Genomic DNA, 57,671 nt, shown 5'->3' with positions numbered 1-57,671 from the left:
ACGGTGTCGATATAGTCTGCAATGCCAAACCAGGCCAGATGTTCACGCAGCAGCGGCAAAAAGCCCGGACGTTCCACGATGCCGCCGCCGATGAGGATAGTCTGCGGATCGAACACGTTGACGAGGTTATAAAGGCCGGTGCCAAGGCCGTTAAAGAATTCGGCCACCAGCCGATGACAGGTCGCATCGCCCCTGTCGTAACGATCGAATATCTCTTCCCCGGTCACCTCTTCCAGCGTTTTCCCGAAATGCGCGGCGTAGCGCTGGCGCAAGACGCGCAGGGTACAGTTCTCATTCATTGAGTAGCGACGAACGTCGCGGGTGCCCGGGCGCTGGGTCTGCATATAGCCAAATTCGCCGGCGCGAAAGCTCGCGCCGTGCACCAGCCGGTCATTACAGAAGATAGCCCCGCCGATTCCGGTGCCAATCGTCAGAACCAGAAAATCACTTATATTGGCGGCTTTGCCCTGCCAGCGCTCGGCCAGCAGCACGCAGTTAGCGTCGTTTTCAATGGCGACGGGAAGTCGGGTACGTTGTTCAAGCCAGGTTTTGATAGCAAAATTATCGAATCTGCGGATAGCGCCGCCCATTTCGATATAGCCGGTGTGCGGATTAACGTAGCCGGGCGCGCTGATCGCCACCCCTTCACACTCCGGGTGCGCGGCAATCCACGCCAGCATGGCCTGCAAAATTTGCTCGCCGTCGCTGTCGCGAACAGGCTGTTTTCCCTTCTCCAGCAGCTCGCCGGTGCTGGTCATCGTGCCCATTTTTAGCGCCGTGCCACCAATATCAAATGCGGCAATTACCATCCTTCCCCCCTCCTGAATCCTCTTGATACCGTCGTTCGGCTCGCTTAAATAAAAAGAGAAACCGGTTTCAGTGGCATGATGATCATTCTGGCGCGCCGAGGCAAGCACAAGAATGTACCCGGTTTCATTTTCGTGAACAGTATCAAATTTGTCCATCTCACCGCCGTTTAACGCCGACTGTAAAGCAGGCTCGCAAACGTTTGCTATCCCTGTTAGAATTGCGCCGATTTTTCTTGCTACCGCAAATGTGTGGAGACTTCGCAGTGACCGATAAAACCTCTCTCAGCTATAAAGATGCCGGCGTAGATATTGATGCAGGCAACGCGCTCGTCGACCGTATTAAGGGTGTGGTGAAGAAAACCCGCCGCCCGGAAGTGATGGGTGGACTGGGCGGATTCGGCGCACTGTGCGCATTGCCGCAGAAATACCGCGAGCCGGTACTGGTCTCCGGCACTGACGGCGTCGGCACCAAGCTGCGTCTGGCAATGGACCTCAAGCGTCACGACACTATCGGTATCGACCTGGTGGCCATGTGCGTAAACGACCTTGTGGTTCAGGGCGCTGAGCCGCTCTTCTTCCTCGACTACTATGCGACCGGCAAACTGGACGTCGACACGGCGGCCAGCGTCATCAGCGGGATCGCCGAAGGCTGCCTGCAATCAGGCTGCGCGCTGGTTGGCGGCGAAACCGCAGAAATGCCCGGCATGTACCATGGCGATGATTATGACGTCGCGGGCTTCTGCGTCGGGGTTGTAGAAAAATCAGAAATTATCGACGGCAGCAAAGTTGCCGACGGCGACGTGCTGATCGCACTGGGCTCCAGCGGCCCGCACTCCAACGGCTACTCGCTGGTGCGTAAAATTATTGAAGTCAGCGGCGTCGACCCGCAGACCACCGACCTGAACGGTGCGTCACTGGCCGACCATCTGCTGGCGCCGACCCGCATCTACGTAAAATCGGTGCTGGACCTGATCGCTAACGTTGAAGTTCACGCGATTGCTCACCTGACCGGCGGCGGCTTCTGGGAAAATATCCCGCGCGTACTGCCGGATAACACCCAGGCAGCGATCGACGAGTCCTCCTGGCAGTGGCCGGAAGTCTTCAAATGGCTGCAAACTGCCGGCAACGTCAGCAGCCACGAAATGTATCGGACCTTCAACTGCGGCGTCGGCATGGTCATCGCGCTGCCGCCGGAAGCCGTCGATAGCGCCCTCGCTCTGCTGAACGAAAAAGGTGAAAACGCGTGGAAAATAGGCTATATCAAAGCCTCTGATTCCGAACAGCGTGTGGTCATTGAATGAAAAACATCGTGGTGCTGATTTCCGGTAGCGGCAGTAACCTGCAGGCAATGATTGACGCCTGCGCGCGGAAACAGATCGGCGGCACCCTGCGAGCGGTATTTAGCAACAAGGCCGATGCTTTCGGCCTTGAACGCGCGCGTGAGGCCGGTATTCCGACCCATGCGCTCACCGCCAGCCAGTTCGCCAATCGTGAAGCGTTCGATCGCGAGCTGATGCACGAGATCGACGCCTACGCGCCGGATGTGGTGGTGCTTGCGGGCTACATGCGCATTCTGAGTCCGGCATTTGTTGCCCACTATCAGGGGCGGCTGCTGAATATCCACCCTTCCCTGCTGCCTAAATATCCCGGGCTGCATACCCATCGCCAGGTGCTGGAAAACGGCGATGAGGAGCACGGAACCTCGGTGCATTTCGTCACCGATGAGCTGGACGGCGGCCCGGTTATTCTGCAGGCCAAAGTCCCGGTTTTCGCCGGCGATAGCGAAGATGACGTTACCGCCCGCGTGCAGGCTCAGGAACACGCCATTTACCCGCTCGTCGTCAGCTGGTTTGTTGACGGTCGTCTGCGCATGGAGGGCGGTCAGGCCTGGCTTGACGATGCGCCTCTGCCGCCGCAGGGATATGCGGCAGAAGAGTAATAGATAGCGCCTCTCACATCCGTCAGAGGCGTTTTTTTTTGCCCCCGCGGCCACCGCTTAGCTGCGCCAGAAGACCGGGCGACGGATGCCTTTTGGCGTCCGGCGTACGGCAGCAAGCATCAGAATCAGCGTTTTTTGCACACAGAATGAGCAAAGGAAAGCGACCGCCTTTTCTTCGCAGCGCGTTGAAAGAAAACTGTCATACTTCTTTGACATAGTTGGACATTCAATGGCAAAGCTCGCCATAATGAAAAAGCAACATCAATCAACCGGAGTGTGAGTTGTAATGGGCCAGGAAAAGCTATACATCGAGAAAGAACTCAGCTGGTTATCCTTTAATGAACGCGTACTTCAGGAAGCGGCAGATAAGAGCAACCCGCTGATTGAGCGCATGCGTTTTTTGGGCATTTACTCCAACAACCTCGATGAATTTTATAAAGTGCGCTTCGCTGAACTTAAGCGCCGCATCATCATCAGTGAAGAACAAGGTAGTACCGCCCATTCTCGCCACTTATTAGGTAAAATCCAGGCCCGGGTGCTGAAGGCCGACCAGGAGTTTGACAGCCTCTACAATGAGCTGCTGCTGGAGATGGCGCGCAATCAGATCTTCCTGATTAACGAACGCCAGCTGTCGGTCAACCAGCAGTCCTGGCTGCGCAACTACTTTAAGCAGTACCTGCGCCAGCATATCACCCCTATTTTGATTAACCGCGAAACGGACCTGATCCAGTTTTTGAAAGATGATTACACCTATCTGGCGGTGGAAATCATTCGCGGCGAAACCGTTAACTACGCCCTGCTGGAAATTCCGTCAGATAAGGTTCCGCGCTTTGTTAACCTGCCGCCGGAAGCCCCGCGTCGCCGTAAGCCGATGATCCTGCTTGATAACATTCTGCGCTACTGCCTGGATGATATTTTTAAAGGCTTCTTCGATTACGATACGCTGAACGCCTATTCGATGAAGATGACCCGCGACGCCGAGTACGATCTGGTGCACGAGATGGAATCGAGCCTGATGGAGCTGATGTCCTCCAGCCTGAAGCAGCGCCTCACCGCCGAACCGGTACGCTTCGTTTACCAGCGCGATATGCCGGACGCGATGGTCGAAATGCTGCGGGCAATGTTCTCGATTTCGCGCTATGACTCAATGCTGCCGGGCGGCCGCTACCACAACTTTAAAGACTTTATCGGCTTCCCGAACGTCGGCAAAGCTAACCTGGTCAATAAACCGCTGCCGCGTCTGCGCCACACCTGGTTTGATAAGTTCCGCAACGGGTTCGACGCTATTCGCGAACGCGACGTGCTGCTCTACTACCCGTACCACACCTTTGAGCACGTGCTGGAGCTGCTGCGCCAGGCCTCCTTCGACCCCAGCGTGCTGGCGATAAAAATCAATATTTACCGCGTCGCCAAAGACTCGCGGATCATTGACTCCATGATCCACGCCGCCCACAACGGTAAAAAAGTCACCGTGGTGGTCGAGCTGCAGGCGCGTTTTGACGAAGAGGCCAACATTCATTGGGCGAAGCGCCTGACCGAGGCCGGCGTGCACGTTATCTTCTCCGCCCCTGGGCTGAAGATCCACGCCAAGCTGTTCCTGATTTCGCGTAAAGAGGGCGACGAGGTTGTGCGCTACGCCCATATCGGCACCGGTAACTTCAATGAAAAAACCGCGCGCCTGTATACCGACTACTCCCTGATCACCGCGGATGCGCGAATTACCAATGAAGTTCGTCGCGTGTTCAACTTTATCGAAAACCCATACCGTCCGGTTAGCTTTGACTATCTGCTGGTGTCGCCGCAGAACTCGCGCCGCCTGCTGTATGAGATGATCGATCGCGAAATTGCTAACGCCCAGAACGGCCAGCCTTCCGGGATCACCCTTAAGCTGAACAACCTGGTCGATAAGGGCCTGGTTGACCGCCTCTACGCGGCCTCCAGCTCCGGCGTTGCCGTTAACCTGCTAATCCGCGGCATGTGCTCCCTGATCCCAGGACTTGAGGGGATTAGCGACAACATTCGCGTTACCAGCATCGTCGACCGCTTCCTTGAGCACGACCGCGTCTATGTCTTTGAAAACGGTGGCGATAAGCAGGTCTGGCTCTCTTCCGCTGACTGGATGACGCGCAATATCGACTACCGTATCGAAGTCGCCGCGCCGCTGCTGGACCCGCGTCTGAAACAGCGGGTGCTGGATATTTTTGACATCTTGTTCAACGACACGGTGAAAGCACGCTATCTTGATAAAGAACTAAGTAATAGCTACGTGCCGCGCGGCAACCGCCGTAAAGTTCGCGCTCAGATGGCGATCTATGACTATCTCAAATCACTCGAACAGCCCGATTAACCTATGCCTATAAACGAAAAAACCCCTCGGCCCCAGGAGTTTGCTGCGGTCGACCTTGGTTCAAACAGTTTTCATATGGTGATCGCCCGTGTCGTCGACGGGGCAATGCAGATCATCGGTCGCCTTAAACAGCGGGTTCATCTGGCCGATGGTCTGGATGAAAACTCAGTGCTCAGCGAAGAGGCGATTGCGCGCGGGCTTAGCTGCCTGTCGCTGTTTGCCGAACGCCTGCAGGGCTTTGCGCCCGCCAGCGTCTGCATCGTCGGGACGCATACGCTACGCCAGGCGACGAACGCGGCCGAGTTTCTCAAGCGCGCGGAGCAGGTTATCCCCTATCCGATTGAGATAATCTCCGGTAATGAAGAGGCGCGCCTGATTTTTATGGGCGTCGAGCATACTCAGCCCGAGCGTGGCCGCAAGCTGGTGATTGATATCGGCGGCGGCTCAACCGAGCTGGTCATCGGCGAAGATTTCGAGCCGCGTCTGGTCGAAAGCCGCAGAATGGGCTGCGTCAGCTTCTCGCAGATTTACTTCCCTGGCGGCATTATCAACAAAGAGAATTTCCAGCGCGCGCGCCTGTCGGCGGTGCAAAAGCTGGAAACGCTGGCATGGCAGTTCCGCATCCAGGGCTGGACCGTGGCGCTGGGCGCTTCCGGGACCATTAAGGCCGCTCAGGAAGTGCTGATCGCTATGGGCGAGAAGGACGGCTTTATCACGCCTGAACGCCTTGAAATGCTGGTCGCCGAGCTGCTGAAGTATAAAAACTTCGACTCGCTTAGCCTGCCGGGCCTCTCTGAAGAGCGCAAGGCGGTATTTGCTCCGGGGCTGGCTATTCTGTGCGGCGTGTTCGATGCGCTAGCCATCAAAGAGCTGCGCCTGTCGGACGGGGCGCTGCGCGAAGGCGTGCTGTACGAGATGGAGGGGCGTTTCCGCCATCAGGATATCCGCAGCCGCACCGCGCAAAGCCTGGCCAACCAGTACAATATCGACCGCGAACAGGCGCGTCGGGTGCTGGAGACCACCACCCATATCTTTGAGCAGTGGCAGGATCAGAACCCTAAGCTGGATAACCCGAACCTCTCGGCGCTGCTGAAATGGGCGGTCATGCTGCACGAAGTGGGGCTGAATATTAACCATAGCGGTATGCATCGCCACTCCGCGTATATTCTGCAGAACAGCGATTTGCCGGGTTTCAATCAGGAGCAGCAGATGCTGATGGCCACGCTGGTGCGCTATCATCGTAAGGCCATTAAGCTCGACGATTTGCCGCGCTTTACGCTGTTTAAGAAAAAGCAGTTCCTGCCGCTTATTCAGCTCTTACGCCTCGGCATTCTGCTGAACAACCAGCGCCAGGCGACGACAACGCCGCCGACGCTGACGCTGAAGACCGAAGCCAACCACTGGACGCTGGTGTTCCCGCACGACTGGTTTAGCCAAAATGCGCTGGTGCTGCTCGATCTGGAAAAAGAGCAGCAGTACTGGGAAGGCGTGCCTGACTGGCTGCTGAAAATTGCCGAAGAAGAGCCTGATAGCTAGCAGGCCGGCCGGGCGCTCTGCGTCCGGCCACTTTTCAGCAGTCAAGCCGTCGCCGGTGCGGCCACGTTAGCCAGCGTCTCCAGCGGCACGGGCTCGCCAATCTCATACCCCTGCATATAGTCGATACCCAGCGACATCACCGCCTGACGAATCTCCGCCGTTTCAACGTACTCCGCCACCACCTGCATATTCTTCATCCGCGCCAGATGGCAAATCGAGGCCACCACCTGATAGTCGAGGCTGCTGGTGACCAGATTACGAATAAAGCTGCCGTCAATTTTCAGCAGGTCGACGTTGAGGCTTTTCAGCCGCGCGTAGCTGGCATAGCCGGTACCAAAATCATCGATCGCCACGCGGCAGCCCAGCGCCTGTAAATGGGTCAGCGTTTGTCGCGCCTGCTGCGGATTGGTCAACGAGTGATTTTCGGTCAGCTCGAATATCAGCTGCCAGGGCTCAACCCCGTAGCGCGCCAGCCGCTGCTCCACCTCCTGCGGGAACTGGCTGCGGCTCACCGACACCGGCGACAGATTCACCGCCAGCCGCAGGCCCGGAAGAGTGTGCCGATGCTGGTTCATAAAGGAGAGCGTATTTTCCAGCACCCACAGATCGATCCGCGAAGCGAGGCCAAACTCGTGGGCTACCGGGAGGAAGCTATCCGGATTGATGATTTCGCCATTCTCGCCCACCATCCTCAGCAGCACTTCATGGTAGCTATCGCCGCGGATCCCGACTATCGGCTGCGCCATCAGGCGAAAGCGGTCCAGCTCCAGCGCCTGCAGGATCAGGTTCATCATCGCCACCTTATCCTTTAGCCCATGCTGGACGTGGGTTGCGCCCCGCCGCTGCATATTTTCCGGGTGGCCGCTGGTTAGCGACATATCGGCAATGGTATTCAGCTCGCCTAAGAGCAAATACAGATGCTTCACCGGCGAGCGCACGCTGCAGTAGCTCAGGCCCACCGCGGGCTGCAGCGGCATCCCGTCCCAGACAAAGCGAAACTGCTTCAGGTGCTTATCCAGCGCGTCGATTCGCGCCTTGTGATCGTCGCAGTTCATACGGATAACCAGGTCGTGGCCCGAGAGGTGGTGAACGGCCTCATTCGGCTGCAGCAAGGCGCTAAGGTGTTCCGCCAGATTTTGCTTGTACTGAATGCGCAGCATCACCCCATAGTGCCGTCCCAGCAGCTCCAGCTCAGGGATGCGCAAAAAGCACAGCACCGACCACGGCGAGCTTTCGAGGGCCCGGCTTAGGGCGCGTAAATTCGGCATATGCACCACCGGGTCGAGAAACGCCATTCGCCGCACGCGCGCGTGGATCAGCCGCTGCTGCGTCGCCAGCATGGCCATATAGGCAATAATAAATGAGGACACCAGGTAGCTGGATGAGGTGATAGCCAGCTGATTATTGTAGCCCATCGACAACGGCAAATAGCGGTAATGAAAATGGATAATAAGAATTAATACCGGCGTCCAGACCATCGCGATAAAGCGATAGCCAAAGCGCATCGCTCCCCACAGCATCACCGGCATAAGTAATGATAATGTATAATTTGTGCTAAATATCGTACTGGTATTACTCAAGGGTATTAATAATAGTACTAATAACATTAACAGCGTGAGCGCCCAGAAAACAAACTCCATCCGCTTTATTTTGGGGTCAATTTGCAGGCGAATTTGCGAAATAAATCCGCGTATATGTAATGGATTACGAATAATGCGCAGCAGGAAATAGCACAGCGGTACGCCGGTTAAACACCCGACCATTAGCGCCTGGAAAGTGATTAGCGATCGTAAACTAAAGGGGTCAATGCCGATCAGGCCCGTGGCGCGAGGATGCAGGCCAAGGTATTCGGCAAACTGGGAAAGCACGAGGAATATCGCCGACGGCAGCAGCATTTGCCAGAACAGCCTCTGCGGCATCAGGCCAACGTTACCGTGCGAGATCTGCTGCCTGCGCGGGACAAAAATACGGTAGCCGCCCCAGCACAATACCACCGGGATCAGAAAGTGGAAGATAACGCCGACCGCCTCTTCCGGAGCCATATCACGGGCCACCGTGCACCACAGCCCGATGATAATGCCGGGCAGCGCGTCCCAGCCAAAAAACAGCATCAGGCTCAAGACCAGCGCCAGCGGTAAATAGTAAAGAGACACTTCATTACCGTTCAGCTCAGCGTAGGTATTTGTCCATCTCGCCAGGGGAAGTAAGAGTGTGGGTAACACCAGCGGCAGCGCCCACCACTTGTCCCGATATTGTCTGTACAGATTAATTATGCTCATAGATGCTCTACGGATAACCCAAACTCCAGCAGGGTATATTCAGGCAGGCATCCAACCCAACCATCTCAACCGCGTAGGGAATAATGACGCGGAACTGGCTGGAGATTCTAGTTACCAACGAAAACAGACTGTTGATATAAATCAAGAAATCATTTAGCTAATATTAATAAAGCTTATTTTTTTGCCAATGGCCGCTGGAAAAAGAAACCATGTAAATGCAATGATTATGTTATATAACATTAAGTAATGCTTTGGCTAAGGCACTTTTACATCCTCATCAATTGACCCCGCCCCTTTCCTGTGCCTTAATACGCCTAACGCCCATGTTATGGGTATACTTTAAGGAACCTTTTGTGAGTCAGGCACCCAGTATGCGTAAACGACATCGATTTAACCGTCGCATGACCCGTATCGTACTGCTTATCAGCTTTATCTTTTTCTTTGGACGTTTCGTCTACTCCTCTATCGGTGCCTGGTACCATCATCAGGACAAAAAAGAGTCGCAGCAAACCACCGCTCCGGTTGTCACGCCGACCCGAGAATAGCCTCGCCGTCACCAGCCGTTCGCCGTATCCGATGTCCGTTCAGCTTCCGAGTTGCCGCAGCAGGCGCAACATTTCGGCGATCCCTTTACTGAGGATTTTATCCTGACGCATCACCACGCCAAGCCGGCGATGAAGGTATGGCGTCAACGAGTGAACGCTTAGCCCGCGACGATCCTCGGCGTCGTCCACCGCCATACGCGGCACAATACTGTAGCCCAGCCCGGCGCGCACCATACGCTTGATCGCCTCGATACTCCCCAGCTGCATCACCGGCGCAATCGTCAGGCCTGCGGCATGAAACCAGCCGTCAATCAGCGCCCGGGTGCCGCTTCCTGCCTCAAAGGCAATCAGAGGCAGAGCCTGCAGAACGTCCGGCGTAAGCCGCGGCGGCGGCAGGCCGTCGCTGGCAAAAATAAACACAAACTCCTCATCGAGAATCGGGGTGACCGCCAGGCAACGCCCGTTCGCCGGCAGCGTCACCAGCCCAAGATCGAGCCGATTTTCTTCCACCGCCCGGACAATATCGAGCGTATTGCCGGTGGTCACGCCCACCGTCAACAGCGGGTGGCCCTCGCGCAGCTGCTGCAGGACCGGGGGTAAAAGATGAATACAGGCCGTCGCCCCGGTACCGAGGGCAATCGCACCGCTGACCTCATGGCTAAACTCGCCGACCGACCGCAGCGCCGCACTGACCGCCTGCTCGATATGTTCGCCGTGGGCCAGCAGCGCCAGGCCGGCCGCCGTCGCCTTCACGCCTCGCCCGGTGCGCTCTACCAGCCGGGTCTGGAGAAACTGCTCCAGCTGGCGCACCTGCAGGCTGACGGCCGGTTGCGATAGCCCCAGCACGTCGGCGGCGGCGGAAAAGCTCCCCCGCTGCACCACCAGCCGGAAGGTCGCCAGGTTTGCCAGATTCAGCGTCATCATCGCAAAGTTTCTCTTATAAGGGTCATAAACGGACGGGTCTGCCAGCACAATAGCCTGCGGGATATGCTGTCGACAACCGTATCACTGAACAGAAGACCATGAAAGCAATCGCAAAATCGCCCTCAGCCCCCTCCCTGCTCACCTTTGCCGCCGGATGCAGCCAGCTAATCAACTGGGGCATTTCCTTTTATATGCCCGGCACCTTCGCCCGGGCCATCGCCCGGGATACCGGCTGGTCCGCGGCGCAAATCTATCTCGGCCTGACCTTTGCGATGCTGATGATGGCGATGGTCTCGCCCTTCGTTGCCCGCCTGCTGGCCCGCCTCGGCGGCCAGCGCGTGGTGATGTCCGGGACGCTGATAATCGCCAGCGGATGCTTAATAATGGCGAACGCCCATACTCTGCCGGTCTGGTTTAGCGCCTGGCTGCTGACCGGCGTCGGTATGCGCCTGGCGCTATATGACGCGCTGTTCGCCGCGCTGGTCAACCTTTACGGACAAGTTGCAAGAGTGGCTATCTCGCGGGTGACGCTGGCGGGTGGCCTGGCCTCCGCCGTTTTCTGGCCGCTTGGCGCCTGGCTGCTGACGACGATCGGCTGGCGTCACGCGCTGCTGGTCTACGCGCTGTTCGGCGTGCTCAGCGCGCTGCTGCTGTGCAAAATGCCGAATATCCGGCTGCCGAGGCCGCCGCAGCGCAAAGCGCGCCCGCCGGCCTCGCGCCACGACCGACGCGTTGGCCTGCTGTATGCGGCGCTGATCGCGCTGGTGACCTTTGTCTCTAACGGAACCTCGACCCATCTGCCCGAGTTTATCGCCAGCTACGGCCTGCCGGTGGCGGCAGGCATGCTGTGGGGAGTCGGACAAACCGGCGCCCGCTTTCTGGAAGTGGCTTCCGGCTCCGCATTAACGCCGCTAAAGCTCACGCTGCTCACGACCCTGCTGATGCCGCTGTGCTTTGCGCTCGGCCTGAGCGGCCCCAATTTCGCATGGGCCGCCGCCGGGTTTGTGTTGGGATATGGCGCGATTAATGGCTTAACCACGGTCTTCAAGGCCACGCTGCCGCTGCAGCTGTTTGCCGCGCAGGATTACGCCCGGCGCACCGGAGTTTTGCTGATCCCCGCCCAGCTGCTGGCGGCCGCCTCGCCGTTTGCCTACGCCTGGCTTAACCAGCGCCTGGGCATCGAGGGAGGTTTAGCGGTGTCTGCGCTGCTCGCGCTGGTCGTCACCGCGCTGACGCTGGCGATTGCCCGGCACCAGCGTCAGTTCCCGCCGGAGACGGTGAGCGACCGCGTCTGAATCAGGCCGTGAAGCCACCGTTGACGTCAATAACCGAGCCGGTGATGAAACCAGCATCCGGCCCGGCGAGGAAAGCAATCGTCGCGGCGACCTCCGCAACGGTCGCGTAGCGCTGAATAGCGTGAGATGCCATCACCACCGGCGGCAGGTTATCCCGCGCGCCGGCCGCCATGTCGGTGTCCATGATGCCCGCCTGCACCACGTTGACGGTGATATTACGCGCCCCCAGATCGCGCGCCGCGCCCTTGCTGTAGCCCACAATCGCCGCTTTACTGGCGGCATAATCGGTGGTGCCGGGGAAACCTATGCGCGTGCCAAGGCCGGAGCCGACCGAAATAATCCTCCCGCCGTCCGGCAGAACCCGCACCGCCGCACGGATGTTGGCGATGACGCCCACCGTATTAATAACCCACTGTCGATCCATCGCCGCGTTGTCAATATCGGGAGCATCGATCGTTTTTCCCTGCCACGCGACGGCCGCATTATTGACGAGAATATCGAGTTGACCAAGCTTCTCCACGACCTCACGCACCAGGGGTTCCGCGGCGGACGACTCCCCCTGATCGGCCCGGATAGCAACGGCGCGTACGCCTTTCGCGATGAGTTTTTCCACGACGGCATGCGCCTTGTCGGCGGAAGCAACGTAGGTGATGGCGATATCCGCCCCCTGATCGGCCAGAACGTCAGCGATCGCCGCGCCGAGACCGCGCGAACCGCCGGTGATGAGCGCGACTTTTCCTGCAAGTTTTTTATTCATTGCAAATTCCTCAGTAGGTTGGGTTGAAAGGGAAATTCCGCCTCACCACGGCAGCCGCTGGTCCTGGAAGAAAAAGCCGCCCGTTGGCCCCTCTTCCCCGATGCAGGCATAGCGGATGACGGTACGAGCGCCGCTTGCGACGCTCATGTCCGCGCGTTCGCCGCCCATGCTGGTTTGCAGCCAGCCGGGATGAACAGCGTTAATTTTGATTGGTGTCCCGCGCAGCTCTTCCGCAATCAGAATGGTGAAGGCGTTGAGCGCGGCTTTGGACGTGTCGTACCCCAGCGCGCGAATCGGATAGACCGGCGAATGCGGATCGGATAAATGGGCAAGCGACCCGCGGATGCTCGATACGTTGACGACGCGTCCCGCCGCCGAGCGTCTCAGCAGCGGCAGCAGAGCCTGCGTCAGGAAAACGGGAGCGAAGAAGTTGGCCTCAAATGTGTCACGCACCGCGTCCGCTGGCGCCTCGCTCGGCGGGCGGGTCGCCGGCGTGCCGCCGTCGGGACTGTCCAGCAGAATACCGGCGTTGTTAATCAGAATATCGAGCCTGCTATAAGCCCTGTCGATCTCCGCGCAGGCCGCCTGTCGATCCGCTTCGCGGGTAACGTCAAGCCTGAGCACCGATGCTTTGCCTCCCTGGCCACGCAGCTCGTTTGCCACCTGTCGGGCTTTGCGCTCATCGCGGGCGCCAATAATAACGTGGGCGCCGAGCGCAGCAAGCTGGTGAACAATCTCCAGCCCGAGTCCGCGCGCGCCGCCGGTCACCAGCGCGACCTTATCGTGAAGCAGAGCGTGGGTATTCGTCATGATGATATTCCTTAAATACAATACCGATCGATATTATATCGAACGGTATTGTATTTGCCGCTGAGGTGTCAAGCGATTTATACTGACCGGTATTGAAATCGGGGGGAGCGGAAATGGGACGTCACAGACAGTTCAACGAAAATGAGGCGCTGGAGGCGGCGCTCTCTGTCTTCTGGCAGAAAGGATACGAAGGGGCCTCCCTTGAAGATCTCACGCAAGCCACCGGCGTAGCCCGCCCCGGCCTCTATGCGGCATTCGGCAACAAGGAAAAAATCTTCCTCAAGGCCCTCGATCTCTACGACGCCGCGTACATGGGGTTTATGCGCGAGGCGCTGGATGAACCGACGTCCCGCGAGGTCGTGGCGCGGATCCTGCGAGAATCGGTCAGCGTCCAAACGGCAAGCGCCGACCATCCGGGCTGCCTGGGCATCAACGGTGCGCTGGCCTGCTCCGATGATGCAGAACCCATTCGCCGCGAGCTGATTCGCCGCCGCAGCGCGACCCAGCAGGCGTTGAACGACCGCCTGGAGCGGGCACGCCGCGAAGGCGATTTGCCGCCTTCCGCGGACAGCACCACCCTGGCTGCCTTCGTCATGACGCTATCTCAGGGGATGGCCGTGCAGGCCAAAGCCGGGGCCAGCAGGCAGATGCTTGACGCCCTGGTCGAGCACGCGCTGGCGACGTGGCCCTCCGCATCCCGCTAATTCCCTCGTCGCCGGCATAAAAAAACCCGCCTTAAGGCGGGATAATCGTAGCGCGGGTAAAAAAGCCTCCGGGTCGGAGGCAAAGAAGGGTAAGGAAAAAGCAGACGCAATGCGGATATCCTTATTTCGCATTGCGCGACAGGCAAGGCACGCTTACTTATAAATATCGGCGGTGCCGAAGAAAACATTATTCCCGCCGGCGGCCACAATTCGGTAGCTGCTGGCCCCTGCGGCCTGCGCTTTTGCCGCCAGATTAGCGTCCAGTTCTGAAAGCGTGGTCGCTCCGCTGCTGTCAGAAATCGTACCGATACGGGTCATCCCCTGCGGCATGGTGGTTTCCATCGCCGCAAAGCTGGATGCGGAAACAGAACCAAGGATCAGTGCGGCCAGAATCATTTTTACGTTTTTCATATGTCACCTCAATAAGTGTAATTAACCAGGGGCAGAGAGCGTTAAAACGTTTCGCTGCCCGATGACTGAATTACACCACTGCAATGTATCGGTAACATATCGACAATAAGGTGAAAGTGTACCGGGGTTTCGCTATCGCGCCTTTATATACACTGCGATACATTTCAGCGCCCGCTGCCCGGCAGGGTCACCGTCACCCGCAATCCGCCCTGCCGACGATTAGCGAGCGTCAATTCCCCGCCCAGCGAGGCCACCAGCTGCTGGGCAATCGCTAAGCCCAGCCCGGTGCCGCCGGTGGCGCGATTGCGCGAATTTTCCACCCGATAAAACGGCTGCATCACCGCATACATCTCCGCCGGCGGAATCCCCGGACCGCGATCGAGAACCTCAATGGTGATGGCGTCAGCGTCCTGGCTCACCGCCACCTCCGCGCTGCCGGCGAACTTGAGCGCATTATCGATCAGATTACTCAGCGTTCGCCGCAGCGCGTGGGGTTTGGTGCTTAGCGAGCCATTTAATTTCCCCCGTAATACCACCTTCTGACCGGTATCCTGATAATCGCACACCAGACTATCGATAAAGGCGTGCGGCTGAATGCGGCAGGGCTTTTCGCTGCTGCTTTCGCTGGTACGCGCGTAGGCCACCCCTTCGCGCACCAGCAGCGTCATCTCCTCGAGATCCTGTAAAAGTCGGGACTTGATTTCGGTATCATCCATCATTTCTGAGCGCAGCCGAATGCGGGTGATTGGCGTTTGTAAATCGTGAGAGATCGCCGCCAGGATCTGCATGCGCTCTTTCAGGTAAGTCGTAATACGCTCCTGCATGGCATTAAAAGCCCGCGCGGCGTTACGCACCTCAACCGGTCCCTCTTCCGACATCTGTACGGTTTCGCCCGGATCGGGATGCAGCGTTTCGGCCGCGCGGGTCAGCACCGTCAGCGGACGTACCGCGCTGCGCACCGCCAGCCAGGCGGAACCCAGCAGCAGAATAAACTGCCCGATCAGTACAATCGGCAGCCAGCGGGCGAACGGCATATTGCGCGGCCGCAGATCGATGGTTAATGGGCTGCCATCGCTCAGGCGCAGATGCGCCATCATCTGCCCGGGGCTCACCGGATCCACGCTAAAGCTCAGCGGATAGCGCCCGCCTAACACCCGGGTCAGGGCTGCCGCCGTATCCTGCAGGCGTTTGCTCTGTACAGTCTTGCCCGACGGGCTGGCGTGTAAAAGATAGTGATGGTTACTGCGATCGAGGCGCGCGGTCCACGCGGCACGCTCCGCCACCGGCAGACGGTCAAGGATAGCGATGCTGGTGGCAACGTCATACTCCAGGTTGTCCATCATCATCGCCTTCGTGCTCTGAGAACGCTCCAGCAACAGCAGCCCCAGCGTTAAACCATTCGCCAGCAGCAAACCCAGCAGCAAAATCAGCATCAGGCGCGATGCCAGACGTTTGGGCCACCATTGTGTCAGGCGTTTCACTCTCTGGCCTCGCGCAGCTCCACGGGCATGGCGAAGACGTAGCCTTCGCTGCGCACCGTTTTAATATAAGAAGGTTCGCGGGCGACGTCGTTGAGGCGCTGGCGCAAGCGGCTTACCAGTAAATCAATCGAGCGTTCGAACAACTCGGCATCGCGGCCCTGGGTGAGATTCAGCAGCTGATCGCGATTTAATACGCGCTGCGGATGGTCCACGAAAACCCGCAGCAGACGATACTCCGCCCCGCTTAGCGCCACCATCACCCCCTCTTTATCGATCAGGTTGCGCGAGGTGGTGTCCAGCTCCCAGTCGCCAAACGCCAGAATGCGCGCGGCTTCAGAGATCACCAGATTCGGCGGCATCATCCGCGTGCGCCGCAGCACCGATTTGATTCGCGCCAGCAGTTCACGGGCGACAAAGGGTTTGACCAGATAATCATCCGCGCCCATTTCAAGGCCAATGATACGGTCAGTGTCTTCACTGCGCGCCGTTAACATCAGTACCGGCGTGCCTTTATGCTTGCTGCTGCGTAGCTCACGGCACAGGGTCAGGCCATCGTCACCCGGCATCATCACGTCGAGGACAATCAGGTCGACCGGCGTGGTTTCCAGGAAGCTGCGCATTTGCCGCCCATCCGCGGCCTCGGTGGTACGCAGACCGTTTTTTTTGAGGTAATCGGCTATCAGGCTACGAATTTCACGATCGTCATCGACAATCAAAATATGATCGACATGTTCCACGGCGCACTTCCTCTTCTCAGGCATGATCTCACGGCGGCCAGTTTATCGCAGTTGTTACGCAAAAGTGTCGGGCTTTGTACCGTACTGTATCCAGCGCGGGGGCCGTTTTCAGGCCGCAGCCTGTCGCCATCAGGTCCGCTGGGTCGTTTTGCCAGAAACATTCCGTCATCCCGCTACATAAAAATACAAAATCCACCACGGTAAGAAACAGTCCTGATACATCGCTTTGCTTATATAGGCGCCATGACAGGCCCATCCGGTCCTGATTGATTCGCTAAAGGGTGTGCTATGAACCGTATTGTTCGCTATTTCCTTATTGCTAACGGCCTGCTGCTGCTGAGCCAGAGCGCAGGCGCTCATGAACATCACGCCGCTGACGCTACCGCGCTTACGCAGGAACAGGGGTTCTGGAAAGAGAATGCGCAGGCGATGGATACCATGATGGCGAAAATGGCGATTGAGCCGACGGGCAACATCGACGAGGACTTCGTTGCCATGATGACGCCCCACCACCAGGGCGCGATGGATATGGCCGTGGCCGAACTGCGTTACGGCAAAAACGAACAGCTAAAACGCATTGCCCAGGAAATCATTGTCACCCAGCAGCAAGAGATCGTCGCCATGTACCAGGCGCTGGGCAAACCGCTTCCTCCTGCTGTACCCGCACCCGATCAAATCCAATCTGAATCCGCGCCTGCTGCTCCGCAGGGGAAATAAGCCACCTTGCGTGGTCACGATAATACTCGACAGTTAAAGGGATACCCATTATGACAAGAAGATTCGTACGCTCGGCGCTGGCGGCAACGGTGGCGCTGGCGTCCTCATTCGCCTCGGCAGGGCAAGCGCCCTATGCGGCCTCTGCGGCAGATATCGGCGTGAGTCATCGCGACCGCGTTTATGCCGCAGAACAGTTCTCCAATACCGTATCGGTCACCGATCCGGCCAGCAACACCCTGCTCGGGGTGATTAAACTGGGCGATGCGCAGCCCGCCAACCTCAGCCCGCTGTACAAAGGCCAGGTGCTCGTGCATGGTTTAGGCTTCTCTCCGGATGGCAAGACGCTTGCCGTGGTCTCCATTGGCTCGAACTCCGTCAGCCTGATTGATACCGCAACCAACGCGGTGAAGCACGTGACCTACGTCGGGCGTTCGCCACACGAGGCCTTCTTTACCCCGGACGGCAAAGAAATCTGGGTGACCGTACGCGGTGAAGATTATGTTGCCGTGCTGGACGGCGCCAGCGGCGAAGAGAAAACGCGGATTAAGGTCCCCGGCGGCCCGGGGATGCAGATTTTCTCCCCGGATGGTCAGTACGGCTATGTCTGCTCCTCTTTCAACCCGCAAACCGTGGTGGTGGATGTTAAGCAGCATAAAATTGTCGGCAGCATTCAGCAGGCCAGCCCGTTCTGCCCGAATATTGCGGCGACCCCGGACGGCAAGCAGGTATGGTTCACCTTAAAAGACGTTGGCAAAGTGCAGGTGTTCGATGCGCATCCGCCGTTTAGCCTGCTTAAAACCATCGACAGCGGCCCGATTACCAACCACGTCAACATTGTGCATAACGCCAAAGGGACCTTTGCCTACGTCACCATCGGCGGCCTGAATAAGGTGAACGTGTATCGTACCGATGACTTCAGCCAGGTCGCCACCATTGCGGTGGGCAACCTGCCGCACGGCGTCTGGCCATCAGGCGACGGTAGCCGCGTCTATGTCGGTCTGGAAAACGCCGACGCGCTGACCGCCATTGATACGCTGACGAATAAAGTCATTGCCACCGTTCCTATCGGCCAGGCGCCGCAGGCGGTGGTGTATGTGCCCAATGCCGTACCGCAGGGCGACGGCAAGCAGAATCTGGTTCCCCTCGGCCTCGCCGGCAAAGCAGCGCATCTGGCGCTGAAAAACGTGAATGCCGCCCCAGGCGCGCAGCCGGCAACGACGCTGTCGCTGTTCGATCAGGGGCTGACCCAGGTCCTGCAGGCGTCGGCCACCGGCCTCGAACCGAAGCAGGCCTATCTGCTGGCGCTCTCGCCGGATGCGGAAGGTAAAGGCCAGCTGGAACCGCTGGCGCAGTTTATGACTAACCCGGCCGGGGCGGCAATCGTCAACGCCGTTGGCCCTATCCGCCAGGTGGTTGATAGCCGCCACGCCGATGAACGCCGCTACCTGGTGATTGTGAAAGGCACCGCCGAGCAGCACGGCAAACCGGTACAGGTCCAGGTGCGCTAATCCTTTCCCCGTCCGTACCGTTAGCCAGATTCACGCCGTGAATCTGGCTTTTTTATCGCCGCAAGCAGCGCCAGCTATTTCTCCCTGCGATCATCCGTTAACTGCCGCCATACCTCGTTCGATACCCGCGCCAGCTCCGCTTTGTCTTCCTCCGCGGATAGCGCATAGCCAAAACCGCGATCGATCCAGTAAAACACGCTGATATTTCCCTGCCGGGCAAACTGAAAAGCCGTGCTCCCCTGCGGCTCCGTGCGATGCGCGGTTCTTTCATCAGAGACATACAGGGTCAATTTTTTGCCGTTGCGGTCCTGATACATAAACTGCGCCACCGGCCCGCTGCCGCCGGGCAGCAGGCGCCCCCCTTCGAGGCTATAGCCCACCGCCTGTAAATGCGGCGGATTCATCGGCGCTCCCATGCGTTTTGACAGCCATTTCACCAGCTGCGCTTCGTGTGCGGCGTCAATTTCTACCGGACGGCGCTCATCCACGGCATAGACGGCGTGGGCAACGGCGGCGCGTTGTACAAATCCTGCCGTCGGAACGGCAGCCGGTAATGGCTGCGCCGGATGTTGCCAGACGATATCCGGCGAAGCCGAAATAGCGCGTAGCGCCCAGCCGGTGATGCCGCTGACAAGCGCCAGCGCCACGCATGCGGCGATGGGCAGCAGCCTGCGTGGCGAACGTTGCGCAGGCTGAGGCTGTAGCACGGCGCGCAGCAGGCGCGGCGGCGGCGAGTCATCGAGTATGGGATCGTAGAGCGCGCGGAGCGCCTCATTCTGCGCCCGCCATGCCGCAACTCTTTGCGCTTCATCGGGGTGGGCTGCCAGGTAGCTTGCGACCTGCTGCATCCGTTCATGGCTCAGTTCACCATCAAGCCAGGCGTGAAGATCGTCATCAGTGATAGGCATTGGCGGCTCCGGTGCTGAGAATTATTTCACCCGCGTCACGCGGACTGAGTTACGCGGCCCTTCCATTAACAGCCGCAGACGCTCGCGGCCGCGTGAAAGACGGGACATAACGGTGCCAACAGGGATGTTAAGGATATGCGCAATATCGGCGTAGGCCATATCCTCCAACGCCACCAGCAGAACCACCTCTTTTTGCTCCGGCGGCAGATGGCGCAGCGCCGCCTGAAGATCCATCAGCGTCAGCTGCTTATCGTGATGCGCTTCGACGCTGGCGTCATGCTCTGCCATCTCGCTTACCGGCACCCGCGGGCGCCGTACGCCATCGATATAGAGGTTGTGCATAATGCTGAATAGCCAGGCGCGCATATCAAGAATAAGGGGCCAGTGCGCCGATTTCGCCCAAGCCCGCTCAAGGGTATCCTGGACCAAATCGTCAGCATCATCCCGGTTATGCGTCAACGCCTGCGCGTAGCGGCGCAGGCGCGGAAGCCAGGGTAACAGCCGGTTATCGTGGGACTGACGCACGAGGATCGCGTCAGTAGGACGCGCTGACGTTCAGCGACGGCGCAACCTGCCAGATTTCGTCCACGATTTTACCGTTACGCCAGGTCAGGACATAGCGCACCTTCACCGGCATTTTCCCTTCAAACAGGACGTTCGCCGTGACGGTTGTGCCTTTCGGGTTGGCGGCTTCTTCAACCGAGGCCACGCTTAGCTTCATCGTCCCCTGAGCGGTGGTGAATTTTTTCCACACGCCGCCAATCGCCTGCGGCGTACTATACGCCCCGTCCAGCGGGCCGCCGACCCACTCGAGATGCGCCCGGCTATCATAATGCTTCATGATCTCCGTCACGTTGCCTGCGGCAATCGCCGCAAAATGGGCCTGAGCATCATCTTTTGGCGCCGCAAAGCTGTAAGCCGATACCAGAGCCAGTAAAGCAGTAGCAGGGACAAGCAGTTTGGTTCTTAACATGGTCCACTCCTGAAGAGGTCAGAGAAAGGCCCGCAGTGAGCCGTCATCATGCAGACGTACGGGCGTTGAATTTTATTCCCGCTCGCGCAGCTTTTTTATCGATTGACCCCAATACCCGCTTCCCGGCGAAAGGCAACGGCTGTCGCCCGGCCCGCCCACAATAAAAAACCCGCATGCGAACGGCACCCGTTGAGTCAGGTGCCGTTCGCATGCGGGTTTATCGATATTTCGCCGAAATTATCCGCCGCAACCGCAGCGGAATACTTTTCGCCTGAGGGTCAGCGCGGCAGGAAAGCGGCATCTGCCCTCATGGTTGAAAAGCGTGCGATTGCGCCTGGTGGCCGGCTTCAGCCATCCAAAGCTCGGCATCGGCGCCAGCGGGAATAAGCAGCGGCGCAGAGGCGTCGGTCGCGGCCCGCCAGATCGCTTCTGCCACATCGCCGGCATGAGTCACCGGGCCCGGGTCCTCCAGGACGCTTTTGATAAACTGCTGCAGCATCGGAGCGTAGTCCGGATCCTCCATGCCGCGCACGTGGGGACGAGCATTATCGCCGAAGCGGGTTTCAGGCGAACGACCGGGCAAAACGATATGTACGCGGACGCCGAAGGGCGCCATCTCCACCGCCAGGGACTCGGTGAAGGCATTGACGGCCGCCTTGCTTGCCCGGTAAATCCCGACGATCGGCAATGCTTTGACCGTTACCGTAGACGTCACGTTAATGATCGCGCCGGCCCGGCGCTGGCGCATTTGCGGCACGAAGGCCTGAACCATTGCCAACGTGCCAATGGTGTTCGTCTGAAACAGGGCATGGACGGTTTCCGCAGCGGTAAGCTCAACCGGCGCCGGCGCGCCGAAACCGGCATTGTTGACCAGGACGTCGACGGGTCCCGCCGCCGCCAGCGCCTGCGCGATGCTGGTCGGATCGGTGATATCCAGCGCCAGCACCCGCAGCCGTTCAGAGGACGGGAGCACCTCTTCGGTCGGCGTACGCATCGTGGCAATCACCTCCCAACCCCTGGCAAGGAACAGCTTCGCGGTTTCCAGGCCGAAGCCGGATGAACAACCGGTAATCAATATCGTAGGCATAAGCATCTCCATTAAACGTTGACGCTCTTATAGTAGTCGCCAAAAATTGGACGTAATATAGCTTACAGTCGTCATTACTTTAGAGAGAGTCTCGTTCATGACTCCCGATCCGCTTGCCCAGATCGTTACGCTGCTGCAGCCTGCCGCCCGTTTTTCCAAGCTGGTGGAGTGCGCCGGCTCGTGGCGGATCCATCGTGAGGCGACAGGCGAGCCCCTGTATTGCGTGATTCTTGAAGGCAGCTGCCGCGTCACCTTCGACAGGAACCAACCATTCATCCTCCATGCGGGCGACTTTATTCTAGCCCCGGCAATGCAGGATCTGGTCAACGGCAGCCTCGATGCGCCGGACGATATGCCCTTCACTTCGCCCGTGCGGATCACCGAGGGACATTTTCGCGTTGGGCGCCAGCAGGGTGCTGCCGATCTGCGCATGCTCATCGGCCACTGCAGCTTCGCCGCGTCGGATGCGGCGCTGCTGGTCTCGCTGCTGCCGGACGTGGTTGTGGTACGCGATCGTCCCCGGCTGACCACGCTGATACAGCTGATCGACGAAGAAACGCGAGAGCGGCGGTCGGCAAAAGAGCTCGTGCTGGAGCGACTTCTTGAGGTGCTGCTGATCGAGGTCTTGCGATCCGGCACAGAGACCACATCCGTTCCAGGCCTGGGACGCGGCCTGGCTGACGAGCGTCTCGCGATCGCGCTGCGCTGTATGCATACTCAACCTGAATACTCCTGGACGGTTGCCGAGCTGGCCACCAAAGCCGCCCTCTCCCGCTCGGCCTTCTTTGCCAGATTCAGCCGCATCGTCGGCCTGCCGCCGATGGAGTATTTACTGGCCTGGCGCATGGCGCTGGCGAAGCAGCTATTGCGGAGCCGAAAACTGAGTATCGATCGGCTGGCCGTTCAGGTGGGTTATCGGTCGGCAAGCAGCTTTAGCATCGCGTTCACCCGCTATGTCGGTATGCCTCCCGCCCGATATGCGCGCTCGGTAGCCCCGCCCCCGCCTGCGCTTTTGCAGGATGGGGAACAGGATAACCCCGATCCGCTCGGCGATCGGCCGTTCAACTAACGCCGGCCTGTTGCACGCCATTCCCGAGCGATAGCCCATATTCCACAGCCCGCGGAGCCCGGATTTGCCGCCGGCGGCGGATTTTCTATACTTCAGGGACGCAGCAGATTTGGAGCCAACGAGTCTCCGACAATAAATTGGGCTAACGGATTAAGCGGGATATGACCATGCACAGCACCAATTACCGGAATACGCTGATCGTCGTATCGGATGATTGCCCGGTGGCGGTGGCAACGCCGCCAACGAAGGAGGGCACGATCGCCGAACGGCAGTTCGCCAGGCTTTCAGCCGCGCCATACGCCATGACGTCAGATGAACTGCTTCTCGCGGTCGAGAACGATCGCAAAGGCCCGGTGACGGCCGAAGCGTTCTTCGCCAGGCCGCAGGCCTGCCTGCGCGCTTCTCCCCTGGTGAAGAAACACGGCTATGGTCTGCATCACAACCGGGAGAGCCGCATCGCGCTGGTCGCGGTAGAGAGCGAAGCCTACGCGCGGCTGCTGGCCGATCCGGACGTTGAGAAACGCCCGGGAATGCGTAGCGCGCGGAAGGGATAGCCGTTGCCACCGGCGACATGAACGCCGGGAAAGGCCGGGTACAAAAACAGAAAAGCCCGCAGTGACGCGGGCTTAGAGATGTTACGGCTTTTACGTGCGGGCGGTTGCCGGACGCGAAATCATTCCCACTCGATCGTCGCCGGCGGCTTGCCGCTGATGTCATACACTACGCGGGAAATACCGTTCACTTCGTTGATGATGCGGTTGGAGACGCGGCCGAGGAAGTCGTACGGCAGGTGCGCCCAGTGAGCGGTCATAAAGTCGATGGTTTCTACCGCACGCAGGGAAACAACCCAGTCGTATTTACGGCCATCGCCCATCACGCCGACGGAACGAACCGGCAGGAACACGGTGAACGCCTGGCTAACCTTGTTGTACAGGTCGGCTTTGTGCAGCTCTTCGATGAAGATAGCGTCCGCGCGACGCAGCAGGTCGCAGTACTCTTTCTTCACTTCGCCCAGCACGCGTACGCCGAGGCCCGGACCCGGGAACGGGTGACGGTACAGCATGTCGTACGGCAGGCCCAGCTCGAGGCCGATTTTACGCACTTCGTCTTTGAACAGCTCTTTCAGCGGTTCAACGAGGCCCATCTTCATCTCTTTCGGCAGGCCGCCGACGTTGTGGTGAGATTTGATAACGTGCGCTTTACCGGTCGCGGAGGCCGCGGACTCGATCACGTCAGGGTAGATAGTCCCCTGCGCCAGCCACTTCACGTCTTCCAGCTTCAGCGCTTCTTCGTCAAATAGCTCAACGAACACGCGGCCGATAATTTTACGTTTCGCTTCCGGGTCGTTCTCACCGGCCAGCGCGGCAAGGAAACGATCTTCCGCGGAAACGTGGATGATGTTCAGGCCGAAGCGGTCGCCAAACATGTCCATCACCTGCTCGGCTTCGTTCAGGCGCAGCAGGCCGTTATCAACGAACACGCAGGTCAGGTTTTTGCCAATCGCCCGATGCAGCAGCATGGCGGTAACGGAAGAGTCGACGCCGCCGGACAGGCCGAGGATCACTTTGTCGTCGCCAACCTGCTGACGGATGCGCTCAATGGCATCATCAATAATCTTAGCCGGCGTCCACAGCGCTTCACACTGGCAGATATCGCGCACGAAGCGCTCCAGCATACGCAGGCCCTGGCGGGTGTGGGTCACTTCCGGGTGGAACTGCACGCCGTAGAAGCGTTTTTCTTCGTTAGCCATAATGGCGAACGGACAGGTCTCGGTGCTGGCAACGGTCACGAAGTCAGACGGGATGGCGGTCACTTTATCGCCATGGCTCATCCAGACGTCGAGCAGCGGCTTGCCGTCGGCGCTGAGCGAATCTTCAATCCCGCGGATCAGCGCGCTGTCGGTTTGTACTTCAACCTGCGCGTAGCCGAACTCACGCTCGCTGGAAGCCTCAACGTGGCCGCCCAGCTGCATTGCCATGGTCTGCATGCCGTAGCACACGCCAAAGACCGGCACGCCGGCTTCGAAAACGTATTCCGGCGCGCGCGGGCTGTTATCTTCAGTGGTGCTTTCCGGGCCGCCGGAAAGAATGATGCCGCTTGGGTTGAATTCACGGATCTGAGCTTCAGTCACGTCCCAGGCCCACAGTTCGCAGTAAACGCCTAATTCACGTACGCGACGCGCAACCAGCTGAGTGTACTGAGAACCGAAGTCGAGGATAAGAATGCGATGTTTATGAATGTTGTCCGTCATTGACGTTTATTCCAGAGCAGTAGCAATTAAATAAAATCGCCCGGCGCATGGCCGGGCGATGAAAATCAGGAGCCCATGCGGTAGTTCGGGGATTCCTTGGTGATCGTCACGTCGTGAACGTGGCTTTCCTGGATGCCTGCACCGCTGATACGCACGAATTCCGCTTTGGTACGCAGGGTGTCGATGGTACCACAGCCGGTCAGACCCATACAGGAACGCAGGCCGCCCATCTGCTGGTGAATGATCTCTTTCAGGCGGCCTTTGTAGGCTACGCGGCCTTCGATACCTTCCGGTACCAGTTTGTCAGCCGCGTTATCGCTCTGGAAGTAGCGGTCGGAGGAGCCTTTGGACATCGCGCCCAGGGAGCCCATACCGCGGTAGGATTTGTATGAACGGCCCTGGTAAAGCTCAATTTCGCCCGGGGACTCTTCGGTACCCGCCAGCATCGAGCCCACCATCACCGCCGCTGCGCCCGCGGCAATCGCCTTCGCGATATCGCCGGAGAAGCGGATGCCGCCGTCGGCGATAACCGGGATCCCGGTGCCTTCCAGCGCTTCAACGGCGTCAGAAACGGCGGTAATCTGCGGAACGCCTACGCCGGTAACGATACGCGTGGTGCAGATAGAGCCAGGACCAATCCCGACCTTCACCGCGCTCACGCCGGCTTCAGCCAGCGCGCGTGCGCCGGCGCCGGTCGCCACGTTGCCGCCGATGATTTGCAGGTTCGGATATTTTGCCCGCGTTTCGCGAATGCGCTGCAGAACGCCTTCAGAGTGGCCGTGGGAGGAGTCGATCAGCAGAACGTCAACGCCTGCGGCAACCAGCGCATCAACGCGATCTTCGTTACCGGCACCGGCGCCAACCGCCGCGCCTACGCGCAAACGACCGTGCTCATCTTTACAGGCGTTCGGTTTACGTTCTGCTTTCTGGAAATCTTTAACGGTAATCATGCCGATCAGGTGGAAGCTCTCGTCCACTACCAGCGCTTTCTCAACGCGCTTCTCGTGCATTTTAGCAAACACGACTTCGCGGGTTTCGCCTTCACGCACGGTCACCAGACGCTCTTTCGGAGTCATATAAACGCTAACGGCCTGGTTCATGTCGGTAACGAAGCGCACGTCGCGGCCGGTGATGATCCCGACCAGCTCGTTATCTTCGGTAACCACCGGATAGCCGGCGAAACCGTTGCGCGCGGTCAGCTCTTTCACTTCGCGAAGGGTGGTGGTTGGCAGTACGGTCTGCGGGTCAGACACCACGCCGGACTCATGTTTCTTCACGCGGCGAACTTCTTCCGCCTGGCGCTCGATGGACATGTTTTTATGAATAAAGCCGATGCCGCCTTCCTGTGCGAGGGCAATTGCCAGACGCGCTTCCGTCACGGTATCCATAGCCGCAGAGAGCATAGGAATATTCAGACGAATTGTTTTCGTCAGCTGAGTGCTGAGATCGGCGGTATTCGGCAGAACGGTAGAATGAGCGGGAACGAGGAGAACGTCGTCAAACGTCAGAGCTTCTTTAGCGATACGTAGCATGGGCAATATCTCGACCAGGGTGGATAAATATTGCCGTGGCATTATACAGAGCGTAACCGATTGCATCTACCCTTTTTTGCAAATAATACTTGCTATCGCCTCCCGGCAGGTTACTATCGACTGATTAACCTGCTGATTTAAAGTTTGATCTTGCTCACATGTTACCATCTCAATCCCCCGCAATTTTTACGGTCAGCCGCCTAAACCAGACGGTTCGCCTGCTGCTGGAACAGGAAATGGGCCAGGTTTGGATCAGCGGCGAGATCTCTAATTTCAGCCAGCCCTCTTCCGGTCACTGGTACTTCACCTTAAAAGACGATAACGCCCAGGTGCGCTGTGCGATGTTCCGCAACAGCAACCGCCGCGTCACCTTCCGCCCGCAGCACGGGCAGCAGGTGCTGGTGCGCGCCAATATCACGCTCTACGAGCCGCGCGGCGACTATCAGATCATCGTCGAAAGCATGCAGCCCGCCGGTGAAGGGCTGCTGCAGCAGAAGTACGAACAGCTGAAAGCGCAGCTGGCGGCAGAAGGTCTGTTCGACCAGCAGCACAAGCAGCCGCTCCCCTCCCCGGCCCACTGCGTGGGGGTCATTACCTCTAAAACCGGCGCCGCGCTGCACGATATTTTGCAGGTCCTCAAACGCCGCGATCCCTCTCTGCCGGTTATCGTTTATCCAACGACGGTGCAGGGTGACGACGCGCCGGGGCAGATCGTACGCGCCATCGCGTTAGCCAACCAGCGCCGGGAGTGCGACGTGCTGATCGTCGGCCGCGGCGGCGGTTCGCTGGAAGATCTGTGGAGCTTTAACGATGAGCGGGTGGCGCGGGCGATTTTTGCCAGCCGCATTCCGGTCGTCAGCGCCGTCGGCCATGAAACCGACGTAACGATTGCCGATTTTGTCGCCGACCTGCGGGCGCCTACGCCCTCTGCGGCGGCCGAGATCGTCAGCCGCAACCAGCAGGAGCTGCTGCGCCAGCTGCAGTCCGGGCAGCAGCGTCTGGAAATGGCGATGGACTACTTCCTCGCTAACCGCCATCGCCGGTTTACCCAGCTTTTCCACCGCCTGCAGCAGCAGCATCCGCAGCTGCGCTTAGTGCGCCAGCAGACGGCGCTTGAGCGGCTGCGCCAGCGGATGCGTCTGGCGCTTGATACGCAGATGAAGCGCGCCGATCAGCGCCAGCAGCGCGCCCTTCAGCGCCTGAACGCGCACAATCCGCAGCCGCGTATTCATCGCGGCCAGTCGCGTATCCAGCAGCTGGAGTATCGTCTCGCCGAGAGCATCCGCGCGCGCCTGAGCGAACAGCGCGAGCGTTTCGGCAATACGGTAACCCATCTCGAAGCCGTCAGCCCGCTGGCGACCCTCGCCCGCGGCTATAGCGTCACCTCCGCCAGCGACGGCAGCGTCCTGAAGCAAACGAAGCAGGTGAAGGCGGGCGATCTGCTAACCACCCGCTTAAACGACGGCTGGGTCGAAAGCGAAGTGAAGGCGATCGCGCCGGTCAAAAAAGCGCGCGCTAAGAAGAAATAGCTACGCCTGGTCAGGCAGCGCGAACTCAACGCGCTTCTTCGAAATCAACCCGTGCCCGTGCTGGCAAAAATAATCGATCGCTCCGCAGGCTTTTAAGACCTCCAGCGGTTGGTGGCAATCCGGGCAGCGGGCCTGCAGAGTAAACTCTTTTTCGCAGCTCGCGCAGCGCGCGCTGCCGGCCTGCACCTCCAGCGGCGCGTGGCAGAGAGGGCAATCAGGTTGCTCAGGTTGCATAGTCATTCCTTACGATGTTTTAGTCAGCTCAGCTTAGCACGATACCCATTCAGTGCGGCCCGCGTATTTGCTGCTGAAGCTGCAGCAGCAGCGCCACCTCGTCGATGCGCCGCCGGGTCAGCCGCGCGACCTCATCGGGTGCGCGCACAAACAGGCTGCCCTCGCCGAGAATATGTTCCCCCAGGCAGTGCTCGTAGATCGCACCGGCCCGCCGCCAGCGCTGCACCTGCTCGCCGGCAACGAGCTCAACCACTTCGCTATTCTCACGGCGGTCAAGATCGATCGTCCGCCCGTCGCGCAGCGCTATCCGCATGCCCTTCTGCCCTCCCGCAGGACCGGCATACTTGTTGAGCCAGATATTGAGCGGGACTCCGCTCAGCTCCCCCTGCAGATGCGCCTCCCCTTCCGCAGTTTGCGTATCGCCGGGGGCAATCACCTGGCCCAGACGATCTTTCGCCTGCCGAACCCGAAGGTGGATTCGGTCGTCGCCGCCGCAGGAGCGGATCGTTTCCCGCAGCATCGCCAGCACGTGGGTGCCAATATCAAGGATCACCCCGTCGGGATGCCGCAGCCGGCGCGTATCCGGCCTGCCGGTAGCAAAATTCAGCGCCACCGGGTCACCCCGTTCGTCAAACCCGCTTGGCTCCTGGAGAAAACCGTCAATACGCGCAATATCCTGCGGCGAGAAGAGCAGCGGACGGTCGCCCTGCCCCCCGCTCTCCGGCTGCCAGCGGGCATCCAGCTGGCCCAGCGCCAGCTTCAGCGCTCCGTCACGCGCCATCCAGTGGTCCAGCGCCAGCACCCGGCGGGCGTTTTCCGGCGCGCGCAACAGCGCGCGTAGATGCGCAATCTGCTGCAGGGTCGCGACGATCGGCTTTTCCACCACAATTCGCGGGCAGGAGGAGGCGAGCGCCGCTTCCAGCACCGGAAGATGCTGCAATGAGGCGGTGGTAATAAACAGGATGTCCAGCGGCTTTGCCAGCAGCGCGGCCAGCGAGCCGCAGCGGCTGACGCCCTCAGGCATCCGCTGAGGATCGCTATCAAAACCCCAGCACGCCGCCAGCGGTAGCGCCAGATTTTTCAGCGCCGGCAGCCAGGCCGTCTCCACCACCGCGCCCAGCCCAATAAATCCTGCCTGCATCGTTCCCCACTCCCGTTAGCACAAAGTAATCCGCTGAAATAATAAGGGAATTATGGCGGAACGCCGGGCAGATTGCGCGGTGAATGCTGCGCTCTGCGGCAATAAAAAAACCCGCCAGCGGCGGGTTTATCTCTTACTTTCCTTTCTTGATGTGCTTAATCAAGCGCTTACGCTTACGCATCTGGTTCGGCGTCAGGGTATTGCGTTTGTTGGCAAACGGGTTCTCGCCCTCTTTGAACTGGATACGGATCGGCGTACCCATAACTTCCAGCGATTTGCGGAAGTAGTTCATCAGATAGCGTTTGTAGGAGTCCGGCAGGTCTTTGACCTGGTTGCCGTGGATCACCACGATCGGCGGGTTATAACCACCGGCGTGGGCATATTTCAGCTTCACGCGACGGCCGCGTACCAGCGGCGGCTGATGATCTTCCGCTGCCATGGTCATAATGCGGGTCAGCATCGCCGTGCTCACGCGACGGGTGGCGCTGTCATAGGCTTCGCGTACCGATTCAAACAGGTTGCCGACGCCGCTGCCGTGCAGGGCAGAGATAAAGTGTATGCGGGCGAAATCGATAAAGCCCAGACGGAAATCGAGGGTCTCTTTCACCTGCTCTCTGACTTCCTGACTCAGGCCATCCCACTTGTTGACGACGATCACCAGCGAGCGGCCGCTGTTGAGGATAAAGCCCAGCAGGGAGAGATCCTGATCGGAAATACCTTCCCGCGCATCGATAACCAGCAGCACCACGTTGGCGTCTTCAATCGCCTGCAGCGTTTTGATAACCGAAAACTTTTCTACCACATCGGTAATTTTACCGCGCTTACGTACGCCCGCGGTATCAATCAGCACATATTCGCGCTCATCGCGCTGCATCGGAATGTAAATGCTGTCGCGGGTGGTGCCCGGCATGTCATAGACCACGACGCGATCTTCACCGAGAATACGGTTAGTCAGCGTTGACTTACCGACGTTTGGACGACCAACGATAGCCAGCTTAATCGGCAGATCCTGCGGATTAAAGTCATCCTCCGGCTCTTCCGGCAATTCGCCGTTCTGCTCGGCTTCAAACTGCGCCCAGTAGGCGGCGTCTTCGTCAACTTCTTCCGACGGGTCGATCTCTTCCGCCCACGGCAGCAGCACGTGCTCCAGCAGGCTGGTCACGCCGCGACCGTGCGAGGCGGCGATCGGGTGGATGTCACCGAGGCCCAGCGTCCAGAAGTCGGCAATGGCCTGGTCGGCATCGATGCCGTCAGTTTTGTTCGCCACCAGGAAGGTTGGCTTCTCACGAGAGCGGAGGTGCTTGGCGATCGCCGTATCTGCAGGCATCAGGCCGGCGCGCGCATCAACCATAAACAGCACCACGTCCGCTTCTTCAATCGCCAGCAGCGATTGTTCAGCCATGCGTGTTTCAACGCCGTCTTCCGTGCCATCGATACCGCCGGTATCGATACAGATAAATTCACGTCCTTCTACTTCAGCACGACCGTACTTACGGTCACGAGTCAGCCCCGGAAAATCCGCGACCAGCGCATCACGAGTGCGGGTCAGGCGGTTGAAGAGCGTGGATTTTCCAACGTTAGGGCGCCCGACAAGCGCGACCACAGGTATCATGTTAAATGCCTCATACAAATCACTATGCAGCGTCGTTTTTCAAGACGCTTTTAAAAACAGGAAAACGGCCCCTGTATACCAGGGGCCGTTTCTCAATCCTGACTACCGCGCAACTTAACGCGTAATCGAGTACAGCGTACCGTCCGTTGCCTGGATGAGCAGGCGACCGTCAGCCACGATGGGGTCAGTACGGAAGCCGGAGCTGTCAACCTTCTGCTGAGCCACAAAGTGCCCATCTTCCGGGTTCACCCAGTGCATGTAGCCTTCGCTATCGCCGACGACCAGATTTCCATTATACAACACCGGAGCGGTCAGCAGGCGATGCAGTAAATCGCTTTGCGTCCACAGCGTCACGCCGCCTTCGGTGGTCAACGCCAGCAGGCGATCGTTCTGATCGACCAGGTAGATACGATTGCCGTCAACGATAAAGTCGTTCACCGAGCCAAGCTCGCGTTTCCACATGATCTGGCCGCTGCGCAGATCCAGCGCGGTCAGGTTGCCGTTGTAAGCGAGCGTATACACCACGCCGTTGACGATAACCGGGGTAGTATCAACGTCGTTCAGGCGATCGATTTCAGTCGGGCCGGTAGCCTGAGAGATGCGCTGCTGCCAGATGATCTGACCCTGCTGCATCAGTACCGCGCTAACGCGACCGTTATCGCCGCCAACGATGGCCGCGCCGTAAGCGGTCGCCGGTGCGGATTCACCGCGCAGAGAAAGCGCCGGCATATCCAGGTTGACGGTCCACTTCACCGCGCCGTCGGCTTCGTTCAGCGCCTGCAGCTGGCCGTTGCTGGTGTGCACCAGCACCATGCCGTCGCTGACCACCGGACGAGAAATCGCTTCACCCGCCACGCGGGTCTGCCATGCCACGGTACCGTCGCTGGTATTCAGGGCAAACAGCTGCGCTTTTTCACTGCCGATATAGACGTGGCCGCCGGAGACGGTGACGCCGCCGGAGAGCAGCGCAGGCGCGCGGGAGAACCAGCCGTCTTTTTCGGCCAGGTTCACCGACCAAACCTCTTTCCCGTCGTCAGCGCCCAGCGCTTTAACGGTGCCTTTACGGTCGGCCGCGTACACGACACCATCGGCAAAGGCCGGATGGAGGTTAGAGTAAAATTCGCCGATACCATCGCCAACTGAGGTGCTCCAGGACGTGGACGGCGTAAACTGATTTTCCACCGTCGGCAGTGGCGACATTTTCACCACATCTTCTTCGCTGTTAAACAACGAACAACCGCTCAATAAGGTAACGGAAAGCAGCCCTGGCAAAAGTAATTTACGCAATTGCATCGAGTCCCTCTCAGATGGACAAATTATTTATTTTCATACGCATCATTTCGCTGAGCGCCGGTGAAGCATCGCTTTTCACGCCCGCTTCCCACGCCGCGCGAGCGCCCTGCTTGTCGCCTTTATCCAGCAGAATCTCACCGCGAAGATCGGCAACAATCGCGGTCCAGCCTTCGCCTTTGATCCCCTCAAGGGTCTTCAGCGCCGCATCAGGATTTTTCAGCTGCAGCTGCACGCGAGCAAGACGCATGTTGATAACCGACTTCAGATTATCATCCGGGGCGGCGGCTAATCCCTGCTGGAGCTGCTTTTCAGCGCTCTGCAGATCGTTTTTGTCAACAAAGCGCTGCGCCAGCTCCAGGGAGGCAAACGCCCCGTAGGCATTTTTGCTGTCAGCGGCGAACTTCTGCGCCGAATTCAGCGCTTCGGGCTTGTCCGATTTAAGCGCGGAAATGGCATTCTCATAGGCTAAAGAGGAGTCTCTGGCCGTATCCTGCTGATGAGAGCTCCAGTAGCGCCAGCCAACCAGCGCTCCAATCCCTAAAATCACCCCAACGGCCAGCGCTTTGCCATTTTCGGCAAAGAAACGCTTGAGCGCATCGACCTGATCGTTTTCGTTGTTATACGTTTCCACGCAGTCCTTCTCCTGACTAATGATTCCCGGGAGATTAACCCAGAAGTGTGCGCAAATGCGCGGCAACGCTATCCTGCGTTACGGTAGTTTGCTCACCTGAGCGTAAATCCTTCACTACCACGTTTCCGTCAGCAATTTCTGATTCACCAACCACCAGAGCAATGCGAGCGCCCCACTTATCAGCACGGCCGAACTGTTTCTTAAAGTTGCCGCCGCCGTGGTTGGTCATCAGCTTAACGCCGGGCAGCTCATCGCGAACCCGCTCAGCCAGACGCATCGCTGCGGACTGGGTATCGGTTCCGGAGGCTACCAGGTATATATCGACAACAGGATCGGCTTTAAATTCCGGATTAACGGCCTGGACCAGTAAAACAAGACGTTCCAGCCCCATCGCAAAGCCGACTCCCGGCGTTGCGCGCCCGCCCAGCTGCTCGACCAGACCGTCATAGCGGCCGCCTGCGCAGACGGTTCCCTGCGAGCCGAGGCTGGTGGTTACCCACTCAAACACGGTGCGGTTATAGTAATCGAGCCCGCGCACCAGGCGCTGGTTAACGGTATAGGCGATGCCCGCGTCGTCCAGCAGCGCGCACAGGCCGGCAAAGTGCTGTTTGGACTCTTCATCCAGGTAGTCGCCCAGCGCCGGCGCATCGTTCAGCAACGCCTGCACTTCCGGATTCTTAGAGTCCAGAACGCGCAGCGGATTGGTGTACATGCGGCGTTTGCAGTCTTCGTCGAGCTTATCTTTAAACTGCTCAAGATAGGCGACCAGCGCATCGCGATAGCTGGCGCGCGCTTCCAGCGAACCGATGGAGTTCAGCTCCAGTGCGACGTGCTCAGAGATACCCAGCTCACGCCACCAGCGGGCGGTGAGCATAATCAGCTCGGCGTCGATATCCGGTCCCTGCAGACCAAAGACTTCAACCCCCATCTGATGGAACTGGCGATAGCGGCCCTTCTGCGGACGCTCATGGCGGAACATCGGACCGACGTACCACAGACGCTGTTCTTGATTGTACAGAAGACCATGCTCGATGCCGGCACGTACGCAGCCCGCAGTCCCTTCCGGACGCAGCGTCAGGCTATCGCCGTTGCGGTCCTCAAAGGTGTACATCTCTTTTTCAACCACGTCGGTCACTTCGCCGATCGCGCGCTTGAATAACGGGGTCTGCTCTACAATCGGCAACCGAATTTCGCTGTAACCGTAGCTGCCGAGCACCTGTTTCAGTGAGCCTTCAATGCGCTGCCAGAGAGCGGTCTCGCCCGGCAGATAATCGTTCATGCCACGGATGGCTTGAATGTTCTTTGCCACGTTTATTCTCTTTATATATATACAAAAATGAACCCCGGCGCGTTGCGCCCGCGGGTCCAATCATACACGGGAAGTCTTACGCTGCCCCGGATTATTTCTCTTCAACCTGCTGGACGTCAATACGGCGCGCTTCATCAAGCATCGAGGCTTTCGCACGGATACGCGCTTCCAGCTGATCGATCATATCGTCGTTATCCAGCCGGTCTCTACGCACGCCGTCTTCATACAGGCCGCTCTTCTTATTGCCGCCGGTGACGCCGAGCGTCGAAACCAGCGCTTCGCCTGGGCCATTCACCACGCAGCCGATGATCGAAATATCCATCGGGGTAATGATATCTTCCAGCCGCTGCTCCAGCGCGTTGACGGTCCCGATCACGTCAAACTCCTGACGCGAACAGGTCGGGCAGGCGATGAAGTTGATCCCGCGGGCGCGAATGCGCAGAGACTTCAGGATATCGAACCCAACCTTGATCTCTTCAATCGGATCCGCCGCCAGCGAAACGCGCAGCGTGTCGCCGATCCCTTCGTTAAGCAGCAGGCCGAGGCCGATCGCCGATTTTACCGCGCCGCTACGGGCGCCGCCGGCCTCGGTGATCCCAAGATGCAGAGGCTGATCGATCTGCTTCGCCAGCAGACGATAGGATTCCACCGCGAGGAACACATCCGACGCCTTGACGCTGACCTTGAACTGGTCGAAGTTCAGACGATCGAGATGATCGACGTGGCGCATGGCGGATTCCAGCAGCGCCTGCGGCGTCGGCTCGCCGTACTTTTCCTGCAGATCTTTTTCCAGCGACCCGGCGTTAACGCCGATGCGGATAGGAATATTTTTATCACGGGCGCAGTCAACCACCATGCGAATACGCTCTTCGTTGCCGATGTTTCCCGGGTTAATACGCAGACAATCCACCCCGTACTCCGCCACTTTCAGGGCGATACGGTAGTCAAAGTGGATATCGGCAACCAGCGGTACGTTGACCTGCTGTTTGATGAGCCTGAACGCTTCCGCCGCATCCATCGTCGGAACGGAGACGCGGACAATATCCGCGCCAACGCGCTCAAGGGCTTTGATTTGATTTACGGTCGCGGCCACATCGGTGGTGCGCGTATTGGTCATCGACTGGACGGCGATGGGGGCGCCATCGCCAATCGGCACATTCCCAACGTAAATTCGTTTCGATTTTCTACGTTGAATCGGAGCCTGGTTATGCATGAAAAATCTCCCGCGTTACCCGTCTATTACTGCGCCGGTGATGTTTCGGCATTAAGGGTCAGACGCGCAACCTGGTTAGTTCTGATAAAACGACTCAAATCGACTGGTTTACCCAGATACTGAATCTGTACCGCAGCCGGCGCACCGATTTTCAGCTTATAAGGTGCCTGGCCGCTTAAGTTCAGGTTACCGCCTTTACGTTGCAAACCGCTGAACAGCTTCTTGCCGGTTGCATCGCTCACTTCCAGCCAGCAGTCGGCAGAGAAGTTCAGGACCAGATCCTGAGCCGCAGCGGCTGCGGTCACGTTCGCCTGATCGGTTGGCAGCGGAGAGGCCGGAACCGCAGCGCCTGCTGCGGTATCGACCTGCGCCTGAGACGGAGCAACGACGGCGTTGTTATTAGCCGGCGTCGGTACGGACGCCGCTGGCGCCGGAGCCGGCGCGGCTGAGGTATCCACAGGCGCGCTGTTCGCTACGTCCGGCGCCGTGTTATCGGCACCGTTATCTAAGGGAATGCTCTGGCTGCCGCTGTCGCCCGCATTCAGCTCGGCGGTTGACTGGTCAGCCATCGTGGTAATCTCTTCCTGCTGCGCCTTATGGTCTTGCCACCACCAGGCGCCGCTCAGGCCAATCACCACAAACAGCACCAGCCAGGTGAAGCTCATCAGCCAGCCGTCGCGCTTTTTACGGCGTTTACCCAGAGAGAAGCTCTGCATCGGCGCAACTTTCGCCGCGCGAATAGGCGCCTGTTTTGCCATCATCGGCAGCAGCTCTTCTTCCGGAATATGCACCAGACGCGCATAGGAGCGGATGTAGCCGCGCAGGAAGGTTGAAGCGAGGTCGGCTGGCGCCTTGTCGTCTTCGATATCACGAACCGTGGAAACCTTCAGGCATAAGCGCTCAGCCACCGCTTGCTGGCTGAGTCCGAGTTGTTCGCGGGCATTGCGCAGACGCGTGCCCGTAGTGTTTGCTTCTTGATGATCTTGAGTGGCTTCAGTATTCATTCGACAACTACTGGTACGTGAAATTTAAAGTTCAGCGCCGGTAAACCCCGCGCCGCGAAACATCTGCAAAGCGTCAAACAAACAGTATAAGTCCGTATGGCGAACTATCACAGATACTTATCAATATTGAATGCTAAGCGGTTGTTGTGCCGCTACATACTGCCTCAAAGTCGACAAAAACGCACCGTAATTATTGGCCGAATCAGCCTGGTTCGCCTGCCGGGGAAACATAATGATGCAGCGCGCGTGAAATATTGCGCGCTGCGCATTTGTCAGATCGCTTTCACGTCAATCGTTTCGCCCTGCATACGCTTGCGCAGCGTACGTTTGGTACGGTCGATAACGTCACCGGCAAGCTGTCCGCAGGCGGCGTCGATATCGTCGCCGCGCGTTTTACGCACGATGGTGGTGAAGCCATAATCCATCAGCACCTTGGAGAAACGGTCGATGCGGCTGTTGGAGCTACGGCCATACGGCGCGCCCGGGAACGGGTTCCATGGGATCAGGTTGATCTTGCACGGCGTATTCTTCAGCAGCTCTGCCAGCTCGTGCGCATGCTCGGTGCCGTCGTTGACGTGATCGAGCATGACGTATTCGATGGTCACCCGGCCCTGGTTGGCGTTGGACTTGGAAATATAGCCGCGTACCGAGTTGAGGAAAGTCTCGATGTTGTACTTTTTGTTAATCGGCACGATCTCATCGCGAATCGTATCGTTCGGCGCATGCAGAGAGATGGCCAGCGCGACGTCGATCATATCGCCGAGCTTGTCCAGCGCCGGGACCACGCCGGAAGTGGAGAGCGTCACGCGACGCTTGGAGAGACCAAAACCAAAGTCGTCGAGCATGATTTCCATCGCCGGCACGACGTTGGTCAGGTTCAGCAGCGGCTCGCCCATCCCCATCATCACCACGTTGGTGATCGGACGCTGGCCGGTAATTTTTGCCGCGCCGACGATTTTCGCCGCGCGCCAAACCTGGCCGATAATTTCAGAGACCCGCAGGTTGCGGTTAAAGCCCTGCTGCGCCGTTGAACAGAATTTACACTCTAACGCACAGCCAACCTGAGACGAAACGCACAGCGTCGCGCGATCGTCCTCCGGGATATAAACCGTTTCAACGCGCTGATCGCCGACGGCAATCGCCCATTTGATGGTGCCATCGCTGGAGCGCTGCTCTTCGACGACTTCCGGCGCACGAATTTCCGCGACTTCCTTCAGCTTATTGCGCAGGACCTTGTTGATATCGGTCATATCATCAAAGTCATCGCTGCAGTAGTGATACATCCATTTCATCACCTGATCGGCGCGGAAGGGCTTCTCGCCCATGTTTTTGAAAAACTCGCGCAGCTGCTGACGATTCAGATCCAGCAGGTTAATTTTGGCATCTTTGTTCGGCACCGTCAGAGCGGCGTTATCAGGCGTGACAATATGTTCAGACATAATCTATTCCGGCCTCGTTGTTACACGTTATGGCCCCAGGTGGGTTGAAAAAAAGAAGCGCCCCAATGAACGAGTGCTCGTCCAGGGGCGCTGCATTGTACAAAGTCTGGTGTATCAATACCACGTTTGCACGCGGCAATGATGAAAAAATCTGTTGCTGCGTACTCAATCCTCTATGGCTTTTCGAATGTCGCAAGGCGGCAAGCAAGTAAATCCCCGGGAGCATAGATAGCTATGTGACCGGGGTGAACGCGCGCAGCCAACGCCGCGACGGTCGAAAAGACGACGAGGATTAACGGGTGCGCGGGCAAACCTCGCCTTCGGCGAAGAAGAACGCGATTTCGCGGGCAGCGGATTCAACGGAGTCGGAACCGTGGGTGCCGTTCTCGGTGAAGCTGTCAGCGTAGTCTGCACGCAGGGTGCCGGCCAGCGCGTTGTCCGGGTTAGTTGCGCCCAGCAGGTCACGGTGACGCTGCACGGCATTTTCGCTTTCCAGAACGGATACGACGATCGGGCCGGAAGTCATGAACTCAACCAGACCGTCAAAGAACGGGCGACCTTCGTGCTCGGCGTAGAAACCGCGAGCCTGCTCAACGGTCAGGTGCAGCATTTTGGTGCCAACGATTTTAAACCCTGCAGCTTCGAAGCGAGAAAAGATGCCGCCAATAACGTTTTTTGCCACCGCGTTTGGTTTAATGATGGAAAAAGTACGTTCAATAGCCATGATTACCTCTAATAAAATTTTATGTTGTTGGGCATACGATCGTATGGCCTGGCGCGCATTATAAAGAGCAACTCAGGCGCTGCCTATGGATGAAGGTAACATTTTGTTAAAATAAGACGAGTTTTAGCAACACAAACCGCAGGGCCTTATCTCTCCGACTTATTGCAGAGTGAAATTCGCCGCCGCAACCTGCCCCGCCTCATCCATCACCACCAGCTGATAGCTATCCAACCGCTCCAGCGTCAGGCTCGCACCGACCCCCGCCGCGTCCAGCGGCTCGCCGTTAAGAAACCACCAGCGTCGCCCCGATCCGCCGGTGGTCTGCAGCGGCACCACCACCCGCGCCGCGCCGGGTAAACGTTTAATGACCGCGCCATCGCGAATGCCGGAAAGCACCAGCGGCGCGGCATCGGCGGCCTGCGGCGGAGGACACTGTGCCGATGCCGGGCCCAGTCTCGCCCGCCGGCGTTCGTTTGCCGGCAGCCACGGCTCCAGCGGCAGCGGCCAGACGTCGACGTTTTTCTCCATCGCCCCCGGACAATCCGCCGCCACCCGCAGCCCTTGCTTATCTACCCATACCGGGAAACGGATACCGCGCACGCCCTCCTGGCCCGGCAGCAGCAGCGTTGGCGGCTGGCTATCGTCGAGCAGCCAGGTGGCCAGCCGACGTCGACAGTTGGCGTCTCCCGCCGGCAGGCTCTGCCCGCCGGGCCAGCAGATGGTGGCGGCCCTCACCGACGACGGGCGCGGATCGGCGGGCAGCCCGTCGCGGCCGGTCGTCGGCCGCGCCAGCAGCATATTGTTGACCTGATTGAGCAGCGGTACCGCGCTGGCGAAGCCAAACTGCCCAACTACCGGCGTTCCGTCAGGCCGTCCGGTCCAGATCCCGATAAGATAGCGGGCGTTAACGCCAATCGCCCAGGCGTCGCGATAGCCGTAGCTGGTGCCGGTTTTCCACGCCAGCGGCACCACCTGAACCAGCGAATCGTCGGGTACCGGCTGGGATTCACCGGCCAGGATGCGCCGCACTATCCACGCCGCCCCTGGCGACAGCAGCGGCCGCTCCACCAGCGGCGCGTCCGGCGTCATCCGCAGCCGACCCGCCCTGCCGTGACGGGCAAACGCGCTATACGCCGCCACGATATCCGCCAGCCGGGCTCCGGCGCCGCCAAGGATCAGCGACAGATTGGGCTCGGCGCCCGCCGGCAGCATCAGCGGCAGGCCGGCGTTGCGCAGCGTGGCGGCAAACCGTTTTGGCCCGTAGGCTTCCAGCACCTGCACTGCCGGCAGGTTCAGAGAGCGCACCAGCGCATCGCTGGCGCTGACCGGGCCATGAAAGCCGCTGTCGAAGTTACCGGGCCGATAATCGCTGAACCGTCGCGGGACGTCCTGCAGTAGAGAGGCCGGATGAATCAGCCCCTCGTCGAGCGCCATGCCGTAGACAAACGGCTTCAACACGGAGCCCGGAGAGCGGATCGCCGACACCATATCGATGTGCCCGAAGCGGCTGTCGTCGCTAATATCCGCCGATCCGACCCAGCCCCGAACGCGCATATCGGTATGATCGACGACGACGATCGCCAGCGAGCTGCGCGGCGGCAGGCGCGATTTCCAGTTAAGGGCTAAATCCTCCAGCTGGCGCTGCAGACCGGCATCGAGGGTCGTCACCACCTTGTCTTCGCCGCTGCTGGCCAGCATCCGCCGGGAAAAAAGCGGCGCCAGCTGCGGCATCTGCCGGGGGAACAGCCATACCGGCTCTTCCACGGCCTCGCGCACCGTCTTCTCCGACCACACGCCCTGGGTTTGCATACGCGCCAGCACTTTATCGCGCGCCGCCTGAGCCCGCTGCGGCCAGCGATCCGGACGCAGGCGGCTCGGCGCCTGCGGCAGCACCGCCAGCAGGGCCGCCTCACCGTAGCTGAGCCGGGCCGGCGGTTTCCCGAGGTAAGCCCAGCTGGCGGCGCCGATCCCCTGCAGCGTGCCGCCGAACGGGGCGCGGTTGAGGTACAGGGTCAGGATCTCGCTTTTCGACAGATGCCACTCCAGCTGCAGCGCGCGCCACAGCTGGCGCAGCTTGCCGCCGAAGGTTCGGGGATGAGGGTCGAGCAGCCGCGCAACCTGCATGGTCAGCGTGCTGCCGCCTGAGATGACGCGCCCGGAGGTGAGGTCCTGCCAGGCCGCGCGGGCAATGGCCAGCGGATTTACGCCGGGATGATCCCAGAACCAGCGGTCCTCATACTGGATCAGGGCCTGTAGATAGCGCGGCGACACGTCATCGAGGGTCACCGGATAGCGCCAGACGCCCTGCTTATCGGCAAAGCGCCACAGCGGCGTACCGTCCTGCGCCACCACCACCCGGGCCGGAGCCACCTCGTGCAGCGGCAGGGGCCACAGGCGATCCGCCGCCAGCAGCGCCAGCCACAGCAGAAACGGCGTCGCCGCCAGCCATCGCCAGCGGCGCCTTATCTTCACCAACCGCCGCATTTACGGGGTAACGTTCAGCGGACCGCTGGCCGTGCCGGTTGCCCGCCACTGCGGAACGTACATCGATTCCACCTGCGGCTGCGGCACCTGATAGGTCCCGGGCGTCACCGCCCGCGCCAGGTAGACCAGCGTCACCGGCTGCCCTTCGTTTACCGCTACCGCGGCGACAAAGCGATCGTCGCGGAATTCGATATGCTGAATATCCGCCTGCTGCATCTGATTGAGCAGGTTCTGCACCGCCTCGCCGTTCTCCTGCAGGCTGGCGCTGCTGTTTGCCAGGTTCTGGTTTTCCAGCTCAAGCCCGGCAGGCAGCAGATCGACGACCAGCGCATCCGGCACGTTGCGCGTCGCGGTAATTTCCAGCTTCACCAGCACCAGCTCACCGCTGCGCAGCGAGGTCAGCGATTTTTGCTGGCCGCGGGTGTCGAAGACCTGCCGTTCAATACCCAGCACGTTGCCCGCAGGCTGCGGGGCGCTAAGCGGATAGCCGCTGCTGTCAAGACGCAGCCAGAGCGGCTGGCTGCCGGTATTGCTGACCTGCAGCGCCGTCAGCTGGTCGCCGGTCAGGTTACGGGTCTGCGCCTTATCCGCCGCCAGCGGCTGCGCCTGCAGCGAGGTTTGCGCCTGCCAGCTGCCGGGAAGATCCTGCAGCGTGCGGCCGGCAAGGAACAGGGCGTTGGTCTCCTGAGTAGAGAGCCAGCGCTGGCCGTAGGCCTCATCGGCCAGGCTGCTCAGCAGCGCGTTTTGCGCCTCCGGCAGCAGCTTATTCTCCTCCAGCAGGGCCAGCTTCAGGGCATCATCGCGCAGCGCACTGCCGTAATCCCCCAGCCAGCGATCCCGGTCCTGACGCGGCGTGGTCATCGCCAGCTTCAGCGCCTGCTCGCCGCGCGGCGCGTCGCCCATCGCCTTCAGCGCAATGCCGAGCTGCAGCAGCGGCAGGCCGGAACGCGCCTGCTCGTGGCGGGTCCAGATTTCACGCAGCGCGCCAAGCGGCGCCTTTTGCTGACGAGCCAGCACCAGAGCGGCGTAGGCCTGGGCGGCAAAGCGGCTGGCCGGCGCGTCGTCGCTGTAGCGCACGGTCATCAGCCCCGGCTCCTGCAGATAGCGCAGCAGGCGCTGGTTGCCGTTATTGATAGCGTTGGCCGGCACGCTGTAGCCCTGCTCGCCCGCCCGCACCAGGAAGTCCATGGCGTAGGCGGTGAGCCAGTACTCCTCCGGACCGTTTTTATCCCATAGCGCAAAGCCGCCGTCGTCGCGCTGCATTTGCAGCAGGCGCGCAATGCCGATATCCACCGCCGCGCGGCGTTTTTCATCGCTGTCGCCGGTAATACCCAGCGTTTTCAGCTGCGCCGCGCTGGTGTAGAGCGACGGGAACAATCCGCTGGCGGTCTGTTCCAGGCAGCCGTAAGGATAGGCTTTCAGCTCGCGAATATAGCGGGCCAGATTGAGCGGCGGCTTGCCGCTGAACACCAGCTGCCCCTGCAGGGTCGCCGGCGAGAAGCCGAGCGTTTGCTCCGCCGGCGCCTGCCAGCTTTCGCCAGGCTGCAGCACCGCGCCAGCGTTAACCGTCCGCGCCGGGAAGGCCGGACGGACGCCAATTTTCCACTGCTTCTGCATCGGGGCGAAGGTCTCCCCCGGCAGGTTCAGGCCGCTGATGGTCGCGCTGAGCTGGCCGTCGCCAAACCCCTCTTTAGCGCTCACCGGCACAAACAGGGTGCGGCGCGCGCCCGGCGCCAGCTGAACCGGCGCGATTTCCGGCTGCGCAAGCTGCAGCAGGCCACCGGCGCTCAGCGCGACGTTCAGGGTTTGCGGCCTGTCGGTCAGGTTGCTGAGATCCAGCGCCAGGCGCGTAGTATCGCCGCTGGCGAGGAAGCGCGGCGTATTCAGCTCGGCAATCACCGGCGCGGCGACCACCACTTTGTCTTCGCTGCTGCCAAAATCATCGGCGGTCCACGCCTGGGCCATCACCCGCAGCTCGCCGTTAAAATCACCGATCGGCAGCGTCACGGTGCCTTCGCCCTTGTCATCGAGCGCCACCGGCTGGGCCTGCTGGGCAACGATCGTCACGTGATTGACCGGCGGCTTACCGCCGCGCTTGAGCTCGTCGCCGTCGCCGCCGAAGCGCAGGCTCGCCAGCCGTCCCTGGCCCTCAATCACCTGGCCGTAGATATCGTAAATATCCGCCCCGTAGCGCTTCTGGCCAAAAAAGGCGTTCCACGGGTCCGGCGTCGCGTAGTCGGTAATGTTCAGCACGCCGCTATCAACGGCCGAGAGCAGGACATTCACCTGCTTCGGCGTCTCGCCCTCTTTAACGCTGGCTTTCACTTTTACCGTCAGCGGCCGGTTGGGACGCATTTTTTCCGGCGCATCCAGCGCCAGGGTCAGTCGGCGGTTTTCATCGCCGAGCGGCAGATGCAGCAGCCCCACCGCCCGTTTCGGCGTCGCGGAGCGCGATTTGTCGCCGGGGCGAATCACCAGCGTGCTGAGGTAGAGGTCATGGCGGTTCCAGGCTTTATCGACCGGGATCGACAGATCCATCCCCGCGGCCGGAACGTCAATTTCCTGCCACCACAGCGGGCCTTCGCTGGACTCAACCATCGCATAGCCTTTGCCTGCCGCCGGCGCGGCGATATGCAGCTTAATGGTGTCGCCGGGCCTGTAGGCCGGTTTATCCAGCTTCATGGTGACCCGGTCAGGACGCGCGGCCCCCGCGCCGTCGCTGTTATCCTGCCAGCTGTAGCCGGCCCAGAAGCGCACGCTGCTGACCGCGCCCTCCGGGTCCTCCACCTCCAGCCGGTAAGAGCCCCACTCCACCGGGAAGCTGATCTTCGCCGTTTGTCCGGCCTGCAGATCCAGCGACTCTTCGCTCTCCTGCAAATCTTTCTGGTCGAACTGCGACTGCCAGCCTTCGCTATCCGACCAGTTCCAGTAGTAGTCGCGGCGTTCGCGAATGAGGCGCACCTGCAGTCCGGAGACCGCTTTTTTGTCTCCGGCGGCATCGGCATAGACAATCTCGAATCCGGCGGTGCTGTTTTCATCCACCACCGGCTGCTTCACCGTGCTGTCGGTCCGGTAGTCATACACGTCTTTCAGGGTGAATTCAGGACGGATGCCCGGCAGGGCATCGGCAGGCCAGATAGCCTGCTGCACGGTGCGGGTCACGGGACGACCGCCGGACTCCAGCAGGCTGGCTTGTAAAATCACCTGCAGCGGCGAATGGCTATCCTGCCACTGGCTGGCGGTGGTCACTTCCCCGTGGCCTTTTTCGTCCAGCGTCATCTGTACTTCATCGAGGCTGCGGGAGAGGTTTTCCTCGGCAATATCGCCGAACTGGAAGCCCGGCAGCGCGGCGACCGCATCGCGCAGCGGACGCAGGAACAGTTTCCCCTGCAGCTGGTTGCCGCTGGCAGGCGCGCCGTATAAATAGGCCCCGGCGACGGCAAAGGTCACGTCGGCGTTCGGCGCAACGGCAGCCTTTTGCGCGCTCAGGTTCAGCGCCATACGCTCGGGCATGAAGTCTTCAACGTGGAAGTCCCACTCGCGCGGCTGATTGTCGCCGGTGCTGGCGCGGATATGCCACATGCCGGTCGGTGCGCCGGCGTCAAGCGGCCAGGTAAACTGATACAGGCCGTTCACCGGCTGGCTCATCCGGGAGCTAATCACCTGGCCGTCCGGCTGAACCACCTCGAGCTTCACCGGCTGCTCGGCCAGCGGCCTGCCGTCGCCGTCGCGCAGCAGCGCGTTGAGGATCACCGTCTCCCCAGGGCGGTAGAGATCCCGAGGGCCAAACATAAAGAACTGCTTGCTAAAGCCGGGGGCTCCGGCAATGGCGAACTCCGCCAGATCCAGCGCGGGCAGCTTGAGATCCAGCAGGGTGGTTTGCCCCTCTTTGCGCGCCAGCAGCAGCGCGGCCTCTTTATCGGTTTGCAGCGTCACGTGGCCCTGGCCGTCGCTTTTGGCCTGCGCCAGCGTCTGTCCTTGGGCATTGAGCAGCTGAACCTCGATACCGGACTGCGCGGCGCCGTTTTCGAGGCTTTGGGTGAAGACGTCCAGCCGGTTGTGGTAGCGATGCGCCGAGACGCCGATATCGCTGAGGGTAAACAACGTCGCGGCGTTGCTGTAGCTATAGTGGCCCGCCTGGTTCATCACCGCCACGTAGACGCCCGGCTGCTGCAGCGGTTTGATATCCGCCAGCGGCAGCAGCAGCTTTTCCCGCGTATTGCGCGCCGGGTTGAGGTCAAAACGCCCGCTGTAGACCAGGTCGGCCATTTTCAGCAGCTCGTCGGACTCCCAGTTGCTTAGCGAATTCCGGTACTCCCACTGGCTGACGAAGGCGGACAGCGATTCGGGCTTGATGCGAAAGAAGTTAACGTCGACGTTATCGACGTTCAGGGCCATCACCGGCAGCCCGGCCACCACTTTGCCCGGCAGCAGCGAGCCCCGGCTGGCAAAGCCGATGCTGGGGGCGACGTCGCGGGTGGCGATGGTTTTTTCAAAAGAGGTGCCGAAGGTCGCGGTATTCAGCGCGGTCAGCGTAGGGTCAACGGAGACAATCAGGTCGCGTTTCGGCTCAAGATGGCGCAGGCGCAGCTCTTTCAGGTTCGGCGCCAGCTCCCAGGCGCCGTCAACCTTCCCGCTTTTTTTATCGACGAGGTGTACGCTGCGGGAGAAATCCTGATCCGGCTGCAGCGGAATGGAGAAGGTCAGGACCAGCGTCGCCGCCCCGTCCAGCTGGACCTCCGAGGCGTCGAGCAGCGTCAGCGCCTTGCCTTTACTTTTCTCCGCCAGCTTAGCGAGCTGGGCGGCGTCCGGCTTCGCCGCGCTCTGCTTATCCGCAGAAGAAGATGCGGCTGGCGCAGCGGTCTGAGTTTTGCCGCCGTCGTCGCAGCCGGCAAGTGAAAGCGCGGTAAGCAGCGCCAGAGATAGCGTCGCTAAACGAAATGGTTTCATCCTTTAACCCCTCGGCCCAACGGCCTGATATCTGTAGTGAACATATTATTATGCGTCAACCGCGGATTTACCAGTTGCTTATAATATCCGCAGCGCGTCGACGGCCTGATTTTGCCGATGATATAATTTCAGCGATAGGTTTTACCCGGCAGATGAGAATAATAACGACAGCGTATTTGCGTCCGGGCAGCGAGAAAGATTACAACAAACCTCGCGCAATGAATATAAAACATGCCGCAGAGCGCAATTAAAAATAAGAGAGACTGATAATACACGGGCTTAATTATAATGTGAAAGCGCATACTTCCTTCCGGCTTAATTCTGAAATTAACATTAGCCCCCACCTATAAATTGACAACACGCCTGTTTTCTCATACTTGAACGCTATACCGTGATATTTCATGCAGCCCTTACCTTAGCGGCGGTCGTCCATTCTCATCTTCAGATGGCGAAAGGGCTTCACTGCCGCTGCCCGGCCAGGCGCATAATTTACGGCATATGTTAATGCCCACGTCGGCTAAAAAATTCTGGTGGTAGCACTGACCGCCCGTTCTGCGGAATCAATAACGGCACAACAGTCATCCGTTCCGTATTGACATATAAAATAAATAATATGGGAATTATTTATGTCACAAATGAGCGCTCTTTTAATTATTCTTTTCATTCTTTATACAGGCGATGTTATTTCGACCCGGACAAAAGCCTGGGTCCCTTCCGTCTTTGTTTGTGCGGCGCTGTTTCTGGGCGGGTACTGGACATTTTTCCCGGCGGATATTATCAGCCGGGCGGGGATCACCGCGCCGGTCGCCATCATGCTGATGTATCTGCTGATTACCAATATGGGGACCCTGCTGTCGCTGAAGGAGCTCATGCGCCAGTGGAAAACGGTGGTCGTTGCGCTTGCGGGTATCGCCGGTATAACGGTGGCCGTCTTCGCGGTGAGCCTGCTGCTGTTTGACCACAACACCGCGCTGGTTACCATCCCTCCGCTGGTCGGCGGGATCGTTTCATCATTGATTATGTCGCAAGGCGCAAGCAACGCCGGGCTGGTGGACCTGTCGGTGCTGGCGATTCTGATTTACGTGATGCAGGGATTCGCCGGCTATCCCCTCACCGCCATCATGCTGCAACGCGAAGGAAAAGCGTTGCTTATGCGCTACCGCAGCGGCGAACATCATCCTGATAGCGCTGAAGATGAACGGACCCTCCTCGCCTGCGGTGAAGAAATGATGCCGCGTCTGTTTAGCCGCATCCCCATCAGCTACAACAGTACCTATTTTAAATTCCTGCGCCTGGCGATGGTGGGCTGCCTGGCCTGGTTTGTCTCCGAGCTGGCAAAACCCATCGTCAGCATCAGCCCGTTCGTACTGTGCCTGTTTTTTGGCGTGGTCTTTACTTCATTGGGCTTTCTTGAAAAACATACGCTGCAAAAAGCGAACGGATTCGGCTTTGCCGTAATGGCATTGATGCTGTTTATCTTTGATACCCTGAACAAAGCTACGCCGGATATGCTGCTGCGCCTGCTTTATCCGATGGCGGTGCTCATCGCCACGGCGGTTATCGGCATGTTTATCGTTTCCTGGGCCGTAGGGAAAGCGCTCGGCGTCAGCGGCGCCATGTCGTTCGCCATCTCCCTGACCGCGCTGTACGGCTTTCCGGCGGATTACATCATTACCAACGAAGCCATTAACTCCCTCACCCAGGATGAAAAAGAACGCCAGATGCTGACTCAGCACATGCTGGGGCCAATGCTGGTCGGAGGGTTTATCTCCGTGACGATTGTTTCCGTCATCCTGGCCGGAATACTGGTGGGCTATCTGGCACCGGTTGTCGGCTGAACGCTTTCATTTTCTACCTACTTATGGAGTCCGTTTATGATTAACCCCGCTATTACCGCCATTATTGCCAGAGAAGAGCAGGCAACAATCGCCTTTCGCCGCGATCTACACGCCCACCCGGAGCTGCCGTGGGAGGAACGGCGAACGACGGAGCGCGTCGTGGCGGAACTGGAGAGCATCGGCATCGCCTGCCGTCGTACCGTTCCGACCGGCGTCATTGCAGACATCGCCGGCGGCAGGCCGGGCAAGACGGTCGCCCTGCGCGCCGATATGGATGCGCTGCCGGTGCAGGAGCTCAACGATCGGCTCAGCTATAAATCGCAAATCGCCGGGAAAATGCACGCCTGCGGGCATGATTCCCATACCGCAATGCTGCTCACCGCCGCCCGCGCGCTGTACGAGGTTCGCGAGCAGATCGCCGGTAACGTGCGTTTAATTTTTCAGCCCGCCGAGGAGATCGCCGAGGGGGCGAAAGCCATGATCGACCAGGGCGCGCTCGATGGCGTCGACAACATTTTTGGCATGCACATCTGGTCCGGCTCGCCTGCCGGAAAAATCTCCTGCAACGTGGGGTCGTCGTTTGCCTCCGCGGATCTACTCAAAGTCACTTTTCGCGGCCGCGGCGGTCACGGTTCAATGCCGGAGGCCTGCATCGATGCGGCGGTCGTCGCCTCCGCCTTCGTGATGAATTTGCAGGCTATCGTGGCGCGTGAAACTTCGCCGCTGGAATCCGCGGTGGTCTCTATCGGCCGAATGGATGTCGGCACCCGGTTCAACGTGATTGCCGAAAATGCCGTCCTGGACGGCACCGTGCGCTGTTTCAGCATCGAAACCCGCCAGCGCCTGGAGGCCGCAATAGCGCGCTATGCGCAGCATACCGCGGCGATGTATGGTGCCACCGTTGACGTCGACTACTGCTACGGCACGCTGCCGGTAATTAACGAAGAACGCAGCGCACGGCTGGCGCAATCGGTGATCCGCGAGGCCTTCGGCGACGACGTGCTATTCAGCGAAAAGCCCACGACCGGCGGAGAGGATTTCAGCTTTTATATGCAGGACATTCCCGGCTGTTTTGCCCTGCTCGGCTCCGGCAATAAAGAGAAAGGGAGCGACTACGCCCACCATCACGGATGCTTCAATATCGATGAGCAGGTGATGAAAACCGGCGCCGGGCTGTACGCCCAGTACGCCTGGCGCTATCTGCATCAAAACCGCTTCTGATCGTTTCTCCCCCGGCCTGCGCCGGGGACATATCACATTACGATATGTATTACGTGAAAATGCCTTGTCGGTAAGGGCAAAAACATCAACAATCTATCTATTGTTGATGACACGGAGATAGCCATGTCCACTTCGTTTTTTGTCGCCGCCGACTGGTTAGCGGAACATATTGATGACCCGGAAATCCAGATTATCGACGCCCGAATGGCGCCAGCAGGTCAGGAATCCCTGCGTGATATGGATGCGGAGTATCGCGCGGGCCATATTCCCAACGCCGTATTTTTCGATATTGAAGCGCTTTCCGATCGCACCAGCCCGTTGCCGCATATGATGCCGCGCGCGGAAGCCTTCGCCGTGGCGATGCGCGAGCTTGGCGTGAGCAGCGATAAGCATCTGGTGGTTTACGATGAGGGCAACCTCTTCTCGGCGCCGCGCGCCTGGTGGATGCTGCGGACCTTCGGGGTCGAAAACGTCTCTATTCTCGCCGGCGGCCTGGCCGGCTGGCGGCGCGATGAGCTGCCGCTGGAGCAGGACGAGCCGCAGCTGCCGGAGGGCGAATTCGACGGCCGCTTCGATCCGCTGGTGGTTAAGCGGCTGACCGACGTGCTGCTGGTGAGTCATGAAGGATCGGCCCAGATCGTCGACGCGCGTCCGGCCGGGCGCTTTATCGGTCTCGTTGACGAGCCGCGCCCGGGACTGCGCCGGGGGCATATTCCCGGGGCGTTGAACGTTCCGTGGACCGAGCTGGTGATTAACGGCGAGCTGAAAACTATCGACGAGCTGAACGATATTTTCCTGCGCCAGGGCGTGGACTTCGAGCGGCCGATTATCGCCAGCTGCGGGTCCGGCGTCACGGCGGCGGTGGTGGTGCTGGCGCTGACAACCCTGGGCGTTAACGGCGTCAGCCTGTATGACGGTTCGTGGAGCGAATGGGGCGCCCGCCCGGATCTGCCGATAGAGCCGGCGCAATAAAAATAGCGGCGGGGTTCACGCCCCGCCGTCATCAGATAATGCGGTTCTGCTTGAAATCGCGCAGGAAGCTGCCCCAGCGCTTTTCATAGAAGGGCGCGATATGGGCAATCATAAAGTGGCTGATGCCCTTCTCCCCTTCCACGACCTGACAAATATCGATCGGCTCGTCGCCGGGCTGCGTGTCGGTTGCCACGCTGCCGGTCGCCTGGATGACCTCTTCAATATCCCCCTCGGCCTCAATGCCGATAAGCAGATTCGCCGGCGCGTCGGCGCTGTCCTTAATCGAGCATAGAAACGCACGCTTCACGGTTTTCAGGGATTTAAAGAGCGTGGTCAGCGAATCTACCATCTGCGCTGGCGGCTCGGCCACCTCAGACAGCAGCAGCGGCTGCCCGCCTTCCAGCACGGTTTGCGCGCTCAGAGGACCGCCATCTTCACCCAGCAGATGCTTGATTTCGTTCGGTGTAAACTCTTTTCCGGCCGGCAGTTTGGCATTGAGGAACAGCGTCTCGCCCAGGGTCATCGCCATCAGCGTACGCGCCGGCATCGCCACAAAAGACTGCTCGTCTTCGACAGCCTGCTGCAGCGCCTCCAGCGAGGTAAAAAAGGGAATGACCGAGGCGCCATCATCTTTTTCCCAGTGCTGCAGGTCGACGGCGCTCTCTTCGACAACCTGTTCACCTTCCGCCGCCGCGCCGGGCACCCAAACGGTGGACTCCAGTAGCGTACGGAAAAAAGCCGGGCGATGGCCTGGCTCAATCGCCGCCTTTTCCAGCAGCGTTTCTAATTCATTTTTAGTTTCGGACATGGCTCTCACAACATCAGAATCAGAAATCCCCCGGCCGCGGACGCGGGCCGGAGTGACACAATCCGGGGCGCCAGCGCCCCGCCATTTTTTACTCTGCGGTTAACAGATTGGCAATCGTGCGCACGCCGAGCCCCGTCGCGCCGGCTGACCACTGCTCAACGGCGGATTTACGGTAGGTCGCGGAGCAGTCGATGTGCAGCCAGCCCTGATGATAGTTCTCAACGAAATGGGATAGGAACCCTGCCGCCGTGCTGGCGCCCGCCGGATAGGCGGCGCTGCCGGTGTTGTTCAGCTCGGCGAAGTTCGACGGCAGCTGGCCGCGGTGGAATTCCGCCAGCGGCAGACGCCAGAAGGCTTCGTTTTCCGCCTGCGCGCTCGCCAGCAGGCGAGCCGCCAGCGCGTCGTCGAAGCTGAACAGCGCGTGGTAGTCGTTGCCCAGGGCGGTTTTCGCCGCGCCGGTCAGCGTCGCCGCGTCGATAATCAGCTCCGGCTTCTGCGCAGAGGCATCGATCAGGCCATCCGCCAGCACCAGACGGCCTTCGGCGTCGGTGTTCATAATTTCTACGGTTTTACCGTTACGGTAGCGAATAATATCGCCCAGCTTGAAGGCGTTGCCGCTAATCAGGTTGTCGGCGCAGCACAGATAGAGCTTCACGCGCTTATTCAGGCCGCGGGCGATCGCAAACGCCAGCGCGCCGGTGACCGTTGCCGCGCCGCCCATGTCGGACTTCATCGAATCCATAAACGCGCTCTGCTTGATGCTGTAGCCGCCGGAATCGAAGGTGATGCCTTTCCCCACCAGGCAGGCATAGACCGGCGCGTCTTTATCGCCGGTTGGGTTGTAGTCCAGCGCCAGCAGGACCGGCGGGCGCTCGGAGCCACGTCCTACGGTATGCAGACCAAGATAGTTCTGCTCGCGCAGGTCTTCACCTTTGGTGATGCGGTAGGTCACGTTGTCGCAGCCAACGCCGCACAGCAGATCGACCGCGCGCTGAGCCAGCTGCTCCGGACCTAACTCTTCCGCCGGGGCGTTAATGGTGTCGCGCACCCAGTCAATAATGGCCAGACGGCTATCCAGCTCGCGCTTTTGCGCGTCATCCAGCGCCGGCCACTCAACCTGACGGCTGCCTTTCGGCCCTTTATAGCCCGCCCAGAATGCCCACGCGCGGTCGGTATTCCAGCCCTCGCCGTCGAGCGCAACGTGCCTGATGCCCATGCCGTCAACTTTACGCGCCGCGCGCTGAATAAGGCCCAGGTCGTCTTTACCGTTCAGATGCAAGGTGATGCCGTCGTTGTTGATGCTGTAAGCCGCTTTTTCTCCCCAGCGTGCGTCGGCGGGTTGGGTTGTCAGCGTAATCTTCATGGCTTCGGTCATTTTATTCATCCTTATTAGCAAACGGGCCACCCTATGGCAGCCCGTTAAAATTTTTCCGCTAAATGATTCGCGTTGCAGGAAGGCGGCAAGTAAGCAAATCCCCTGGAGCATAGATAACTATGCGACTGGGGTGAGCGAACGCGGCCAACGCATCTGCAACGTGGAGCATGACGCGAAAATTATTCTGCTTCGTCTAACCAGACTAGCAGAATTGCCTCCAGAATTTTTTCATTGGATGCGTTTGGATCGTCATTAAACTCTTCCAGCTCGCAAATCCACTGATGCAAATCGGTGAAGCGAACGGTTTTCGGGTCGAGATCCGGGAAGGCGTCATACAGCGCTTCGCCAATTTCGCGACTGTCGGTCCATTTCAGTGCCATATCAATGCTCGCGTGCGTGGTTGATGGTGTAGCGCGGAATTTCGACGACCAGATCGTCGGCGGTCACGCGCGCCTGGCAGCTCAGACGGCTGTCGGGTTCCAGCCCCCAGGCCTTATCCAGCATATCGTCTTCATCTTCGGTACTTTCGGCCAGCGAGTCAAAACCTTCACGCACGATGCAGTGGCAGGTGGTGCAGGCGCAGGATTTTTCACAGGCGTGTTCAATCTCAATACCGCTACGCAGCGCGGCATCAAGAATGGTCTCACCGATTTTAGCTTCCACAACTACGCCATCCGGGCACAGGTCCTGATGGGGTAGAAAAACAATCTTTGGCATATTAAACCTCGTCCACGGATTGGCCTTTCAGCGCGGTACGGACCGACTGGTCCATGCGGCGTGCGGCAAATTCCTGGGTTTGTGTGTCTGTATTTTTAATGGCTTCTTTTATTGCATCGGCGTCATCGCCTGCCGCCACCGCGCGCAGCTGCGCCGTTGCGTCATCGATAGCCTGACGTTCTGCGGCGCTTAACAGCGCGGCATCGCTGGCCAGCGCGCTTTCCAGGCTTTCCAGAACGCGTGCGGCTTCGACTTTTTGCTCGGCCAGCATTCGCGCCTTGATGTCCTGCTCGGCGTGGCTCATCGAATCTTTGATCATGGTGGCGATTTCGCTGTCGCTCAGGCCGTAGGAGGGCTTCACCTGAATGGACGCTTCGACCGCGGTCGATTTCTCCATAGCGGTGACGCTCAGCAGACCGTCGGCATCGACCTGGAAGGTGACGCGAATATGCGCCCCGCCCGCCGGCATTGCCGGGATACCGCGCAGCGCAAAACGCGCCAGCGAACGGCAGTCCTGCACCAGCTCGCGCTCGCCCTGCATGACGTGGATGGACATCGCCGTCTGACCGTCTTTAAAGGTGGTGAACTCCTGGGCGCGGGCCACCGGAATGGTGGTATTGCGCGGGATCACTTTCTCCACCAGGCCGCCCATCGTTTCCAGCCCCAAAGAGAGCGGGATAACGTCGAGCAGCAGCAGCTCGCTGTCCGGCTTGTTGCCGACCAGAATATCGGCCTGAATGGCGGCGCCGATGGCGACAACTTTATCCGGGTCAATGGTGGTCAGCGGGGTACGGCCAAAAAACTCGCCGACGCGCTCGCGCACCAGCGGCACGCGGGTGGAGCCGCCCACCATCACCACTTCCAGCACCTCTTCCGCGCTCACGCCGGCGTCCTTCAACGCGCGACGACAGGCCAGCAGAGTACGCTTAACCAGCGGAGCAATCAGCTCATTAAAGTGGCTACGGGTGATTTCGCCCTGCCAGCCGCCGACGTCAACGCGGGCGGTTTCCGCCGCGCTGAGGGCAATTTTGGCCGCAATAGCCGCGTCCAGCAGCTCGCGCTGCAGGCGGTTATCGCTGCGATCGCTAAGGCCCGCCTGCTCGCGCAGGTAGTCCGCCAGCAGATGGTCAAAATCATCGCCGCCGAGCGCGGAGTCGCCGCCGGTGGCCAGAACTTCGAAAACGCCGCGGCTGAGGCGCAGTACGGAAATATCAAAGGTGCCGCCGCCGAGATCGTAGACCGCGATAACCCCTTCCTGACCGGAGTCGAGGCCGTAGGCTATCGCCGCCGCCGTCGGTTCGTTCAGCAGGCGCAGCACGTGCAGGCCGGCCAGACGCGCGGCGTCTTTAGTGCCCTGGCGCTGCGCATCGTCGAAGTAGGCCGGGACGGTAATCACCACGCCGTCGAGGTCGCCGGCAAGGGCTTCCGTGGCGCGGGCGGCCAGCGCCTTGAGGATATCGGCGGAAACGCGGACCGGATTAAGCAGGCCGCCGGCGGTTTGAATCATCGGCAGGCCGTTTTCGCTGGCCTGCAGCTGATAAGGCAGATGCGGGTAGCGGGTCTGAATATCGACCAGCGAGCGCCCCATCATGCGCTTTACCGAGCTGATGGTGTTAACCGGATCCAGCGCCGCATTCTGTCGGGCATCATAGCCGACGCTGAGGCCCGAGGGTTGGTAGTTCACCACCGAAGGCAGCAGGTAGCGTCCCTGGCGATCGGGCAGAGTTTCGGCCTGGCCGCTACGCACGGTGGCGACCAGTGAATTGGTGGTACCCAGGTCAATACCCGCCGCCAGACGACGCTGGTGCGGCGCGGCACTCAGGCCAGGCTCACTAATTTGTAATAAGGCCATAATTGCTTCCGAATATTAATTTACTCGTCATAATCTGTGTTGCAGCTACGTTGGCTGCATAGCGACCCTAACAGGTTAGAGTGAAAAAAACTTTTCTTCGAGTTGTTCTGCAACATTCTGAAGTTTATCGAGAAAACGCAGCTTACGCACGGTATCCGCCGCGATCTCCCACGCTTCGCCGTCTAACTGCTCAACGACCTGCCGCTGACGAACGTCGTACATCCCCTTCACGCGCTGAATAAATGCGGTCAAACGCGCTTCGTCCTGCGATTTTTCGATCTCATCCAGCTCTTCGCGCAGCTCCAGCTGCTCCATCAGGAACGCGGTGTCGCGCACGGTGTGCTGTTCGCTGGCTAAATCGAAGCCGTGAAGCGAAAGGATGTATTCGGCGCGGGTCAGCGGATGACGCAGCGTTTGCCATGCCTGATTGATCGTCGCGGAGTGCTGCACGGAGGCGAGCTGTTCGGCGGCGCTGGCGCTGGCGAACCGGTCGGGGTGATACTGGCGCTGTAAATCCTGGTACCGGACAGCCAGCTGTTCTTGCGAAAGGGTATAACTGACCGGTAACCCGAAGAGGGCAAAATAGTCCATAGTAACCTCAGGGTTAACGAGATAAAGCAAACCCCACGCACGGTACTCCGCTGTGGGGTTATATATCCGCGCCTCTCAGGTCGCATCTTAACCGGCGGCGTTCGCCTACTGTCGTAAGCTTATCGGGAAACGCCCGCCTGCCGCCGCGATGCTGCGCCGAAATTCAGCGGATATAGTGCAGATTACACGTTGAAGCTTTCGCCGCAGCCGCACTCATCTTTGATGTTCGGGTTGGTAAACTTAAACCCTTCATTCAGGCCTTCTTTAACAAAGTCCAGCTGAGTGCCGTCGAGGAACTGCAGGCTTTTGCCGTCGATCACTACCTTGACGCCTTTATCTTCAAACACGGTGTCTTCTGCCGCCGGCTCGTCAACAAATTCCAGCACGTAGGCCATACCTGAACAGCCGGAGGTGCGAACGCCTAAGCGCAGGCCAAAGCCTTTGCCGCGGTTGGCCAGGAAGGTATTCACTCGCGACGCTGCGCTGTCGCTAAGAGTAATCGACATACAATAACCTCTTAATTATTTCGCTTCACGTTTGCTTTTGTAATCCGCAATCGCGGCTTTAATCGCGTCTTCCGCCAGGATAGAGCAGTGGATTTTTACCGGCGGCAGCTCGAGTTCATCGGCGATATCGGTGTTCTTGATAGCCTGAGCTTCGTCCAGAGACTTGCCCTTCACCCACTCGGTGACGAGGGAGCTGGAGGCGATAGCGGAACCGCAGCCGTAGGTCTTGAAGCGCGCGTCTTCAATGATACCTTCATTGTTGACTTTGATCTGCAGCTTCATAACGTCGCCGCACGCCGGCGCGCCGACCATGCCGCTACCGACGGAGTCGTCGCTGTTGTCAAAAGAGCCGACGTTGCGCGGATTCTCGTAATGATCGATAACTTTTTCGCTGTATGCCATGATTAATTCTCCTTAATGCCTACCGATTAATGATGTGACCATTCAATGCTGTTCAGATCCACGCCCTGCTTGAACATTTCCCACAGCGGAGAAAGATCGCGCAGACGACCAATGGAGTTGCGAACCAGGTTGATGGTGTAGTCAATCTCTTCTTCGGTAGTAAAACGACCTAAAGAGAAACGGATAGAACTGTGTGCCAGTTCATCAGTCATGCCCAGCGCGCGGAGCACGTAGGATGGCTCGAGGCTCGCCGAGGTACAGGCGGAACCGGAGGAAACGGCCAGGTCTTTCAGTGCCATAATCAGCGATTCGCCTTCAACATAGTTGAAGCTGACGTTGAGAATGTTCGGCGCGCCCTGCGCGAGGTCACCGTTGAGGTAAACCTCTTCCATATCTTTTACGCCTTCCCACAGACGGTTACGCAGACCGCGCAGGCGCGCCATCTCGGTTTCCATCTCTTCTTTCGCGATACGGTAAGCTTCACCCATACCGACGATCTGGTGGACAGGCAGAGTGCCTGAACGCATGCCGCGCTCGTGACCGCCGCCGTGCATCTGCGCTTCAATACGAATACGCGGTTTGCGACGGACGTACAGCGCGCCAATGCCTTTCGGGCCATAAATTTTGTGACCGGAGAAGGACATCAGGTCAACTTTCAGCTGGCTCAGGTCGATAGGCAGTTTGCCCACGCTCTGGGTGGCGTCTACGTGATAAATGATACCGCGTGCGCGGCACATTTCGCCGATGGTAGCGATGTCCTGCACCACGCCGATTTCGTTGTTCACGTGCATGATGGAGACCAGGATGGTGTCATCACGCATGGCCGCTTCCAGCTCTTTCAGATCGATAATCCCGTTGCGCTGAGGCGCAAGGTAGGTTATCTCGAAGCCTTCACGCTCCAGCTGACGACAGGTGTCCAGCACGGCTTTGTGCTCGGTTTTGCTGGTGATAATGTGCTTGCCTTTTTTCTGATAAAAGTTGGCTGCACCTTTGATCGCCAGGTTGTCGGATTCCGTTGCGCCTGAGGTAAAGACGATTTCGCGCGGGTCGGCACCGACCAGCTCGGCAATCTGATTACGGGCGATATCAACCGCCTCTTCAGCCTGCCAGCCAAAACGGTGTGAACGAGAGGCCGGGTTACCAAAGGTCCCGTCCAGGGTCAGAAACTGCATCATTTTCTCGGCAACACGCGGGTCCACCGGCGTTG

50 protein-coding genes (2 of these 50 cut by a window edge) are annotated in these 57,671 nt (G+C 59.3%); 15 read left to right on the top strand and 35 right to left on the bottom strand.

The genetic code is table 11. The annotated features are described in order from the left end of the window. Nucleotides 1-809 carry the 5' portion of a beta-glucoside kinase BglK gene (gene bglK, locus EDF75_RS24640; protein WP_133601208.1) on the bottom strand. Its footprint begins 85 nt before the window's first position, so 809 of the gene's 894 nt are visible here — the first part of the coding sequence; the start codon lies at nucleotides 807-809; its stop codon lies beyond the left edge, outside the window. Between the two features lie 263 nt (nucleotides 810-1,072). Here bglK and purM point away from each other — a divergent pair, with 263 nt between their 5' ends. The 4 genes from purM to ppx all read left to right on the top strand — a co-directional run bounded on the left by purM (nucleotide 1,073) and on the right by ppx (nucleotide 6,631). Beyond that, nucleotides 1,073-2,110 carry a phosphoribosylformylglycinamidine cyclo-ligase gene (gene purM / locus EDF75_RS24635; protein ID WP_133601207.1) on the top strand — a complete coding sequence of 346 codons (1,038 nt, stop codon included), beginning with the start codon at nucleotides 1,073-1,075 and terminating at the stop codon, nucleotides 2,108-2,110. Further along, complete coding sequence (purN, locus tag EDF75_RS24630; protein WP_041146691.1) at nucleotides 2,107-2,748, top strand: phosphoribosylglycinamide formyltransferase; 642 nt, start codon at nucleotides 2,107-2,109, stop codon at nucleotides 2,746-2,748. The genes purM and purN overlap by 4 nt, the downstream gene beginning before the upstream one ends. A gap of 286 nt (nucleotides 2,749-3,034) precedes the next feature. Next, nucleotides 3,035-5,095: a polyphosphate kinase 1 gene (gene ppk1, locus EDF75_RS24625; protein ID WP_133601206.1), complete on the top strand. Its 2,061-nt coding sequence runs from the start codon at nucleotides 3,035-3,037 to the stop codon at nucleotides 5,093-5,095. 3 nt (nucleotides 5,096-5,098) lie between these two features. Then, nucleotides 5,099-6,631, top strand: a complete 1,533-nt coding sequence (gene ppx, locus EDF75_RS24620; RefSeq protein WP_133601205.1) for an exopolyphosphatase — start codon at nucleotides 5,099-5,101, stop codon at nucleotides 6,629-6,631. A 41-nt stretch (nucleotides 6,632-6,672) separates the two neighbouring features. Here the strand turns inward: ppx and EDF75_RS24615 are convergent, their stop codons facing one another. Continuing rightward, a complete protein-coding gene (locus EDF75_RS24615) occupies nucleotides 6,673-8,910 on the bottom strand; it encodes an EAL domain-containing protein (protein WP_133601204.1) in 2,238 nt (745 codons plus the stop codon). 371 nt (nucleotides 8,911-9,281) lie between these two features. Here EDF75_RS24615 and EDF75_RS24610 point away from each other — a divergent pair, with 371 nt between their 5' ends. Beyond that, on the top strand, nucleotides 9,282-9,455 hold the full coding sequence (locus EDF75_RS24610) for a YfgG family protein (protein ID WP_045856281.1): 174 nt from the start codon (nucleotides 9,282-9,284) through the stop codon (nucleotides 9,453-9,455). A 39-nt stretch (nucleotides 9,456-9,494) separates the two neighbouring features. Here the strand turns inward: EDF75_RS24610 and EDF75_RS24605 are convergent, their stop codons facing one another. Then, nucleotides 9,495-10,379, bottom strand: a complete 885-nt coding sequence (locus EDF75_RS24605) for a LysR family transcriptional regulator (RefSeq protein ID WP_133601203.1) — start codon at nucleotides 10,377-10,379, stop codon at nucleotides 9,495-9,497. 98 nt (nucleotides 10,380-10,477) lie between these two features. Between EDF75_RS24605 and EDF75_RS24600 the strand changes: the two genes are divergently transcribed. Then, nucleotides 10,478-11,674 carry an MFS transporter gene (locus tag EDF75_RS24600; protein WP_133601202.1) on the top strand — a complete coding sequence of 399 codons (1,197 nt, stop codon included), beginning with the start codon at nucleotides 10,478-10,480 and terminating at the stop codon, nucleotides 11,672-11,674. A 1-nt stretch (nucleotide 11,675) separates the two neighbouring features. Here EDF75_RS24600 and EDF75_RS24595 read toward each other — a convergent pair whose 3' ends face one another. Beyond that, nucleotides 11,676-12,431, bottom strand: a complete 756-nt coding sequence (locus tag EDF75_RS24595) for an SDR family NAD(P)-dependent oxidoreductase (protein WP_133601201.1) — start codon at nucleotides 12,429-12,431, stop codon at nucleotides 11,676-11,678. Between the two features lie 42 nt (nucleotides 12,432-12,473). Beyond that, on the bottom strand, nucleotides 12,474-13,241 hold the full coding sequence (locus EDF75_RS24590; RefSeq protein ID WP_208113327.1) for an SDR family oxidoreductase: 768 nt from the start codon (nucleotides 13,239-13,241) through the stop codon (nucleotides 12,474-12,476). A 113-nt stretch (nucleotides 13,242-13,354) separates the two neighbouring features. On the opposite strand from EDF75_RS24590, the gene EDF75_RS24585 reads away from it, so the two are divergent. Further along, nucleotides 13,355-13,945, top strand: a complete 591-nt coding sequence (locus EDF75_RS24585; RefSeq protein WP_133601200.1) for a TetR/AcrR family transcriptional regulator — start codon at nucleotides 13,355-13,357, stop codon at nucleotides 13,943-13,945. 153 nt (nucleotides 13,946-14,098) lie between these two features. Here EDF75_RS24585 and bhsA read toward each other — a convergent pair whose 3' ends face one another. The 3 genes from bhsA to EDF75_RS24570 form a co-directional block, all read right to left on the bottom strand. Next, nucleotides 14,099-14,356: a multiple stress resistance protein BhsA gene (gene bhsA, locus EDF75_RS24580; RefSeq protein ID WP_133601199.1), complete on the bottom strand. Its 258-nt coding sequence runs from the start codon at nucleotides 14,354-14,356 to the stop codon at nucleotides 14,099-14,101. Nucleotides 14,357-14,520: 164 nt separating this feature from the next. After that, complete coding sequence (locus EDF75_RS24575; RefSeq protein ID WP_133601198.1) at nucleotides 14,521-15,837, bottom strand: ATP-binding protein; 1,317 nt, start codon at nucleotides 15,835-15,837, stop codon at nucleotides 14,521-14,523. Next, nucleotides 15,834-16,574: a response regulator gene (locus EDF75_RS24570; RefSeq protein ID WP_133601197.1), complete on the bottom strand. Its 741-nt coding sequence runs from the start codon at nucleotides 16,572-16,574 to the stop codon at nucleotides 15,834-15,836. The genes EDF75_RS24575 and EDF75_RS24570 overlap by 4 nt, the downstream gene beginning before the upstream one ends. 288 nt (nucleotides 16,575-16,862) lie before the next feature. Between EDF75_RS24570 and EDF75_RS24565 the strand changes: the two genes are divergently transcribed. After that, nucleotides 16,863-17,291 carry a DUF305 domain-containing protein gene (locus tag EDF75_RS24565; RefSeq protein ID WP_133601196.1) on the top strand — a complete coding sequence of 143 codons (429 nt, stop codon included), beginning with the start codon at nucleotides 16,863-16,865 and terminating at the stop codon, nucleotides 17,289-17,291. Nucleotides 17,292-17,341: 50 nt separating this feature from the next. Continuing rightward, on the top strand, nucleotides 17,342-18,799 hold the full coding sequence (locus tag EDF75_RS24560; protein WP_133601195.1) for a YncE family protein: 1,458 nt from the start codon (nucleotides 17,342-17,344) through the stop codon (nucleotides 18,797-18,799). A 74-nt stretch (nucleotides 18,800-18,873) separates the two neighbouring features. Here EDF75_RS24560 and EDF75_RS24555 read toward each other — a convergent pair whose 3' ends face one another. From EDF75_RS24555 to EDF75_RS24540, 4 genes are all read right to left on the bottom strand, one after another. After that, the gene (locus EDF75_RS24555; RefSeq protein WP_133601194.1) at nucleotides 18,874-19,707 is read right to left on the bottom strand and encodes an anti-sigma factor family protein; all 834 of its coding nucleotides are present in this window, start codon (nucleotides 19,705-19,707) and stop codon (nucleotides 18,874-18,876) included. Nucleotides 19,708-19,728: 21 nt separating this feature from the next. After that, entirely contained in the window at nucleotides 19,729-20,232 is a 504-nt protein-coding gene (locus EDF75_RS24550) for an RNA polymerase sigma factor (RefSeq protein WP_133601193.1), read from the bottom strand. Between the two features lie 10 nt (nucleotides 20,233-20,242). Next, nucleotides 20,243-20,680: a nuclear transport factor 2-like protein gene (locus EDF75_RS24545; protein WP_133601192.1), complete on the bottom strand. Its 438-nt coding sequence runs from the start codon at nucleotides 20,678-20,680 to the stop codon at nucleotides 20,243-20,245. Between the two features lie 307 nt (nucleotides 20,681-20,987). After that, nucleotides 20,988-21,767: an SDR family oxidoreductase gene (locus EDF75_RS24540; protein ID WP_133601191.1), complete on the bottom strand. Its 780-nt coding sequence runs from the start codon at nucleotides 21,765-21,767 to the stop codon at nucleotides 20,988-20,990. A gap of 97 nt (nucleotides 21,768-21,864) precedes the next feature. Here EDF75_RS24540 and EDF75_RS24535 point away from each other — a divergent pair, with 97 nt between their 5' ends. Continuing rightward, nucleotides 21,865-22,836: an AraC family transcriptional regulator gene (locus tag EDF75_RS24535; RefSeq protein WP_133601190.1), complete on the top strand. Its 972-nt coding sequence runs from the start codon at nucleotides 21,865-21,867 to the stop codon at nucleotides 22,834-22,836. 167 nt (nucleotides 22,837-23,003) lie between these two features. Next, complete coding sequence (locus tag EDF75_RS24530; protein ID WP_133601189.1) at nucleotides 23,004-23,390, top strand: DUF6157 family protein; 387 nt, start codon at nucleotides 23,004-23,006, stop codon at nucleotides 23,388-23,390. A 119-nt stretch (nucleotides 23,391-23,509) separates the two neighbouring features. On the opposite strand, the gene guaA is transcribed toward EDF75_RS24530, so the two are convergent. Beyond that, a complete protein-coding gene (gene guaA / locus EDF75_RS24525) occupies nucleotides 23,510-25,087 on the bottom strand; it encodes a glutamine-hydrolyzing GMP synthase (protein ID WP_133601188.1) in 1,578 nt (525 codons plus the stop codon). Nucleotides 25,088-25,152: 65 nt separating this feature from the next. After that, a complete protein-coding gene (guaB, locus tag EDF75_RS24520) occupies nucleotides 25,153-26,619 on the bottom strand; it encodes an IMP dehydrogenase (protein WP_041146702.1) in 1,467 nt (488 codons plus the stop codon). Nucleotides 26,620-26,777: 158 nt separating this feature from the next. Here guaB and xseA point away from each other — a divergent pair, with 158 nt between their 5' ends. Further along, nucleotides 26,778-28,148 (top strand): exodeoxyribonuclease VII large subunit, encoded by a 1,371-nt coding sequence (gene xseA, locus EDF75_RS24515; protein WP_133601187.1) that lies wholly within the window; start codon nucleotides 26,778-26,780, stop codon nucleotides 28,146-28,148. Here the strand turns inward: xseA and EDF75_RS24510 are convergent, their stop codons facing one another. From EDF75_RS24510 to EDF75_RS24455, 12 genes are all read right to left on the bottom strand, one after another. Beyond that, complete coding sequence (locus tag EDF75_RS24510; protein WP_133601186.1) at nucleotides 28,149-28,382, bottom strand: zinc ribbon domain-containing protein; 234 nt, start codon at nucleotides 28,380-28,382, stop codon at nucleotides 28,149-28,151. A gap of 49 nt (nucleotides 28,383-28,431) precedes the next feature. Further along, the gene (locus EDF75_RS24505) at nucleotides 28,432-29,523 is read right to left on the bottom strand and encodes a Gfo/Idh/MocA family oxidoreductase (protein ID WP_133601185.1); all 1,092 of its coding nucleotides are present in this window, start codon (nucleotides 29,521-29,523) and stop codon (nucleotides 28,432-28,434) included. A 133-nt stretch (nucleotides 29,524-29,656) separates the two neighbouring features. Next, complete coding sequence (gene der, locus EDF75_RS24500) at nucleotides 29,657-31,135, bottom strand: ribosome biogenesis GTPase Der (RefSeq protein WP_133601184.1); 1,479 nt, start codon at nucleotides 31,133-31,135, stop codon at nucleotides 29,657-29,659. Nucleotides 31,136-31,249: 114 nt separating this feature from the next. Beyond that, nucleotides 31,250-32,428: an outer membrane protein assembly factor BamB gene (gene bamB, locus EDF75_RS24495; RefSeq protein ID WP_133601183.1), complete on the bottom strand. Its 1,179-nt coding sequence runs from the start codon at nucleotides 32,426-32,428 to the stop codon at nucleotides 31,250-31,252. Between the two features lie 10 nt (nucleotides 32,429-32,438). Beyond that, nucleotides 32,439-33,059 (bottom strand): YfgM family protein, encoded by a 621-nt coding sequence (locus tag EDF75_RS24490; RefSeq protein WP_133601182.1) that lies wholly within the window; start codon nucleotides 33,057-33,059, stop codon nucleotides 32,439-32,441. A gap of 34 nt (nucleotides 33,060-33,093) precedes the next feature. Further along, nucleotides 33,094-34,368, bottom strand: a complete 1,275-nt coding sequence (gene hisS / locus EDF75_RS24485) for a histidine--tRNA ligase (protein WP_133601181.1) — start codon at nucleotides 34,366-34,368, stop codon at nucleotides 33,094-33,096. A 91-nt stretch (nucleotides 34,369-34,459) separates the two neighbouring features. Then, complete coding sequence (ispG, locus tag EDF75_RS24480; RefSeq protein ID WP_128877443.1) at nucleotides 34,460-35,581, bottom strand: flavodoxin-dependent (E)-4-hydroxy-3-methylbut-2-enyl-diphosphate synthase; 1,122 nt, start codon at nucleotides 35,579-35,581, stop codon at nucleotides 34,460-34,462. Nucleotides 35,582-35,607: 26 nt separating this feature from the next. Beyond that, nucleotides 35,608-36,585 (bottom strand): cytoskeleton protein RodZ, encoded by a 978-nt coding sequence (rodZ, locus tag EDF75_RS24475; RefSeq protein ID WP_133601180.1) that lies wholly within the window; start codon nucleotides 36,583-36,585, stop codon nucleotides 35,608-35,610. Nucleotides 36,586-36,857: 272 nt separating this feature from the next. Next, nucleotides 36,858-38,024, bottom strand: a complete 1,167-nt coding sequence (gene rlmN, locus EDF75_RS24470; protein WP_045856312.1) for a dual-specificity RNA methyltransferase RlmN — start codon at nucleotides 38,022-38,024, stop codon at nucleotides 36,858-36,860. Between the two features lie 292 nt (nucleotides 38,025-38,316). Next, the gene (gene ndk / locus EDF75_RS24465; protein ID WP_041146713.1) at nucleotides 38,317-38,748 is read right to left on the bottom strand and encodes a nucleoside-diphosphate kinase; all 432 of its coding nucleotides are present in this window, start codon (nucleotides 38,746-38,748) and stop codon (nucleotides 38,317-38,319) included. 159 nt (nucleotides 38,749-38,907) lie between these two features. Continuing rightward, entirely contained in the window at nucleotides 38,908-41,232 is a 2,325-nt protein-coding gene (gene pbpC / locus EDF75_RS24460; protein WP_133601179.1) for a peptidoglycan glycosyltransferase PbpC, read from the bottom strand. Beyond that, nucleotides 41,233-46,182 (bottom strand): alpha-2-macroglobulin family protein, encoded by a 4,950-nt coding sequence (locus tag EDF75_RS24455; protein WP_133601178.1) that lies wholly within the window; start codon nucleotides 46,180-46,182, stop codon nucleotides 41,233-41,235. A gap of 626 nt (nucleotides 46,183-46,808) precedes the next feature. Between EDF75_RS24455 and EDF75_RS24450 the strand changes: the two genes are divergently transcribed. The 3 genes from EDF75_RS24450 to sseA all read left to right on the top strand — a co-directional run bounded on the left by EDF75_RS24450 (nucleotide 46,809) and on the right by sseA (nucleotide 50,213). Further along, nucleotides 46,809-48,020, top strand: coding sequence for a hypothetical protein (locus EDF75_RS24450; protein WP_133601177.1), 1,212 nt, complete (start codon nucleotides 46,809-46,811; stop codon nucleotides 48,018-48,020). Between the two features lie 36 nt (nucleotides 48,021-48,056). Next, nucleotides 48,057-49,241, top strand: a complete 1,185-nt coding sequence (locus EDF75_RS24445) for a M20 family metallopeptidase (RefSeq protein WP_133601176.1) — start codon at nucleotides 48,057-48,059, stop codon at nucleotides 49,239-49,241. A 123-nt stretch (nucleotides 49,242-49,364) separates the two neighbouring features. Beyond that, a complete protein-coding gene (gene sseA / locus EDF75_RS24440) occupies nucleotides 49,365-50,213 on the top strand; it encodes a 3-mercaptopyruvate sulfurtransferase (RefSeq protein WP_133601175.1) in 849 nt (282 codons plus the stop codon). Nucleotides 50,214-50,244: 31 nt separating this feature from the next. Here the strand turns inward: sseA and sseB are convergent, their stop codons facing one another. The 9 genes from sseB to iscS all read right to left on the bottom strand — a co-directional run. Continuing rightward, complete coding sequence (gene sseB, locus EDF75_RS24435) at nucleotides 50,245-51,021, bottom strand: enhanced serine sensitivity protein SseB (protein WP_095100281.1); 777 nt, start codon at nucleotides 51,019-51,021, stop codon at nucleotides 50,245-50,247. A gap of 88 nt (nucleotides 51,022-51,109) precedes the next feature. Next, entirely contained in the window at nucleotides 51,110-52,396 is a 1,287-nt protein-coding gene (gene pepB, locus EDF75_RS24430) for an aminopeptidase PepB (RefSeq protein WP_133601174.1), read from the bottom strand. A gap of 179 nt (nucleotides 52,397-52,575) precedes the next feature. Then, a complete protein-coding gene (iscX, locus tag EDF75_RS24425) occupies nucleotides 52,576-52,776 on the bottom strand; it encodes a Fe-S cluster assembly protein IscX (protein ID WP_041146721.1) in 201 nt (66 codons plus the stop codon). Nucleotide 52,777: 1 nt separating this feature from the next. Continuing rightward, entirely contained in the window at nucleotides 52,778-53,113 is a 336-nt protein-coding gene (gene fdx / locus EDF75_RS24420; RefSeq protein ID WP_095100276.1) for an ISC system 2Fe-2S type ferredoxin, read from the bottom strand. Nucleotide 53,114: 1 nt separating this feature from the next. After that, nucleotides 53,115-54,965, bottom strand: a complete 1,851-nt coding sequence (gene hscA, locus EDF75_RS24415) for a Fe-S protein assembly chaperone HscA (protein WP_133601173.1) — start codon at nucleotides 54,963-54,965, stop codon at nucleotides 53,115-53,117. Nucleotides 54,966-55,040: 75 nt separating this feature from the next. Further along, complete coding sequence (hscB, locus tag EDF75_RS24410; protein ID WP_133601172.1) at nucleotides 55,041-55,556, bottom strand: co-chaperone HscB; 516 nt, start codon at nucleotides 55,554-55,556, stop codon at nucleotides 55,041-55,043. Between the two features lie 182 nt (nucleotides 55,557-55,738). Then, complete coding sequence (gene iscA, locus EDF75_RS24405) at nucleotides 55,739-56,062, bottom strand: iron-sulfur cluster assembly protein IscA (RefSeq protein ID WP_041146725.1); 324 nt, start codon at nucleotides 56,060-56,062, stop codon at nucleotides 55,739-55,741. 15 nt (nucleotides 56,063-56,077) lie between these two features. Further along, nucleotides 56,078-56,464: a Fe-S cluster assembly scaffold IscU gene (gene iscU, locus EDF75_RS24400; protein ID WP_004866383.1), complete on the bottom strand. Its 387-nt coding sequence runs from the start codon at nucleotides 56,462-56,464 to the stop codon at nucleotides 56,078-56,080. Nucleotides 56,465-56,490: 26 nt separating this feature from the next. Then, nucleotides 56,491-57,671, bottom strand: the 3' portion of a protein-coding gene (gene iscS / locus EDF75_RS24395; RefSeq protein WP_045856338.1) for a cysteine desulfurase. The gene runs 34 nt beyond the window's last position; 1,181 of the gene's 1,215 nt are visible here — the last part of the coding sequence; the start codon falls outside the window, past its right edge; its stop codon occupies nucleotides 56,491-56,493.

Origin of the sequence: Klebsiella sp. BIGb0149 (assembly GCF_004362605.1) — a bacterium.
GTDB lineage: Bacteria > Pseudomonadota > Gammaproteobacteria > Enterobacterales > Enterobacteriaceae > Klebsiella > Klebsiella terrigena.
The sequence above is the reverse complement of the archived record's forward strand: the minus strand, read 5'-3'. Positions and strand labels throughout refer to the sequence as shown.

Bases quoted from the DNA above. Each gene is read 5' to 3' on its own strand.
- purN (WP_041146691.1), top strand. From the start codon at position 2,107: ATGAAAAACATCGTGGTGCTGATTTCCGGTAGCGGCAGTAACCTGCAG.
- ppk1 (WP_133601206.1), top strand. From the start codon at position 3,035: ATGGGCCAGGAAAAGCTATACATCGAGAAAGAACTCAGCTGGTTATCC.
- ppx (WP_133601205.1), top strand. From the start codon at position 5,099: ATGCCTATAAACGAAAAAACCCCTCGGCCCCAGGAGTTTGCTGCGGTC.
- EDF75_RS24615 (WP_133601204.1), bottom strand. From the start codon at position 8,910: ATGAGCATAATTAATCTGTACAGACAATATCGGGACAAGTGGTGGGCG.
- EDF75_RS24610 (WP_045856281.1), top strand. From the start codon at position 9,282: ATGCGTAAACGACATCGATTTAACCGTCGCATGACCCGTATCGTACTG.
- EDF75_RS24605 (WP_133601203.1), bottom strand. From the start codon at position 10,379: ATGATGACGCTGAATCTGGCAAACCTGGCGACCTTCCGGCTGGTGGTG.
- EDF75_RS24600 (WP_133601202.1), top strand. From the start codon at position 10,478: ATGAAAGCAATCGCAAAATCGCCCTCAGCCCCCTCCCTGCTCACCTTT.
- EDF75_RS24595 (WP_133601201.1), bottom strand. From the start codon at position 12,431: ATGAATAAAAAACTTGCAGGAAAAGTCGCGCTCATCACCGGCGGTTCG.
- EDF75_RS24590 (WP_208113327.1), bottom strand. From the start codon at position 13,241: ATGACGAATACCCACGCTCTGCTTCACGATAAGGTCGCGCTGGTGACC.
- EDF75_RS24585 (WP_133601200.1), top strand. From the start codon at position 13,355: ATGGGACGTCACAGACAGTTCAACGAAAATGAGGCGCTGGAGGCGGCG.
- bhsA (WP_133601199.1), bottom strand. From the start codon at position 14,356: ATGAAAAACGTAAAAATGATTCTGGCCGCACTGATCCTTGGTTCTGTT.
- EDF75_RS24565 (WP_133601196.1), top strand. From the start codon at position 16,863: ATGAACCGTATTGTTCGCTATTTCCTTATTGCTAACGGCCTGCTGCTG.
- EDF75_RS24560 (WP_133601195.1), top strand. From the start codon at position 17,342: ATGACAAGAAGATTCGTACGCTCGGCGCTGGCGGCAACGGTGGCGCTG.
- EDF75_RS24555 (WP_133601194.1), bottom strand. From the start codon at position 19,707: ATGCCTATCACTGATGACGATCTTCACGCCTGGCTTGATGGTGAACTG.
- EDF75_RS24545 (WP_133601192.1), bottom strand. From the start codon at position 20,680: ATGTTAAGAACCAAACTGCTTGTCCCTGCTACTGCTTTACTGGCTCTG.
- EDF75_RS24540 (WP_133601191.1), bottom strand. From the start codon at position 21,767: ATGCCTACGATATTGATTACCGGTTGTTCATCCGGCTTCGGCCTGGAA.
- EDF75_RS24535 (WP_133601190.1), top strand. From the start codon at position 21,865: ATGACTCCCGATCCGCTTGCCCAGATCGTTACGCTGCTGCAGCCTGCC.
- EDF75_RS24530 (WP_133601189.1), top strand. From the start codon at position 23,004: ATGCACAGCACCAATTACCGGAATACGCTGATCGTCGTATCGGATGAT.
- guaA (WP_133601188.1), bottom strand. From the start codon at position 25,087: ATGACGGACAACATTCATAAACATCGCATTCTTATCCTCGACTTCGGT.
- guaB (WP_041146702.1), bottom strand. From the start codon at position 26,619: ATGCTACGTATCGCTAAAGAAGCTCTGACGTTTGACGACGTTCTCCTC.
- xseA (WP_133601187.1), top strand. From the start codon at position 26,778: ATGTTACCATCTCAATCCCCCGCAATTTTTACGGTCAGCCGCCTAAAC.
- EDF75_RS24510 (WP_133601186.1), bottom strand. From the start codon at position 28,382: ATGCAACCTGAGCAACCTGATTGCCCTCTCTGCCACGCGCCGCTGGAG.
- EDF75_RS24505 (WP_133601185.1), bottom strand. From the start codon at position 29,523: ATGCAGGCAGGATTTATTGGGCTGGGCGCGGTGGTGGAGACGGCCTGG.
- der (WP_133601184.1), bottom strand. From the start codon at position 31,135: ATGATACCTGTGGTCGCGCTTGTCGGGCGCCCTAACGTTGGAAAATCC.
- bamB (WP_133601183.1), bottom strand. From the start codon at position 32,428: ATGCAATTGCGTAAATTACTTTTGCCAGGGCTGCTTTCCGTTACCTTA.
- ispG (WP_128877443.1), bottom strand. From the start codon at position 35,581: ATGCATAACCAGGCTCCGATTCAACGTAGAAAATCGAAACGAATTTAC.
- rodZ (WP_133601180.1), bottom strand. From the start codon at position 36,585: ATGAATACTGAAGCCACTCAAGATCATCAAGAAGCAAACACTACGGGC.
- rlmN (WP_045856312.1), bottom strand. From the start codon at position 38,024: ATGTCTGAACATATTGTCACGCCTGATAACGCCGCTCTGACGGTGCCG.
- ndk (WP_041146713.1), bottom strand. From the start codon at position 38,748: ATGGCTATTGAACGTACTTTTTCCATCATTAAACCAAACGCGGTGGCA.
- pbpC (WP_133601179.1), bottom strand. From the start codon at position 41,232: ATGCGGCGGTTGGTGAAGATAAGGCGCCGCTGGCGATGGCTGGCGGCG.
- EDF75_RS24455 (WP_133601178.1), bottom strand. From the start codon at position 46,182: ATGAAACCATTTCGTTTAGCGACGCTATCTCTGGCGCTGCTTACCGCG.
- EDF75_RS24450 (WP_133601177.1), top strand. From the start codon at position 46,809: ATGTCACAAATGAGCGCTCTTTTAATTATTCTTTTCATTCTTTATACA.
- EDF75_RS24445 (WP_133601176.1), top strand. From the start codon at position 48,057: ATGATTAACCCCGCTATTACCGCCATTATTGCCAGAGAAGAGCAGGCA.
- sseA (WP_133601175.1), top strand. From the start codon at position 49,365: ATGTCCACTTCGTTTTTTGTCGCCGCCGACTGGTTAGCGGAACATATT.
- sseB (WP_095100281.1), bottom strand. From the start codon at position 51,021: ATGTCCGAAACTAAAAATGAATTAGAAACGCTGCTGGAAAAGGCGGCG.
- pepB (WP_133601174.1), bottom strand. From the start codon at position 52,396: ATGACCGAAGCCATGAAGATTACGCTGACAACCCAACCCGCCGACGCA.
- iscX (WP_041146721.1), bottom strand. From the start codon at position 52,776: ATGGCACTGAAATGGACCGACAGTCGCGAAATTGGCGAAGCGCTGTAT.
- fdx (WP_095100276.1), bottom strand. From the start codon at position 53,113: ATGCCAAAGATTGTTTTTCTACCCCATCAGGACCTGTGCCCGGATGGC.
- hscA (WP_133601173.1), bottom strand. From the start codon at position 54,965: ATGGCCTTATTACAAATTAGTGAGCCTGGCCTGAGTGCCGCGCCGCAC.
- hscB (WP_133601172.1), bottom strand. From the start codon at position 55,556: ATGGACTATTTTGCCCTCTTCGGGTTACCGGTCAGTTATACCCTTTCG.
- iscA (WP_041146725.1), bottom strand. From the start codon at position 56,062: ATGTCGATTACTCTTAGCGACAGCGCAGCGTCGCGAGTGAATACCTTC.
- iscU (WP_004866383.1), bottom strand. From the start codon at position 56,464: ATGGCATACAGCGAAAAAGTTATCGATCATTACGAGAATCCGCGCAAC.